Annotated in this window: 45 protein-coding genes, 1 pseudogene and 1 riboswitch (1 of these 47 cut by a window edge); of the genes and pseudogenes, 34 read left to right on the forward strand and 12 right to left on the reverse strand. The window is 41.5% G+C overall.

Annotated elements, in window-relative coordinates:
• From QPK24_RS10055 to QPK24_RS10130, 16 genes are all read left to right on the forward strand, one after another.
• On the forward strand, positions 1-1,662 hold the 3' portion of the coding sequence (locus QPK24_RS10055; RefSeq protein WP_285748325.1) for a bifunctional aldolase/short-chain dehydrogenase. It extends 408 nt beyond the left edge of the window; only the last 1,662 of its 2,070 coding nucleotides appear in the window; the start codon falls outside the window, past its left edge; its stop codon occupies positions 1,660-1,662.
• 53 nt (positions 1,663-1,715) lie between these two features.
• On the forward strand, positions 1,716-2,936 hold the full coding sequence (rhaI, locus tag QPK24_RS10060) for an L-rhamnose isomerase (protein ID WP_285748327.1): 1,221 nt from the start codon (positions 1,716-1,718) through the stop codon (positions 2,934-2,936).
• Positions 2,933-4,411, forward strand: coding sequence for a rhamnulokinase (locus QPK24_RS10065; protein ID WP_285748328.1), 1,479 nt, complete (start codon positions 2,933-2,935; stop codon positions 4,409-4,411). Before rhaI ends, QPK24_RS10065 begins: the two co-directional genes overlap by 4 nt.
• A 44-nt stretch (positions 4,412-4,455) precedes the next feature.
• Positions 4,456-5,184: a (Fe-S)-binding protein gene (locus QPK24_RS10070; protein ID WP_285748331.1), complete on the forward strand. Its 729-nt coding sequence runs from the start codon at positions 4,456-4,458 to the stop codon at positions 5,182-5,184.
• Positions 5,181-6,692: a LutB/LldF family L-lactate oxidation iron-sulfur protein gene (locus QPK24_RS10075; protein WP_285748333.1), complete on the forward strand. Its 1,512-nt coding sequence runs from the start codon at positions 5,181-5,183 to the stop codon at positions 6,690-6,692. The genes QPK24_RS10070 and QPK24_RS10075 overlap by 4 nt, the downstream gene beginning before the upstream one ends.
• Positions 6,685-7,410 carry a LutC/YkgG family protein gene (locus QPK24_RS10080; protein ID WP_285748335.1) on the forward strand — a complete coding sequence of 242 codons (726 nt, stop codon included), beginning with the start codon at positions 6,685-6,687 and terminating at the stop codon, positions 7,408-7,410. The genes QPK24_RS10075 and QPK24_RS10080 overlap by 8 nt, the downstream gene beginning before the upstream one ends.
• A gap of 407 nt (positions 7,411-7,817) precedes the next feature.
• Positions 7,818-11,009 (forward strand): bifunctional cytochrome P450/NADPH--P450 reductase, encoded by a 3,192-nt coding sequence (locus QPK24_RS10085; protein ID WP_285748337.1) that lies wholly within the window; start codon positions 7,818-7,820, stop codon positions 11,007-11,009.
• 161 nt (positions 11,010-11,170) lie between these two features.
• Positions 11,171-11,659 carry a hypothetical protein gene (locus QPK24_RS10090; protein ID WP_285748339.1) on the forward strand — a complete coding sequence of 163 codons (489 nt, stop codon included), beginning with the start codon at positions 11,171-11,173 and terminating at the stop codon, positions 11,657-11,659.
• A gap of 324 nt (positions 11,660-11,983) precedes the next feature.
• Positions 11,984-14,680: a pyruvate, phosphate dikinase gene (gene ppdK, locus QPK24_RS10095; RefSeq protein WP_285748340.1), complete on the forward strand. Its 2,697-nt coding sequence runs from the start codon at positions 11,984-11,986 to the stop codon at positions 14,678-14,680.
• A gap of 27 nt (positions 14,681-14,707) precedes the next feature.
• A complete protein-coding gene (locus QPK24_RS10100) occupies positions 14,708-15,346 on the forward strand; it encodes a CBS domain-containing protein (protein ID WP_249717763.1) in 639 nt (212 codons plus the stop codon).
• Between the two features lie 18 nt (positions 15,347-15,364).
• Complete coding sequence (locus QPK24_RS10105) at positions 15,365-16,153, forward strand: pyruvate, water dikinase regulatory protein (RefSeq protein ID WP_285748344.1); 789 nt, start codon at positions 15,365-15,367, stop codon at positions 16,151-16,153.
• 74 nt (positions 16,154-16,227) lie between these two features.
• Positions 16,228-17,148, forward strand: coding sequence for a GNAT family protein (locus QPK24_RS10110; protein ID WP_285748345.1), 921 nt, complete (start codon positions 16,228-16,230; stop codon positions 17,146-17,148).
• A gap of 20 nt (positions 17,149-17,168) precedes the next feature.
• Positions 17,169-17,939, forward strand: a complete 771-nt coding sequence (locus QPK24_RS10115; protein ID WP_285748347.1) for a DUF3891 family protein — start codon at positions 17,169-17,171, stop codon at positions 17,937-17,939.
• Between the two features lie 175 nt (positions 17,940-18,114).
• The gene (locus tag QPK24_RS10120) at positions 18,115-19,986 is read left to right on the forward strand and encodes an LTA synthase family protein (protein WP_285749250.1); all 1,872 of its coding nucleotides are present in this window, start codon (positions 18,115-18,117) and stop codon (positions 19,984-19,986) included.
• Positions 19,987-20,064: 78 nt separating this feature from the next.
• Positions 20,065-20,535: a translation initiation factor IF-3 gene (gene infC, locus QPK24_RS10125; protein ID WP_285748349.1), complete on the forward strand. Its 471-nt coding sequence runs from the start codon at positions 20,065-20,067 to the stop codon at positions 20,533-20,535.
• A gap of 136 nt (positions 20,536-20,671) precedes the next feature.
• Entirely contained in the window at positions 20,672-21,598 is a 927-nt protein-coding gene (locus tag QPK24_RS10130; protein ID WP_285748351.1) for a manganese-dependent inorganic pyrophosphatase, read from the forward strand.
• Between the two features lie 62 nt (positions 21,599-21,660).
• Here QPK24_RS10130 and QPK24_RS10135 read toward each other — a convergent pair whose 3' ends face one another.
• Complete coding sequence (locus QPK24_RS10135; protein WP_213535488.1) at positions 21,661-22,998, reverse strand: hemolysin family protein; 1,338 nt, start codon at positions 22,996-22,998, stop codon at positions 21,661-21,663.
• Positions 22,999-23,245: 247 nt separating this feature from the next.
• Between QPK24_RS10135 and QPK24_RS10140 the strand changes: the two genes are divergently transcribed.
• Positions 23,246-23,980 (forward strand): DUF1836 domain-containing protein, encoded by a 735-nt coding sequence (locus tag QPK24_RS10140; protein ID WP_285748354.1) that lies wholly within the window; start codon positions 23,246-23,248, stop codon positions 23,978-23,980.
• 220 nt (positions 23,981-24,200) lie between these two features.
• Positions 24,201-26,075, forward strand: a complete 1,875-nt coding sequence (locus QPK24_RS10145; RefSeq protein ID WP_285748356.1) for a PAS domain-containing protein — start codon at positions 24,201-24,203, stop codon at positions 26,073-26,075.
• Between the two features lie 72 nt (positions 26,076-26,147).
• On the opposite strand, the gene QPK24_RS10150 is transcribed toward QPK24_RS10145, so the two are convergent.
• Complete coding sequence (locus tag QPK24_RS10150; RefSeq protein ID WP_213535484.1) at positions 26,148-26,363, reverse strand: cation:proton antiporter regulatory subunit; 216 nt, start codon at positions 26,361-26,363, stop codon at positions 26,148-26,150.
• Positions 26,364-26,804: 441 nt separating this feature from the next.
• Between QPK24_RS10150 and QPK24_RS10155 the strand changes: the two genes are divergently transcribed.
• Complete coding sequence (locus tag QPK24_RS10155; protein ID WP_285748359.1) at positions 26,805-27,959, forward strand: glucose-1-phosphate adenylyltransferase; 1,155 nt, start codon at positions 26,805-26,807, stop codon at positions 27,957-27,959.
• Positions 27,960-27,984: 25 nt separating this feature from the next.
• Positions 27,985-29,085 (forward strand): glucose-1-phosphate adenylyltransferase subunit GlgD, encoded by a 1,101-nt coding sequence (glgD, locus tag QPK24_RS10160; protein WP_285748361.1) that lies wholly within the window; start codon positions 27,985-27,987, stop codon positions 29,083-29,085.
• A gap of 94 nt (positions 29,086-29,179) precedes the next feature.
• On the opposite strand, the gene QPK24_RS10165 is transcribed toward glgD, so the two are convergent.
• The 3 genes from QPK24_RS10165 to QPK24_RS10175 all read right to left on the reverse strand — a co-directional run bounded on the left by QPK24_RS10165 (position 29,180) and on the right by QPK24_RS10175 (position 38,496).
• A complete protein-coding gene (locus tag QPK24_RS10165) occupies positions 29,180-29,641 on the reverse strand; it encodes a C40 family peptidase (protein ID WP_285748362.1) in 462 nt (153 codons plus the stop codon).
• Between the two features lie 4 nt (positions 29,642-29,645).
• Positions 29,646-29,786, reverse strand: a riboswitch (cyclic di-AMP (ydaO/yuaA leader).
• A gap of 287 nt (positions 29,787-30,073) precedes the next feature.
• Positions 30,074-31,789 carry a DUF11 domain-containing protein gene (locus QPK24_RS10170; protein ID WP_285748364.1) on the reverse strand — a complete coding sequence of 572 codons (1,716 nt, stop codon included), beginning with the start codon at positions 31,787-31,789 and terminating at the stop codon, positions 30,074-30,076.
• Complete coding sequence (locus QPK24_RS10175; protein ID WP_285748366.1) at positions 31,786-38,496, reverse strand: DUF7507 domain-containing protein; 6,711 nt, start codon at positions 38,494-38,496, stop codon at positions 31,786-31,788. Before QPK24_RS10175 ends, QPK24_RS10170 begins: the two co-directional genes overlap by 4 nt.
• A gap of 247 nt (positions 38,497-38,743) precedes the next feature.
• On the opposite strand from QPK24_RS10175, the gene QPK24_RS10180 reads away from it, so the two are divergent.
• Positions 38,744-39,523 (forward strand): GTP pyrophosphokinase, encoded by a 780-nt coding sequence (locus QPK24_RS10180; RefSeq protein WP_285748368.1) that lies wholly within the window; start codon positions 38,744-38,746, stop codon positions 39,521-39,523.
• A 97-nt stretch (positions 39,524-39,620) separates the two neighbouring features.
• On the opposite strand, the gene QPK24_RS10185 is transcribed toward QPK24_RS10180, so the two are convergent.
• On the reverse strand, positions 39,621-40,343 hold the full coding sequence (locus tag QPK24_RS10185; RefSeq protein ID WP_285748371.1) for a DUF3153 domain-containing protein: 723 nt from the start codon (positions 40,341-40,343) through the stop codon (positions 39,621-39,623).
• Between the two features lie 155 nt (positions 40,344-40,498).
• Between QPK24_RS10185 and QPK24_RS10190 the strand changes: the two genes are divergently transcribed.
• A complete protein-coding gene (locus QPK24_RS10190; protein WP_283771318.1) occupies positions 40,499-40,627 on the forward strand; it encodes a hypothetical protein in 129 nt (42 codons plus the stop codon).
• 99 nt (positions 40,628-40,726) lie between these two features.
• Here QPK24_RS10190 and QPK24_RS10195 read toward each other — a convergent pair whose 3' ends face one another.
• The 6 genes from QPK24_RS10195 to QPK24_RS10220 form a co-directional block, all read right to left on the reverse strand.
• Positions 40,727-41,578 (reverse strand): undecaprenyl-diphosphate phosphatase, encoded by an 852-nt coding sequence (locus QPK24_RS10195; protein ID WP_285748375.1) that lies wholly within the window; start codon positions 41,576-41,578, stop codon positions 40,727-40,729.
• A 36-nt stretch (positions 41,579-41,614) separates the two neighbouring features.
• Positions 41,615-42,226 (reverse strand): DedA family protein, encoded by a 612-nt coding sequence (locus tag QPK24_RS10200; protein ID WP_285748377.1) that lies wholly within the window; start codon positions 42,224-42,226, stop codon positions 41,615-41,617.
• Between the two features lie 21 nt (positions 42,227-42,247).
• Positions 42,248-44,185: an ABC transporter permease gene (locus tag QPK24_RS10205; protein ID WP_285748379.1), complete on the reverse strand. Its 1,938-nt coding sequence runs from the start codon at positions 44,183-44,185 to the stop codon at positions 42,248-42,250.
• Positions 44,160-44,930 (reverse strand): ABC transporter ATP-binding protein, encoded by a 771-nt coding sequence (locus QPK24_RS10210; RefSeq protein ID WP_285748381.1) that lies wholly within the window; start codon positions 44,928-44,930, stop codon positions 44,160-44,162. The genes QPK24_RS10205 and QPK24_RS10210 overlap by 26 nt, the downstream gene beginning before the upstream one ends.
• A 100-nt stretch (positions 44,931-45,030) precedes the next feature.
• Positions 45,031-46,014, reverse strand: coding sequence for a sensor histidine kinase (locus tag QPK24_RS10215; RefSeq protein WP_285748383.1), 984 nt, complete (start codon positions 46,012-46,014; stop codon positions 45,031-45,033).
• Complete coding sequence (locus tag QPK24_RS10220; protein ID WP_160036979.1) at positions 46,011-46,712, reverse strand: response regulator transcription factor; 702 nt, start codon at positions 46,710-46,712, stop codon at positions 46,011-46,013. The genes QPK24_RS10215 and QPK24_RS10220 overlap by 4 nt, the downstream gene beginning before the upstream one ends.
• Positions 46,713-47,029: 317 nt before the next feature.
• Between QPK24_RS10220 and QPK24_RS10225 the strand changes: the two genes are divergently transcribed.
• From QPK24_RS10225 to QPK24_RS10280, 12 genes and pseudogenes are all read left to right on the forward strand, one after another.
• Complete coding sequence (locus QPK24_RS10225) at positions 47,030-48,538, forward strand: GGDEF domain-containing protein (RefSeq protein WP_285748386.1); 1,509 nt, start codon at positions 47,030-47,032, stop codon at positions 48,536-48,538.
• A gap of 633 nt (positions 48,539-49,171) precedes the next feature.
• On the forward strand, positions 49,172-49,633 hold the full coding sequence (locus QPK24_RS10230) for a hypothetical protein (protein WP_285748388.1): 462 nt from the start codon (positions 49,172-49,174) through the stop codon (positions 49,631-49,633).
• A 120-nt stretch (positions 49,634-49,753) separates the two neighbouring features.
• Positions 49,754-50,389: a hypothetical protein gene (locus QPK24_RS10235; protein ID WP_285748390.1), complete on the forward strand. Its 636-nt coding sequence runs from the start codon at positions 49,754-49,756 to the stop codon at positions 50,387-50,389.
• 54 nt (positions 50,390-50,443) lie between these two features.
• Positions 50,444-51,142, forward strand: a complete 699-nt coding sequence (locus QPK24_RS10240) for an SAM-dependent methyltransferase (protein WP_285748392.1) — start codon at positions 50,444-50,446, stop codon at positions 51,140-51,142.
• A gap of 93 nt (positions 51,143-51,235) precedes the next feature.
• Positions 51,236-52,210 carry a phosphotransferase enzyme family protein gene (locus tag QPK24_RS10245; protein ID WP_285748394.1) on the forward strand — a complete coding sequence of 325 codons (975 nt, stop codon included), beginning with the start codon at positions 51,236-51,238 and terminating at the stop codon, positions 52,208-52,210.
• A gap of 301 nt (positions 52,211-52,511) precedes the next feature.
• On the forward strand, positions 52,512-52,982 hold the full coding sequence (locus QPK24_RS10250) for a GNAT family N-acetyltransferase (protein WP_285748396.1): 471 nt from the start codon (positions 52,512-52,514) through the stop codon (positions 52,980-52,982).
• 93 nt (positions 52,983-53,075) lie between these two features.
• Positions 53,076-53,303 (forward strand): annotated as a pseudogene (locus QPK24_RS10255) (aminoglycoside phosphotransferase); the annotation flags it as partial.
• A gap of 595 nt (positions 53,304-53,898) precedes the next feature.
• Complete coding sequence (pyrH, locus tag QPK24_RS10260; protein ID WP_285748398.1) at positions 53,899-54,636, forward strand: UMP kinase; 738 nt, start codon at positions 53,899-53,901, stop codon at positions 54,634-54,636.
• Positions 54,637-55,091: 455 nt separating this feature from the next.
• Positions 55,092-55,649, forward strand: a complete 558-nt coding sequence (locus QPK24_RS10265) for a hypothetical protein (protein ID WP_285748400.1) — start codon at positions 55,092-55,094, stop codon at positions 55,647-55,649.
• A 6-nt stretch (positions 55,650-55,655) separates the two neighbouring features.
• Positions 55,656-55,889 carry a hypothetical protein gene (locus QPK24_RS10270; protein ID WP_285748403.1) on the forward strand — a complete coding sequence of 78 codons (234 nt, stop codon included), beginning with the start codon at positions 55,656-55,658 and terminating at the stop codon, positions 55,887-55,889.
• Between the two features lie 21 nt (positions 55,890-55,910).
• Complete coding sequence (locus QPK24_RS10275) at positions 55,911-56,042, forward strand: hypothetical protein (protein ID WP_285748405.1); 132 nt, start codon at positions 55,911-55,913, stop codon at positions 56,040-56,042.
• 994 nt (positions 56,043-57,036) lie between these two features.
• Positions 57,037-57,531, forward strand: a complete 495-nt coding sequence (locus QPK24_RS10280) for a DUF4825 domain-containing protein (protein ID WP_285749252.1) — start codon at positions 57,037-57,039, stop codon at positions 57,529-57,531.
• Positions 57,532-57,671: the final 140 nt, after the last annotated feature.

Below are 57,671 nucleotides of genomic sequence, written 5' to 3' on the forward strand. Positions count from 1 at the left end.
ATTATAAGTATCTGCTGTGCAGATAACGGACGCGAAATCGCCCGTGAAATATATGGAGATCGATTCGTGTGGGTTCCTTATATTCGGCCAGGTTTTACGTTGTCAAAAATGATTGCAGAAGGTGTCAGAAATCACCCGAATGCGGAACTTGTGCTTATGGAGAAACATGGACTGGTTACATGGGGAAACACTTCTGAAGAGACGTATGCGAAGACAATTAGCGTGATTCAAGAGGCGGAAGACTACATTGAACGACTGGCACAGGAGAAAGAGACTTTTGGAGGAGCACGCTACTCATCGCTTAGTGAGGAAGAACGCCGCGCATCAGCAGCAGCGATTATGCCTTTGATTCGCGGAGCTGTCAGTGATGAGAAGAAAATGATTTTGACGTATGACGATGGAGAAGATGTATTAACCTTCGTTAACGGAACCAACTCGAAAGCTTTGTCACAGGTCGGTGCAGCTTGCCCTGATCACCTGGTACATACCAAAGTGGTTCCTTTATTCGTGGAATGGGAACCAAAGTTAGAAAATATAGACCAATTGAAACTAATTTTATCTGAAGAAATCCAGCAGTATAAACAGAATTACAAAGCTTATTTTGAACGTAATAAACAGGAAGGAGATCAGATGTTTGAAAGCGCACCGCGTGTCATTTTGATTCCGGGTATCGGGATGATTAATACGGGAAAAAGCCATGCTCATTCACGAATTAGCGGTGCACTTTACCATAGGGCAATTGCCGTAATGAGAGGCGCTACTGCTGTAGGAGATTTTGTTTCTCTCAGTGAAAATGAATCATATAATGTGGAGTACTGGCCGCTTGAACTGTATAAATTGTCACTCGCACCAAAAGAAACCGAATTCTCGCGTCAAATTGCGCTCATTACAGGCGGTGCGGGCGGAATTGGAAGTGAGACGGCTAGGGTGCTGGTATCCGAAGGAGCCCATGTGGCTATTGCTGACCTGAACTTTGAAGGGGCTCAGCGTGTGGCTGCAGAGATTAATGCGGAGTACGGAGACGGCAGGGCTCTTGCTATACAAATGGATGTGACAAATGAAGAGCAAATTAAAGAAGCCTATGCTCAGTGTGCACTGACTTATGGCGGTGCCGACATTATTGTCAATAATGCAGGGCTTGCAACCTCGAGTCCGTTCGATGAAACCTCCTTACAAGAATGGAATTTAAATATAAATGTGTTAGGAACAGGATATTTTCTTGTTGCCCGCGAAGCTTTTAAGGTAATGAAAGAGCAGGCGCTTGGAGGCAGCATGGTCTTCATTGGTTCTAAGAATTCAATCTACGCCGGTAAAAATGTGACCGCTTACAGTTCTGCAAAAGCACTTGAAGCTCACTTAGCTCGCTGTATTGCGGCAGAAGGCGGAGAATATGGAATTCGCGTAAATACGATTTTACCGGATGCCATCTTACAAGGTTCTGCGATATGGAATTCGAACTGGCGTAACGAGCGAGCTGAAGCTTACGGAATCGAACCGGACCAGCTCGAAGAACATTACCGCAAGCGGACAACACTGCTCGTTAATATTTATCCAAGAGATATTGCGGAAGGCGTCGCTTTCTTTGCCTCATCCAAAGCAGAGAAAACAACAGGGTGTATGTTGACGATTGATGGCGGAGTACCGGCAGCTTTTACACGCTAAATCGGTAAGATTCATTTGTTTTTTGTGCTTCACATTCGAAGGAGGGAACAGATTTGAAGGATAAAGCCTATGCACTATTCGAAGAGCAGCAGTTAGCTAGAGGAATCGATGTGAGTCATGTAAAACAAAAGCTAGCCGAGCTAAAAATTGAAACTCCTTCTTGGGGTTATGGAGATTCCGGTACACGTTTCAAAGTATTCCAGAAAGAAGGCGTTCCGCGCAATCCTTTTGAGAAAATGGAAGATGCTGCTGTGGTCCATAGGCTGACAGGGCTTGCTCCGACTGTGGCCATTCACATCCCTTGGGATCAAGTGGATGACTATAGTAAACTGCGCTCCCATGCGGAAAATCTCGGACTGCGCATTGGAGCTGTAAATCCGAATTTGTTCCAGGCAGATGAGTACATGCTGGGAAGTGTAACGAACAGCGACAGCAGAATTCGGCGCATGGCAACCGACCATCTGCTTGCCTGTGTAGATATCGCGAAAGAGACGGGTTCGAAAGATGTATCTTTGTGGTTTGCTGATGGAACCAATTACCCGGGACAAGGCGACATCCGTAAGCGCAAAGGCTGGATGCAGGAAGCTTTGCAGGAGATGTACCAAGCACTAGCTCCAGATATGCGGATGCTTATTGAGTATAAATGTTTTGAACCTGCTTTTTACCATACTGATCTGGCAGATTGGGGCATGGCTTACAATATGGCGCTGAAGCTTGGGGATCAGGCCCAAGTGCTGGTGGATACGGGACATCATCTCCCTGGAGCGAATATCGAACATATTGTAGCTTACCTGTTGGATGAGAAAAGATTAGGCGGTTTTCATTTTAACAGCCGTAAATATGCCGATGATGATCTTATCGTTGGTACCGTCAACCCATATGAATTATTCCTTATTTTCTATCAGATCCTGCAAGGAAGCATGGATGATGATGAAGGGATACGAAGCGGTGTAGATAAAATCGCTTATATGCTGGATCAATCTCATAACATTGAACAGAAGATTCCTGCCATGATTCGTTCCGTACTCAATGTTCAGACACAATACGCTAAAGCCCTGCTTGTAGACCATGAGGAAGTAGCAGCTGCTCAAAAAAATAATGATGTACTTGCAGCTGAACACGCGGTAAGAAGAGCATTTGAGTTCGATGTTACTCCATTACTTCATGCTGTGCGTGAAGAACAAGGACTTCCAGTGGATCCGATGGAAGCCTATCTAAACAGCCGTTATACTGCCGAAATTGCAGGGCGCGGCAAAGGAGGGGCCAGCTGGTGAGTGTCCTAGCCTTTGATTTGGGAGCCAGCAGCGGGAGAGCAGTCCTTGGACTGCTCCGTGACTCCCGTATAGAGATAAGAGAAGTACATCGATTTAGTAATAACCCGGTTTTTGCTGGGGAACACATGCACTGGGATATTTTGCGGATTTTGCATGAAATGAAACAAGGGCTGCTTAGAACAAAACAGGCAGGAGATAAGGTAAGCAGTGTCGGTATTGACTCGTGGGCTGTTGATTTTGGGATTCTTGGCAGGGACGGCGAGCTGCTCGGAAATCCATACCATTACCGGGATACGCAGACAAACGGTGTAATGGAAGAAGTGCTGAATACAATAACAGCAGAACATATTTTTCAAAAAACAGGCATACAATTTCTTCCGTTCAATACCATTTATCAGCTTGCTGCCTTGAAAAAACGGGACTCTTATCTGCTGAGAGAAGGGGCGCATCTGCTGATGATTCCAGATTTACTCCGTTATTTTCTGACAGGTGAAAAACAGCATGAATTCACAAACGCGACGACAACCCAGCTGTTTAATCCCGTCATGAAGGACTGGGATAGAGAACTAATCAAGCAGATCGGCATACCGGAAGAATGGTTTGGATCTATTGCTCAGCCAGGCACGGAAGCAGGAATGCTTCGTTCCGAAGTGACCAAAGAACTCGGCATACTTCCCCTTCCCTTCATTGCGGTGGCTGAACATGATACGGGCTCAGCCATTGCTGCGGTCCCGGCGACGGATGGTCCTTTTGCTTACTTAAGCTGCGGTACATGGTCTCTCATGGGCACGGAGGTAAAAGCACCGATTATTAATGAACAGACGCTTTCGAGTAATTTTACGAATGAAGGCGGTGTAGGTCATACTTATCGTCTCTTGAAAAATATTATGGGATTGTGGATTTTTCAAGAAACGATAAGAGAGTGGGAACGAGAAGGGCATGATGTGAATTATGATAGACTTCTTCATTTAGCTGAGCAGGCTGTTCCTTTTCAGCATTTTATAGACCCAGATCATTCCACGTTTCTTCCAGCAGGGAACATGACTTCGAGAATACAAGAATATTGTATAAAGACCAATCAGCGTCCGCCGCAAACGCAAGGAGAGATCATTCGGTGTATACTGGAAAGTCTCGTAATGAAGTATCGGTATGTATATGAGCTGACAGAGCAGGTGTCTGAACAATCGTTCGGCGGGCTTCATATGGTCGGCGGAGGCATTCATAATCAGCTTTTATGTAAGTGGACTGCGAGTGCCCTTGGCAAACCTGTATATGCTGGGCCTGTAGAAGCAAGCGCGATTGGAAATATTATTGTACAATGGATAAATGAAGGCGTTTTCAAATCTCTGAAAGAAGCGAGAAAGGCTGTAAAAGAATCCTTCCCGGTACTTACGTATGAACCGGAGAATGCAGAGGCTTGGAAAGAAGCTTATCAGGGATATGTAAAGTATACAAACTTAGCTGCCTATGTATAGACCTAACAATAAGATGAGTTTCTCTAGATAAGAGGTGTACGCTGATGAAAGTCTCCCTATTTATTACTTGTTTGAGTGATGCCATCTATCCAGCGGTGGGAGAAGCCATGGTACGTATATTGGCTAAATACGGCGTCACTCTTCAATTTCCAAACGTGCAGACTTGCTGCGGTCAACCGGCTTATAACAGCGGATATTTTGACGAAGCGAGAACAGCGGCTAGAACGATTCTGGAAGCATTTGAAGACAGTGATTTTGTAGTCTCACCTTCGGGTTCTTGCACTTATATGATTCATCACTATAAAGACTTATTTAAGGATGATCCTGTTCTCGCAGATCAAGCAAGACGTCTTGAAGCGAAAACCTATGAGTTTACACAATTTTTAGTTCAGGTGATTGGGATTACCGATATAGGTGCTAGATTCCCTCATAAAGTTACGTATCATCCCTCATGTCATGGCAGTCGTTTATTAGGAGTGAAAGAAGAACCGATGGCGCTGCTGGCAGGTGTCAAGGATATCGAGTTTGTTCCTCTTCCTTTTGCGGAGGATTGCTGCGGGTTTGGCGGGACCTTTGCTGTGAAGATGGCAGATATTTCAGGTGCGATGGTAACGGAAAAGGCAGAACATGTCGTCGAGACAGAGGCTGAAGTTCTCGTGGGTCTAGATATGGCATGTCTGATGAATATTGCCGGTCAGCTGCGCTTTCAAAATCAGCCGGTTCGGGTTATGCATCTTGCTGAGCTGCTATACGAAGGGGTGAAGTCTTCATGAGCATGGGAGCAGGAAAACATGCCGTTAGAGAACGCGCAGAAATTGCACTGCATGACGAATTTTTACGCAGGGCGGTACGATTTACGACAGAAAGGCTTCGTGGTGGCAAAAAGCTGGCATCCGAAGAGCATGGCAGATGGGAAGAATGGAGAGAGCGCGGAAGACAGATCAGGCTTCATACCATTGCTCATTTGGATTATTATCTGAATCTTTTTACAGAGAATGCGAGAGCAAACGGAGTTCATGTCCATTTTGCCGAGACCGGTGAGGAAGCCGTCAAGATTGCCTTACAGATCGCGAAACACCGGGAAGCTCATTCTGTCGTAAAGTCTAAATCCATGGTCACAGAAGAACTGCATCTGAATCATGCACTAGAAGAAGCGGGAATCGAAGCGATTGAAACGGATCTTGGTGAATATATTATCCAGCTTGCCGGTGAGATGCCTTCTCATATTGTTATCCCGGCTATTCATAAGAATAGATATCAGATTGCCGAGCTGTTATCCGAGGTTGCAGGTGAAACGCTGGCTCCTGATACAACGATTCTCGCAGGATTTGTGCGAAAAAAATTACGAGAACGGTTCCTCGATGCCGATATCGGCATGACGGGATGTAATTTTGCAATTGCGGAGACAGGTTCCATGGTTCTCTTCGAAAATGAAGGGAATGCACGGATGGTGAGCACACTGCCGCGAACGCAGATTACTCTGATGGGCATGGAGCGAATCATCCCGTCATGGGCTGATCTAGAGGTTATGGCAACCCTGCTGCCAAGATCAGCTACAGGTCAGCGTATGACGATGTATATGTCAGGTATAACGGGTCCTAAAAGGACCGAAGATGCCGATGGGCCTGAACAAATGCATATCATTATCGTGGATAACGGACGTTCTTTGCAGCTCGGTGACCCAGAGTTTCAGGAACTGCTGAACTGTATCCGCTGCGGTGCATGTCTAAACGCTTGCCCCGTTTATCGCCACATTGGAGGTCATGCTTACGGAAGCACGTATAGCGGACCGATTGGGGCTGTCCTAACTCCAGCACTAAATAAGAATGTCGCTGAGTGGGATGATATTGCGAGTGCCTCAAGTCTCTGCGGAGCGTGTTATGAAGCTTGTCCTGTGAAAATCCCTTTACATGACATGCTTGTTTCTCTTCGCAGACGTAAAGTCGAGCAAGGGTATGGAAATAAAGCAGAAACCGCAGGGATGAAGGCTTTTGGAACGGTCGTGAAGAAGGCCAGCCGCTTTAGTACAGCGATAAAAATGGGACAAATCGGTCAAAAACTAGTTGTAAAAAATGGTGAAATCACCTTAAAGGCAGGACCGCTTAAGGGTTGGAACAGTTACAGAGTAGCTCCATCGCTTGCAAAACAGTCTTTCAGACAGTCATGGAAGACGCTGGAATCTGAGATCCGGGCAGAGCATGTGGAGATGAACAACGATGTTCGCATACGAATGCAAGATATACTTAACCGTAGACAACAGGGGGACTCGCGAGATGAGTAAATATGGCGAATCTTGGCTTGCGGAACTTGAACAAGAATCCCGGCGCAAACAGGATACATTTATGCAGCATATCGCTTCTAAACTGCAACGACCACGGATAAAGGAACGACCCGCGAGACCCTTTCGAGGTTCACCTGAATTTTGGAATGATACGAATTGGGATGACGAAAAGCGGGTTGAACAATTTTCTCTTCACTTTGAGAGTGTAGGGGGACATGTCGCCCTCGTCTCTAACGAGCAGGAACTTCGTGCATGGATTGAGGAAAAAGCAGAAGAGCTGGAACCTAAGCGGATTGTTTGTCAGGCTCAAGAAGAGCTAAGGGCGCTCCACTTAGAAGATTCCATCCCCTACGCCAAGATTACTTTCTGGAATACGGAGGAAGGAAGGGATGAGAAAGTTCTGGCTGCAGAAGCGGATATTGGGATCGTGGTTGCAGATGGAGCAGCCGCTTATACCGGTTCAGTGATGGTGAAGTCTTCCAAGGAAAAGGGAAGATCGGTAAGTTTACTGCCCACGGTACTTTTTCTTATTATTCCTAGAGAACGAATTCGAACGAGAATGGGCGAACTGCTTGTAGAACTGGGCGAGCAAGGGCGAGAGAAATTACCGGCAGGGGTGCATTTTATATCCGGACCCAGCAGGTCTTCTGATATAGAAAATGATCTGACCATTGGAGTTCATGGTCCTGGAATCGTATATGCGATTATAGTAGGCTAAATCAAAAACAAGTGAAGACCTCCGAAGCTCTAAAAGATTGGAGGTTTCTTCGCTTTTTATGTTCAGGAACTAATCATTTGGGTAAGGAATAAAGTAGGAGATTCAACTTTTATGTAATAAATGAGGTAGGTATGTAACACTGCAATAAGAATTGCTGTGATAAAAGTACCAAAATACGACAAAATATTTGGTTATTTTTTGAAATAAATATGGAACTTTTGACGTAATTAATTATGACCTTATACCTGTTGTGCCCCATTTTTCATCGTGATAGTGTAGATATATAGGAGAGATTAAATAATCAAATCCACTTTTTTTTACATCAAAATGACCGGTTTACTATTATGGTCAGTTGGTTCTAGGGAGCGAGAATGCATTATTAATGAAGGATAACGGAGGGAAATGTAATGACAGAATCTGTTCAAATACCACAACCTAAAACCTATGGTCCGCTTGGAAATTTACCCATGATTGAAGGAACGGCTCCGATACAGTCACTATCTAAAATTGCAAAAGAGTATGGTCCGATCTTCCAAATGCAGTATCCTGCTGGACGTAAGGAAGTATATATATCAGGTCATGAATTTGTGAAAGATGCGACAGATGAGAAGCGCTTTGATAAGAGAATATGGGCTCCACTTCAAAATGTTCGGCCGTTTGCGGGCGATGGACTTTTTACGAGTGCAACGAACGAGCCTAACTGGAAAAAAGCACATAACATTTTGTTATCTAGTTTTAGTCAGCGTGCCATGCAAGGGTATCACACCAAAATGCTTGATATTGCTTTTCAGCTCGTTCAGAAATGGGCAAGATTAAACCCTGATGAAACGGTGGATGTTCCGGCTGATATGACCAGACTTACGCTAGATACGATTGGGCTGTGTGGATTTGATTACCGTTTCAACAGTTTTTACAGAGAAGATAATCATCCATTTATCGATGCCATGGTTCGTTCATTGGACGAAGGGATGAGTCAGCTTCATCGATTAGGTATTCAAGAGATGTTTATGGTGAAAAGAAAGAAACAGTTTCAAGATGATAAGCAGTTTATGTTCAATCTTGTGGATGATCTGATCAAGGAACGTAAAGAGCGTGGCGGCGGAAACAGCGGAGATTTACTTTCCCACATGCTCGAAGGTGTGGATCCGGCAACAGGCGAAAAATTGGACTCTGAAAATATACGTTTTCAGATCATTACTTTCCTGATCGCAGGACATGAGACAACAAGCGGTCTTCTGTCATTTGCCATCTACTACTTAATGAAGAATCCAGACAAAATGAAAAAGATTGTAGAGGAAGTTGATCGTGTCTTCAAAGATCCGGTCCCTACGTACAACCAGGTTAGAGAGCTCAAGTATACTCGTATGGTGTTAAATGAAGCACTACGTCTATGGCCAACTGCACCAGCATTTTCTCTTTATGCGAAAGAGGATACACAAATTGCAGGTAAATATCCGATCAAGAAAAACGACAGCGTAACCGTTCTTATTCCGGCGCTGCATAGAGATACTCGGGTATGGGGAGATGATGTGGAAGAGTTCAAACCGGAACGCTTCGCAGATCCAAGCGCAGTACCGCATGACGCTTATAAACCATTTGGTAATGGACAAAGAGCATGTATTGGACAGCAATTTGCCCTTCAAGAAGCTACTCTTGTTCTTGGTCTTGTTGTAAAACATTTTGAATTTATCGATGTTAATAACTATGAGCTGAAAGTAAAAGAGACGCTGACTTTGAAGCCGGATGAATTCCATGTAAAAGTACGCAGCAGAGGAAACTTATCTGCAGCACTTATGATTCCAGGTGCTTCAGCAGTTACCGCACAAGAACAAACGTCAGAAGCGGACACAGCTGAATCATTGCCAGAGAATGCGCATCATACTCCAATGCTTGTACTTTACGGCTCGAACCTCGGTACTGCAGAAGGGATTGCTCGTGAGGTAGCAGACCGGGCTAAATATCAGGGGTTTGATAGTAATGTAGCCCCAATGGATGATTATGCGGGCGATCTGCCAAAAGAAGGCGTCGTGCTTATTGTCACAGCTTCTTATAATGGTCAGCCGCCATCCAATGCAAAATCATTTACGCAGTGGATTGAATCAGCAGAACCAGGTGAGTTCGAAGGTGTTCGTTATGTGGTATTTGGCTGTGGTGACCATAACTGGGCCAGCACTTATCAGCGGATTCCAAGATTGATTGATGAAACCTTGGAAGCAAAAGGAGCGACTCGCCTTCTTGGAAGAGGAGAAAGTGATGCAAGCGGGGATTTCGAAACCGATGTGGATGATTGGTCGGAAGGACTATGGCCTGATCTGATGCAAGCACTGGATCTGAAGCTTGTAGAGAATGGCAAGAAGAAGGGTGCTGGACTGAAAGTGAAATATGTCAGCGGAGTAGCTGCTGTACCCCTCGTAGAGACGTACCATGCTGAACTTGGCCATATCGTTAAAAGTGAGAATTTACAACATGCAGAAAGCGGCAGAATTACTCAGCATATTGAGATTGCTCTTCCAGAAGGAGCATCATATCAAGAAGGAGACCACTTGGGCATCTTGCCTGTTAATCCTGAGTCGCTCGTACAGCGCGTGCTAAAACGGTTTGCTCTTCAAGGAAGCAGTCACCTGGTTCTATCCGCGAGCGGAAGAAGCAGTGCGCATTTACCAGTAGGAACTCCCGTACGTCTTGATGACCTGCTTGCACGCAGTGTAGAACTGCAGGAACCGGCAACTCGTGCACAGCTGCGTGAGCTTGCAGCTTATACCGTATGTCCTCCTCATGCAAAAGAGCTGACAGCTATGCTGGATGATGAGGTATACCAAACCGAAATTAGAGCTAAGAGAATTACCATGCTCGATTTGATTGAAAGATATGAAGCTTGCGAAATTCCATTTGAACGGTTCATGGAATTACTGCCTGCACTGAAACCAAGATACTATTCGATTTCAAGTTCTCCTAAAGTGAGTGAAAATATCGTAAGTATTACAGTAAGCGTAGTAAGAGACGCAGCATGGAGCGGCCAAGGGCAGTATAAAGGAATTGCCTCCAACTACTTGGAAGGTCTCGAATTAGGCGCCGAGGTATTCCTGTTTGTACGTACGCCAGAATCTGGATTCCATCTTCCTGAAGAGGCGGAAACCCCAATTATTATGATTGGCCCAGGTACTGGAGTAGCTCCATTCCGCGGTTTCATTCAAGCGAGAAAAGTGATGAAGGAGCAAAATATGAAACTGGGCGAAGCCCATCTATACTTTGGATGCCGGAATCCGGAACATGACTATCTCTATAAAGAAGAGTTAGTCGCTGCTCAAGAGGAAGGGCTGGTTACGCTTCATACGGCTTTCTCGAGAGTGAATGGACAAGAAAAATGTTATGTACAGCATCTAATGAAACAAGATGCCGAACATCTGCTTAACCTGCTGGAACAAGGAGCCAAAATGTACATTTGCGGTGATGGTACAAAAATGGCACCGGATGTAGAACAAACCTTGATTGCAGCTTATCAGTCGAAACATGGGGTTAGTGAAGAAGAGGCATTAGCTTGGCTGACCGGTCTTGAATCAGCTGGTAAATATGCGAAGGATGTATGGGCAGGAGCTTGATCTAACTTTGAGTAGGGGAGCTAATCTCAGTGGTGTATCACTGGGGTTAGCTCTTTTTTTATAAATTAATCAATTGGAAAAACCTGTACATCCCTTGCTATAGGCAAGTACAATGTGGGTAGAGAATTCAAAGACTATTAGCAGCCGCAGGGAGTGAGTATATGTTATCGTTTCAGATCATCAGTTTGATCGTATATTTAGGTTTGTCTGCTGTCATACTTTGTCATAGTATGTGGCTTCGCGGGCGGGTGGGACAAATTAGGTTTGATGGCCAGGGAAAACAGCAATCCTTTCTTACCCTTGTCGTGTTTATTTTAGGCGGAATTTATCTCATTTCAAGTACAGGTATGTTGAGATACGGACTCTTTATTATCGCTTTTATCGTGCATTACTTTGTAACCCGGTTCTATGTAGGAACGAAGGGAATTAAGTACGGTACACGTTTTTACTCTTTCGACCAGATCCGTTCTTATCGTGGGTATGATGATACAAATGAGATATCCCTCTACTTATATGGAAAGACGAATGATATTTATTTACGCCCGCGTATGTCTTATCATAGCAGTACCATCCGTCCAATTTTGGACCAAGCAGGAATAGAGAGTACTAACGATCCAGAAGATATTACCGAACATGGAGCCGTGAATTAAGACGTATCATTGCGTGTGCTGTTTTGGATGTAAGATGTAATCATGCGCGACAATTGGACCTGAGCCCCCATACTACATAAATCATACACACTCTAGCCGTCCTTTAGCGGCTTCAGACTGTAAGGAAACTAGCTTAAACTAGTTTGCCTTACAGTCTTTTTTTATTTCATATGCCAGAATTTTTATGATTCATGATGAGGAAAAAGGGAGCTGCGCTCCTTATTATCGTGACGTATTATATATTGACCAATTGTCCTTCATGACGTATTATATTGGCTGAGTGTAACTTGAAAATATTGGTAATTATGACAAGGAGAGATAAAAATGAAGAACAAGCGGGTGTTTTTGTTTCATGAAGGAAACGCGTCTATGCGCGAGCTGCTCGGCGGTAAAGGTGCAGACCTGGCCGAAATGACAAAAGCTGGTTTACCAGTTCCCTATGGGTTCACGATCACGACAGCTTCCTGCAGAGATTATTATACTCACCTTGGTCATATCCCGCTTACACTTATTGAAGAGATTCGAACAGCACTTCGGTCTCTTGAGCAAACGTCAAACAAGCGCTTCGGTGATCCGCTGAACCCTCTTTTACTTGCGGTACGCTCAGGAGCGGTCACCTCTATGCCCGGCATGATGGATACCATTCTTAATTTAGGCCTCACGGATGAAACCGTAGAGGGCTTTGCTTTAGCCACAGGCGACCGAAGATTTGCACTGGAATGTTATGCAAGATTTATACAGATGTATGGTCATGTCGCTATGGACATCGAAAATAATGCGTTTTCTAAAATTCTTCAGCAGGTAAACCTTGAATCGGAAGCAGAACATATCGGACAGTTACCTATAGAAAAACTGGAGGAGCTAATTAGCAAATATAAACAAATGATTCTTCATCGTGCCAAAAAGTCGATCCCGCAAAACGTAGAAGACCAGTTAATTGATGCGGTACGGGCTATTTTCCGTTCCTGGTCAAATCCAAGGGCAAAGGTCTATCGCAAAGTTCATAAAATACCAGAAGATCAAGGCACGGCTGTAAGTGTACAGGAAATGATTTTTGGGAATCGGGATGAAACGAGCGGTACAGGGGTTCTATTTACGAGAGATCCTTCCACCGGCGGGAATGAGATGCTGGGTGAATACTTGCCTGCTGCTCAAGGAGAAGAAGTGGTATCGGGTACAAGAACTCCTTTTGGTATAACTTATCTCAAACAAACGATGCCGTCCGTATATGAACAGCTTCATGAAGCCGCTTCTTTATTAGAAGAGCTATATGGCGATATTCAAGATATTGAATTTACGATTGAGAAAGGTCAGCTCTACATATTACAGACGAGAAATGCAAGACGAACAGCACAAGCGGCTATGAAAGCAGCTGTTGATTATGCGGAAGAAGGGATTATTACTAAGGAAGAGGCACTGATTCGTATAGAGCCTGAACACTTGAATCAACTCCTTCATCAATCGATCAAGGTTAGAGAAGAAGATGAGATTATAGCCAGCGGACTACCTGCTTCTCCTGGCGCAGTAAGCGGTCAGCTCGTATTTGACGCAGAAACAGCTGAATCCTGGGCATCTCTTGGAAAAAGAGTAATTCTCGTGCGCAGAGAAACGACTCCGCAGGACATTCACGGTGTTATCGCAGCAGAAGGGCTTCTAACGCTCCGCGGCGGAATGACAAGTCATGCTGCGGTCGTGGCGAGAGGGATGGGAACCCCATGCGTATGTGGTTGTGAAGAGCTAGAACTTCGAGAGGATACCAAAGAGCTGATCTGCAGTAACCAAATCTTCCGGGAAGGAGATGTCATATCGATTGATGGCGGAACAGGAAAAGTATATGCCGGAGAAATCGAACTGAGAGAGCCTGAAATCTCTGAAGAATTAACACGGATGCTGGATTGGGCAGATGAAGTGAAGCGAATGAAAGTCTTTGCTAACAGTGATCACCCTCATGAAGTGAGACTCGCTCGTAAATGGGGAGCGGAAGGAATTGGATTATGCCGTACAGAGCATATGTTTTTATCTCCATCAAGACTTCCGCTGGTACAGAGAGTCATTGTTGCAGGGAGTAATCAAGAGCGTCAGGAAGCGCTCCAAAGACTACTACCTGTACAGCAATCGGATTTTGCGGAAATTTTCATGGAGATGGATGGACTGCCCGTAACAATCAGGTTGCTTGATCCGCCGCTCCACGAATTTTTGCCTAAGCTTGAAGTGCTTGAAGGAAGAAGAGAGCATCTGAAGATGATTACTCTCGATGGGGATACTGATGAACTCGAGAAGGTAGATCGTGTAATACAGAAGGTGAAAGAATTGAAAGAGTCGAACCCCATGTTAGGTCAAAGAGGAGCGAGACTTGGCATCGTTTTTCCGGAAATCTACGATATGCAGATCGAAGCGATATTTAGAGCCGCGCTGCAATGTATCCATCAAGGGATCAAAGTAATGCCCGAGATCATGATTCCACTGATTGGTCACGCAAATGAGTTATCTGTCCTGCGTAAATTAGTTGATGAAGTAGCAGAGCAGGTACTTAGGGAAGAACGAATTCATTGCCCTTACCGTGTAGGTACGATGATTGAAGTTCCTCGTGCTGCGCTTACGGCGTCACAAATAGCAGAGCATGCCGACTTTTTCTCGTTTGGTACGAATGACCTGACTCAAATGACACTGGGATACAGCCGAGATGATGCAGAGCGGAAGTTTTTAAACCATTATGTAGAACAAAAGATTCTTCCTGCGAATCCATTTGAAGTGTTAGATCAAGAGGGAGTGGGTGAGCTGATCCGCATTGCGCTTGAACAAGGAAGATCCCTTAAACCTGAACTTGCAGCAGGAATCTGCGGAGAACATGCAGGGGAGCGAGATTCTATTTTCTTTTTCCATAACGCGGGACTCGATTATATTAGCTGTTCTCCTTACCGAGTGCCGTTTGCACGGATCGCTGCTGCCCAAGCACAAATTCAAGCTTCAAATATAACGAAGACATCACAAGGTGAGAATAAGGTATCTACTACAGCATAAGAGATAGTTAACAAACCACGCTGGAGGGTGAATAAAATAGAACTTACCGCGCGCCAGCAGCAAATTATTGACATTGTGCAGAAGAAGACACCGATTATTGGAGATCAGATCGCTGAACAGCTGGGCTTGCCTAAACCGACGATACGCAGCGATCTTTCTCTTCTTGTCATGACACAGTACTTGTCTGCAAAGCCCAAGGTTGGATATTTTCCAGGTGAGCGTCTGACGGCGAAGGAACCGCTTCGAACGGCGCTAGTGAATATGAAAGTTAAAGATATTCAAAGTGTACCGGTCGTTATTAATGAAAATGCGACGCTTCACGAAGCTGTCGTTGCTCTCTTTTTAGAGGACGTGGGGACTCTGTTTGTTATTAATAAAGAAGGTAGACTTTCTGGCATTTTATCTCGAAAAGACCTCCTGAAGATGACGCTTGGGAACCAAGATCTATCCGAAGTGCCAGTATGTATGCTGATGACGAGAGCCGTACAGATCATTGCCGTTACCCCAGAAGATCATGTCGTAGAGGCTGCACAGAAAATGATTAATTATGAAGTGGACAGTCTTCCTGTCATTCGAACGTGGAATCAAGAGGATGGGTATGAAGTCGTTGGCAGAATAACGAAGACTACCATAACCAAGCTTGTCGTTCAGATCGCAGTAGAATAGGCCGCTGGAGGAGAAAATATGCAATTTGTTGCTATATGCTCGGATTCACTCGGGGAGACTGCTGATCTTGTTGTGAGAGCTGCACTACACCAATTTGAATCTTTGCAAATTCAGATTAAACGTTACCCTCAGATTCGCAGTGAGGAAGAGATCCGCGATGTAATGGAAGAAGTTCACCGAATGTCAGGATTTGTTGCTTATACTCTTGTGCAGCCTGAACTTCGTGAACTGATCAAAGAAGAGTCCATTCGGCTGAGTATCCGGACAGTGGATATTATGGGGCCCATGATGCAGGCCTTTATTGATACATTTCATGATTCTCCTACGCAAAGGCCAGGGGTGCTCCATCGCCTGGATGAAGACTATTTTCGCCGGGTAGAAGCCGTTGAGTTTGCAGTGAAATGTGATGACGGAAAAGATACCAGCGCAATTCGAAAAGCGGACATTGTCCTTCTTGGTGTGTCCCGAACTTCGAAAACGCCGCTCAGTATTTTTCTCGCGCATAAAGGATATAAGGTCGTAAATTATCCTGTCGTGCCTGAGATCAAACCCCCTGATCCGCTTAATGAAGCGATCAAGGGTCAAGTCATCGGCCTTACGATGGACGCAGAACATCTGCTCAAAATTCGCACAGAACGTCTAAAAGTCATGGGTTTGCCGCATGGTTCTAATTATGCTTCGCTTGCTAGAATTGTGGAGGAACTCGAATATGCATACAACCTATTTGATCGGTTAGGCTGCCCGGTTATTAATGTTACAGACAAAGCGATTGAAGAAACAGCGGGAATGATACTTGGTTATATATGAAACCGCCTTCTGGCGGTTTTCTGCTTCTTTTGATACGATGATAGATAAGACAAATGCGTATAGGGGGGAGCCGCTTGTTCACAACAACGGAGTACCAGAATATTACGATCGAACCCTTTGGGGTAGAGCATGAACCTTTTTATATGAAGTTAAGAGAGTTCGTAAAAGCAGATGATCAGGAACATGTACACCCGGCGAATTCAGAAATTGCTTTTGTTGCGCTCGCTGATCGAGTTCCAGCAGGCATGATTTTTACCTATCATCGTCCGTTTCATCCCTATTGTACCTATATCTCACTTCTCGTCTTACCTTCAAGTGACCGAATGCAGATTGCATCAAGACTGTTAATGTCTTTATCAGCGCACCGCATGGTATACCCGCTCCAAATCTCGGTTTGGGATACTGACTTTGCAATGAAGCAGGCACTAATTAAGCAAGGTTTCTATGAAATTAGAAATACATATCACGTACATATTGCGACGTCTCAGTGTGGATTTATTAGAGATGAGGAATACGTTATGAACCGCCGCTCAGATTATGAGCTGCTCTCACTGTCAGAGTTCCTTGAGAGAGGACAGGGAGAAGAAGAACTCGTACATCTTGTGAAAAAAACCTATGAACATACGCACCGGGCGAATCCACCGGGTGTGTTTGATTTATCTCGCTGGAAAGCATTCCTGCATGGACAAGATTTGGATTCACAAGGTTCTTATGTTGCTCTCAATGCTGCGAACGGTCATTGTGCCGGATTTGCCTTGCTTCATTTGGTTTCAGAGGATGGTGTGGCGGAACTGGGATGGAGAGGTGCGGCGTCTTCTGAGCCCTTAGATCTAATTCTGCTGCTTACAAAAGAACAAATGACATACGCCGCTGATAACAGGATCAAGCAGCTTACTTGCGAAGTAGACAGTACAGATCCTTACCAAATGGAGCTGCTGCATGTGTATCCGTTTGAACCTGCTCCCGCATGGGTTACTTATCATAAACAAAGATAATGACAGGAGATGAATTTCTCATGGTGATAAGAGAACAAGCAGAACATTTTATTATGATTGAGCAGCATGAACATGCTAGATTAAGCGGAGAGATCGCCAAACATTTGAAATCGGAATATTTCATACATGAGAAAGATAGACAAGATGTCATTTATGCAATCACACAGCACGATCGTGGGTGGATACGGCTTGATGCCGACCCCATCTGGAATGAAGTCACTAACGCTCCTTATTATTTCGTTGACTACCCTTATGCGGTTAAGCTTAAAATGTACCAAGTCGGAATTCAGGAAGTAGAATCCGTGAATCCGTATGCTGGTTACTTAGTAAGTCACCATTTTTCCGCCTTTCCTGATATTAAGAATGGTACTGATCCATTCAGTATTTCATTTAATCAGGAGGAGAAGCAGAGACAAGACCAACTGAAGCAACAACTGGGCTTGATGCAAGAGTCCGAAATGAAACAACATTATCACTTACTTCAATTATGTGATGATCTCTCTCTTTACGTATGTATGAATGAACCGGGGGTAAGCAAAGACAAGGAACATCCTTGGTTCCAAAAGGGGCTTGGATCCGCTGCGGTTCTTTTTCAAGAAAGATCAGAATCCGTCCAAGCATGTTGGAAAAATGAAGATACGGTGGTGGTGCAGCCTGCCCCGTTTAGTGAGTCTTTTGAGGCAGAGTTATCGTACCGAAAAGTAGCAAAAAAAGAGATTCAAGATAAAGGACTAAGTAAAGCTTATCATGAGACAGAGCCGGTAGTTCAGAAGATTACGTACACATCGTAAAAATATAAGGCATATAGAAAAGAAATGGCCCATTAACGGTCGTTTCTTTTTTGTTTGTTTATTTTTTTTCTTGCTCTGAAATGGAAGGCAGATCAAAACAGTGTTATAATGAATCAAGATTTTTGTAAAATAGAAATCAATTTTGATAAATGGGGTTATAATTTTGAAAAAAACGATGAAGGGGCTTCAGGGGTCCTTATTTGTTGTTGTATTTGTCTTACTTTTGGCAAAGTTTGCCTTATTCCGTTTCTTCGTTTTTAGAGACTTATCACTGGACCGTTTAGGTGCAGATGCCCTAGCGATTCTTGTTATTCTAAGCCTATGGGAACTGATTAGTCCGCGCAAATGGAAAGGCAGTGCTTATTTTGTACTAAATACCCTCTTTTCTCTCATTTTGTTCGCAGCAACGCTGTATAACGTGCAGTTTGGCTCTATACCTACTTACACAACACTGCTCAGCTTGAATCAGATTCCACAAGTCGCAGGAAGTATTGGTATGCTCATTAAACCGATGCATTTCTTGTTTTTCGCTGATGTCATTTTAATGACGATTTGGTGGTTCTACCAGCGAATGCAAGGCAAACGCCGCATGTATACAAAACAGCTTTCCCGGATTTCTATCGTTGCGGTCGGAGCCATCTGTGTGATTCTCTCGGGGCTGACGATTGCGAAAGATGGTACGATCGAGAATGAAACCGTTCGTGCTGATGAGCTGGGATTTCTGAATTATCAGATTGCTGCCGCTATTCATGCGAAAGCAGAGAATAAGGCAATCGCCGCTGGGAATCTAGAAGAGACCATTAAGAAAGTTAATGATCTGAAGTCATCTTATCCTTATCAATCCGCGGAGAAAGATTCTGATGCAAAACCAGAAGGATATGGAGCGATGAAAGGTAAAAATGTCATTGTCGTTCAGCTTGAATCTTTCCAGCGTTTCCCGATTGGGCAATCGGTAGAAGGTCAAGAAGTTACACCGGTTCTGAATGAACTTGTAAAAGATAGTCTTTATTTCACAAATGTATTCCAGCAAATTGGTCAGGGAAATACTTCGGATGCTGAATTTATCTCTAATACTTCTATTTATCCGCTTGGTACGATTGCGATGTCTACCGGATATAGCGACCGGGTTCTTCCGAGTCTGCCGAGACTTTTGCAAAATGAAGGATACACAGCAGAGACGTTTCATGTGAACACGGTTAGCTTCTGGGATCGAATCAAGATGTATCCTGCACTCCATTTTGATCAATATTTTGATAAGCCTTATTACAATAATGATAATTTTAATGAGATGGGTGCTTCCGATGAAGAACTATTTAGCGTTGGAGTTGAAAAGCTGGCAGAGTTAAAAGCGCAGAACAAACCTTTTTATGCTCAGTTTGTAACGGCATCGAGCCATTCTCCATTCAAAGTGAAACCGGAATTTGTGAAGTGGGATACTCCTGCTTCTATTGAAGGAACGGCGCTTGGGGAATATTTAACTTCACTGAATTATACGGATTATGCGCTTGGAACGTTGATCGATGGTCTAAAAGAACAAGGATTATGGGATGAAACAGTCCTTGTTGTATATGGTGACCATTTTGGATTACAGAATCAAAGTACTTCCCCAGAAGAGGTCGAAGCAGCGCTCGGTATTCCGTACCATGAACAGGTCAGCCGTTTTAACATTCCTCTAATCATTCATGTGCCAGGGATCGAAGGGCAAGAAATTGAGACGGTCGGCGGTCAGATGGATATTCTGCCTACGGTCAGCAATCTGCTCGGTATTTCACTTGAGGACACGAAATTTACTGCATTCGGTCAGGATCTGCTGAATGTGGATCAAAATGTGATTGGAATGCGATATTACTTGCCAACGGGTTCTTTCTTCAATAATGATATTATGTTTATTCCAGGTACTGGGTTTGAGGACGGAACTGCCATTTCGCTTGAAACCCTGACTCCTGTGGAAGACTTTGAAAAATATAAGTCAGACTATGATTACATTATGCAGCTCATGAAGTTGTCTGATGAATATGTGAAGCTGCTTCCAAAACGCGGGTTATAAAGTTAGAATCGTAAAGGCACCGTATGATGATACGGTGCCTTTTGGCAGGGAAAATGAAAGACAAGAGGAGAAAAACTGATGATTAAAAATGAAAAAATAAAAGCATCGGAAGTGCAAGTAACGGGTCTTCATGGAGAAGATCTCGGTCTAATGTCTACAAAAGAAGCGCTAAAACTAGCAAAGGAGTTGAAAGTGGACTTAGTATGCACCTCACTCATGACAAGTCCGCCGCCTTGCAAACTGATTGGGGCTGGAGCAGCGAAACAGGAAGCACTGGCTGAGAAACGTAAAGACAGAGCACCGAAGACGAAAGAGATCAGGCTGACACCTCAGATTGAGGAGCATGATTATGATACCAAAAGAACACAAATGGAGCGGATTCTAAAGACCGGTGATATTGTAAAGCTGGTTGTGAAGATTCAAGGAAAGCAAGGAGAGGCAGCTAAGAAATTACTTGAAGACTTCATTCGGGATTTAAAACCACTCGGGAAACCAAGTACAGGAATCCAGCTTAGCGGTAAACAGGCGGTTGTGGAATTACATCCTTAAAAAAATGTTGTTAAATACAAGGTAGAGTTATTGGAATACAGATGATTTAACGCTATAATCTTAAAAGGACTTACATCCTTAACGGATGATCTAAAATTTTGAACTTACTCTAACAATTATCGGAGGTTACTTTTCAATGGAGAAAACTTTAATCTTTGGCCACAAAAATCCCGACACGGATACGATCTGCTCTGCACTCGCATATGCTGATCTGAAAAACAAACTGGGCTTAGAAGCAGAGGCGGTACGTCTTGGCGAAGTGAACGGTGAAACTCAGTATGCTCTTGATTACTTTGGCGTTGCTGCACCGCGTCTAGTTGAGACGGTTGCGAATGAAGTAAACAAAGTCATTTTGGTAGACCATAATGAACGTCAGCAAAGTGTAAGTGATATTGATCAAGTACAAGTTACTGAAGTAATTGATCATCATCGTATTGCAAATTTTGAGACAAGCCAGCCGTTATATTATCGTGCGGAACCTGTTGGCTGTACTGCGACTATTCTGAATAAGCTGTATAAAGAAAACAATGTAGAAATCACGAAGCCAGTCGCTGGTTTGATGTTGTCTGCTATTATCTCTGATTCTCTTTTGTTTAAATCCCCTACGTGCACAGGGCAGGATATAGCTGCTGCAGAGGAACTTGCTGCCATTGCCGGCGTAGATGCTAAAGTATATGGTCTTGATATGTTAAAAGCAGGTGCGGATCTGAGCAAAAAATCAATTGCACAGCTTCTGACACTGGATGCAAAAGAGTTCCAAATGGGTAACTCCAAAGTGGAAATTGCACAAGTAAACACAGTAGATGTTAATGATGTGCTTGCAAAACAAGAGGAACTTGAAGCGGCCATTTCTGCAAATGTTCAGGTGAAAAACTTGGATCTATTCCTTTTCGTAATTACAGATATTCTAAATAATGATTCTGTTGCTCTTGCCATCGGTGATAAAGCAGAAGCGGTAGAACGTGCTTACGGTGTACAACTTATTGAGAATAAGGCACTGCTCAAAGGTGTTGTATCTCGTAAATCTCAGATTGTTCCTGTCCTTACAGAAGCATTAGCATAACACTTAAAAACACACAAAAACCCTCTGACTGTTGTCAGAGGGTTTTGTTATATCTTTTCTATTTAGAACGAAACCGTAGGTTCAGGTTCCATACTATTCTCCATAACTTCTGGTGCTTTCTTAAATTCGACTTTCTTCACTCGGTTGCGTCCTACTTCTTTGACTGTAAAGAGGAGACCTTGATGAAGATGTGTTTGACCAGGTTTCGGGTTAAGCAAGATGGTATACAACCATCCACCAATCGTATCCGCTGTTTCCAGATCAAAATGTATTCCCGTCATATCTGCGATTTGATCAAGCTGAATTTTTCCATCTACGATGTAGTGAAGTTCCCCAAGTTGTTCAATTTCTTTGCGTTCTTCCGTGTCAAATTCATCTCGAATTTCGCCAACGATTTCTTCCAAAATATCTTCAATAGTGACAAGCCCGGCTGTGCCACCGAATTCGTCTACTAATACGGCGAGATGAACTTGTTCTTTCTGCATGCGTTTTAACAAATCATTAACCGCTGTTGCTTCAGATACGGTAAGAACGGGGTGCATGAATTGTTTGAGATCAACACTTTTACCTTCCTCATAATTAAGGAACATTTGTTTTGTATTAATCATTCCTATAATCTGATCTTTCCCTTGATGGGCAACAGGAAAGCGTGTGTACTGTTCACGGCGGATAATTTCCATGTTCTGATCAAACGTATTATTTGTATAAAGACAAACCATATCCGTACGAGGGATCATAATTTCTTTCGCTAATAAGTCGTCAAAAGCAAAAATACGATTTACATATCCGTATTCTGTATTATTTATTTTTCCGCTCTGATAGCTTTCAGATAAAATAATCTGTATCTCTTCTTCAGAGTGAGCATCTTCATGTTCACTTGCTGGTTTCAATCCGAAAATTCGAACCAAGCCATTGGCAGATCCGTTTAAAAGCCATATAAAAGGATACATGATTTTATAGAACAACATAATGGGTCTTGCAACCAGGAAGGTCACAGTTTCTGCTTTCTGAATAGCCATTGTTTTCGGAGCGAGTTCACCCACAACGACGTGCAAGAAGGTAACGATAGCAAAGGCAGTAATGAAAGAAACGATATGGCCAATTTCTGCAGCAATGCCGAATCGTTCAAGCAACGGTTCAATCAATATTGCTACAGTAGGCTCACCGAGCCATCCAAGTCCTAGAGCTGTTATCGTAATACCAAGCTGACACGCAGACAAGTAACCATCCAGATTGGATGTCACTTTCTGTACGGCAAGTGCACCTCTGCGTCCTTCCAGTACTAATTGATCAATGCGGCTTGGTCGTAACTTAATAATGGCAAATTCAGTAGCTACGAAGAAAGCCGTAAGCCCAATTAATACAACAAACAAAAACAATTTCAGTCCTATGTCATCCATTAGACATCTTCACAATCCTTTATAATAAATTTTAGGTTCATATGAACTAGTATACAGAACTTGTGATAGGGTGAGCAATGGTCAATATCGTCTTGTTTAGCTGATTTATAGCGTTTTAGGTCAAAATTGTTTAACAATATACACTTTTGCGCTCCCTAGCACACCTTTACAAGGGATAGCGGGTCACGTAATATTAGTCCATATGATTTAATAGGATGAGTTTACAAAAATATAGGAGGTCCATGAGATGACAGAGTTATTCACCCTTACTCGTAGCGAAATGGCACAACTGCTGCTGTCCATCGAAGGACATCATAAGATAACACCGCTCGAACTGCTGCAGAAAGCGTGGACTAAGCACCATAAAACTGACGTAGATCAGGGAACCACATATGCAGCCTTCTTATCCACTTCGCTTCCTCCCATCTTAGAGAAATTAATTAAAGGCAATCGAACGGCTGGTTTCTCTCTTCAAGAGATTGCGTCACTCGCACAAATGATTGAATACTCAAATACATCCCTGACTTCGATGCAAAATTGGGTGAAGCGGGATTTCAAAGAATATTTTTCTTCACCGAAGATCGGGAAGAAATATTCCATTCATCAAGCTGCACTTCTATTTATTATAGATGATTTAAAAGCACTCCTAGACTTCGATTCCATTCGTAATCTGTTCAAAGGGATTTTTATGGATCCGGTGCGTGATGACGATGATTTATTAAATCCGCTGATATTATACAATACGTATGCAGACCTGTTTGAACAGTTAGACTGTGAGAAGGAGCCTCTTATTCATACGGATAGGGGGGCAGAGTCGCAGGTGCTGTCAGCGGTGGACAATGTGGTACAATCTTTCTCCTATTTAACGGAAAGACAACACCTTATTGTGAGAAATATTATTTTTATTGCTACCTTATCGGTACAAACGACGTATCTGCATTCCCTTTCAAAACGATATTTAAACGCAACATTATTTCTATAATGATATGAATGATGAACAATAAAAAGCCAGGTGTTTTTAAAACCTGAACTGCACCCCAGTTGTTAGGCACAATCTTACAACTGGAGGTGCAGTTTTATTTATGCAATGAGTGGAAAAGGATAAATAAAAAAGATGAATCTTTTGTAACCTTAGTTTGGAGTAAGGTAAAAAGAGGTAACTATTAAAGTAGATACAATTGGTAGGTGAAGGAGGCGGCCACATGTCAGGGCCTGTAACAGACAGTAAAGTCTGGAAGAGCATCTTTCAGAACGCACCCATTCCGATGGCCATGGTTGTTGGTGATAAGGGAATCATATGTAAAGTGAATAAAGCGTTTGAGAAATGGACTGAACGGTGTTCAGATGAACTGCTCTCTAAATCTTTTATACATATATTAGGTTTACAAGACGTGGGATATATTAATTTTAATCAGATCGCTTATGAACTGGAGACAGGCAGCGAAGATGCAGTTCATTACAAAGTTCTACTAAACAAGGAGCGTATGAAGTCACAAGAAGTACAGCTTCACTTCTCGCTATTGGAGGATTCAGAACAGGAAGACCATTGTTTTATTGTTCAGGCAGTTACTCCAATTAAAGACTTAGCAGCGGAAAGAGAATGGGAAGAATCAAAATCCTTGTTTAAATATAATCCATTAGGAGTAGCTTCTATGGATCTGAGCGGCCATTTACTACGGGTGAATGAAGGGCAATGTAAGATAACAGGTCATACGGAAGAAGAGCTTCTTACAGGCAGGTACACTCCTCTGATTCATCCGGATTCTATAGAGAAGACCAATTATCACTTTTCTATGGCTTCCAAAGGGATCCCGCAATCGTACCATATACGTATGCTTCATAAAGAAGGTCATTCCATTGAGGCAAATGTAATCAATGTTCCTACGATTTTAAACGGTAAGGTGGTAGGTGTTTACGGGATTACTAGCGACATAACAGAAAGCAGACGGCATCTTCAGGAAATCGAGAATCTCAGCAACCAACTTGAACTTATTTTTAATGCAGTAGATGAATGTATATTTGGCGTAGATCATGAGGGGCATCTGACTTATTTGAATAAAAAAGGAGCCGAACTGCTCGGCATATATCAAGAGGAAGCGATCGGTCTTAAACTGACGAATCAATTTTTGCAATTCAATGAAAACCATTATCCATACGCACCAGAAAAGATGCCAATATATCAAAGCATTCTGTCCGGGGAGAGTCACTGCGTGAAAGAAGAGGTCTTTGGACGCAAAGACGGAAGTACGTTTATTGCCGAGTATCAAGTTACTCCTTTAATCGATCGGGGTGAACGTAAAGGTGCAGTCGTTGTGATTAGAGATATTACCTCAATTAAAGAGATTATGAAGGCAAAAGAAGAAGCGATTCATGCAGACCGGGCCAAATCAGAATTTCTTGCGATGATGAGTCACGAACTGCGGACGCCGATGAACGGGATCGTGGGGATGACTTCATTATTAATGGATACAGATCTCGATGAGGAGCAAAAGTCATATACAGAGATTATTGCGAACAGCAGCAACACACTCATGCAAATGTTTGGAGAACTGCTTGATTTTAGTAAGATCGAAGCCGGAAAAATAGAAGTGGTTCACGAGCCATTCTCCTTAATTGAAGCACTTCATGAGGTGCATGATTTATTTATCGCTTCAGCAGAAGAAAAAGGGATTCGACTTATACAAAATTATGACGAGAATATCCCAGAAACCTTTTTAGGTGATGAAACGAAGATCAAGCAAATCTTAATTAACTTAATTAGTAATGGGATTAAATTTACGAATGATGGAGAAGTGGTTATACAAATTGAACAGATGAACACGCATCTGGCGAATCGAAAACTCCTCGTATTTCAAATTCAAGATACCGGTATTGGAATTCCACTTCATAAACAGAATGAATTGTTTCAATCATTCTCGCAGTTAGATACTTCCATTAATCGAAAATACGGTGGAACCGGTCTTGGACTAGCCATTTCAAAACGGTTGGTTGAAGTTATGGGAGGCACAATCAGCGTCAGTAGTGATGAAGGGAAGGGAGCTACCTTTCAATTTTTACTGGAGCTGGATGCTTTATGAACAAATTAAAAAGGACAGTCTTGATCTTGTTCTCGGGTAGAGAAAAGATGGGACTGTCCATTTCTTTTTTTATTATTCGTTCCAACCGCCTATAATACTAGAGAGCAACATACACTCCTCATCCTCTAACTCAGCGATGCATCGGATGTTCTCCTGATCTTCTGGATCAGTACAGTAAATTTCACGACGTCCATCTTCATGGTGAACGATAATGAAATTAGAACCTGATTTGGTTTCCAGTTGATACTTCATACCTACACCGGGCAAAGTGGATTTGAGAAGTTCCATGGGAATAATCCCCTTTCTAAGCTATAATTCAATTTTCTGTGATTCACACTCAAAGCCGTATTGTACTATCAGGTGCCTTCGAATGCAAGACGAAAAGAAGGAATAGGTACATAATTGTAGACTTTCCTAGACCGTGTTTCAGGTTTTTAATGAAAATTATGTTAACACTGCTTTTTAGGAAGGAATTTTGATGATTATAATGAAATAGAACTGTGTATACATAAATTAACAACATAGAGATTTTTTTCTTCCGAAACACCCTTTATAAGTTTTCACCTCCCTAATAACCATCTTCTAAGACCAACCTCCATGGTGTTACCTCTACTCTACAGGCGTTTAACCTTCTAATGTCCAGTCACAGGCATCTTCAATTTGTTATTTGCTTATTTCTACTCACTTAAGCAGCTGTTATACAATTCTACATCTTGAGGAGGCTTTTTTATGAACAAAAAAGAAGTGGTAGCTATGTTACTGGCCGGAGGTCAGGGTAAACGATTGAAAGGGCTGACGAAGACTTTAGCTAAGCCTGCTGTTTATTTTGGGGGTACTTACCGCATTATTGATTTTCCGCTGAGTAATTGTGCGAATTCGGGAATTGATACGGTAGGCGTATTAACACAGTTTGAGCCTTTGGTGCTCCATTCGTATGTGGGGATCGGCAGTGATTGGGATTTAAATCGCCGAAATGGAGGCGTGTTTGTTCTTCCACCTCATGAGAGAGAGGGGAGTAATAACTGGTACAGAGGTACGGCAGATGCAATTTATCGGAATTTAAATTTTGTTGATCAATTTGAACCAGAGCATGTACTGATCTTATCAGGTGACCATATCTATAAGATGAATTATGATGCCATGCTTCAATATCACAAAAACCAAAATTCGGATTGCACGATTTCGGTCATTGATGTTCCTTTACATGAAGCAAGCCGGTTTGGCATTTTGAATACAAAAAACAATTATGAGATTTATGAGTTTGAAGAGAAGCCTGTACATCCGAAAAGTACGCTGGCATCCATGGGAGTATACATGTTCAGATGGTCTGTCCTGAGACAACATCTTCTTGAGAGTGAACAAGATCCGGATTCTACCTATGACTTCGGTCATGATATTATTCCACTTCTTCTCAAGAATGAGAAGAAGCTGTATGCTTATCCATTCAGCGGTTACTGGAAAGATGTAGGGACGGTTAAGAGCTTATGGGAAGCGAATATGGATCTGTTAAGCGACGATCCTCCCTTGAATTTAAATGATCCGCAGTGGCGTATCTATTCACGTAATCCGAATGAACCGGCGGGCTATATTGGTACAAAAGGAAAGGTTTGTAACAGTATCGTGAATGAAGGCTGCATTGTTGAAGGGGAAGTCAGCAAATCGGTATTATTTTATGGGGTCGAGATCGGGGAAGGAAGTGTAGTTACGGATTCAGTGATTATGCCTAAAGTGAAAATAGGAAAGAATGTTAGACTTCACCGGGCGATTGTAAGCGAAGGAACGATGATTGAAGATTACTCTGTTGTTGGGGGTAATGGAGACCAGGAAGATGAAATTTTACTAATTGATCAGACATATCGACAACATACGTATGGACTTAGCTAAATATGAGTGAGGACGGTGACCTAGTATGCAACATCTCATGGGTGTAGTGAACCTGGATCAAGAGCTCGAGTTAATGAATGAATTAACATATTTTCGTTGTGGTGCTGCCGTTCCTTTTGCGGGTAGGTATCGTTTGATCGATTTTGTTTTGTCCAATTTAATGCATTCTAACATTCATCATACCGCGCTGTTTGTACGTAGGAAGTATCGGTCGCTGCTGGATCATTTGGGGCAGGGGGCTCCATGGGACCTAGATCGCAAACACGGGGGTCTTTTTATACTTCCGCCAGACTGGAATGATCCTACGGACCGTTCCAAAGGCGATCTGCAGCATTTTCATAATAATCGTGATTATTTTCTTCGAGCCAAAGGTACCCATATTATTCATACCGGCAGTCAGCATATTTACTCCATGGACTACCGGGAAATGTATCAGTTTCATATCTCTCAGAAAGCCGATGTCACTCTTCTTTATAAAAAAGTAGATGAGATCCTTCCTGAACATGAGTCCTGTGTACGGGTCGATGTGGACGGTGTAAAAGTTACGGGAATTCATCAAGAAGGTGATCATCCTAATATATATCTCGGTGCTTTTATTATGGAAAAACAATTGTTTCTGAAATTAGTAGATCATTGTATTGCGCATGGTCAAGATTACTTCTTCCGTGATGGAATCCAAGATAATTTGCATAACTTAAACATTGCTGGTTTTGCTTTTGATGGATACCATACCGTTATTAACTCGGTAGAAAGTTATTATCGCAATAGTATGGATCTACTTAATCAAGAACAATATCAACGTTTGTTCAAACAATATGAAATTCATACCAAAATCAAATATGAACCACCGACTAGGTTTCTCGAGAATGCGGAAGTAAGCAACTCTTTGATTGCAAATGGTTGTATCATTGGAGGGCAGGTCGAGAACAGTATTATTTTTAGAGGAGTCAAAGTTCACAAAGGGGCTCAAATTCGTAATTCGATCATCATGCAGAAATGTGTAATTGAGGAGAATACAGTGCTGGAGAATGTAATCCTTGATAAAGATGTACATTTAACGGCAGATTGCACACTGATCGGTGATGCCAAGCAGCCTTATGTCATTGCCAAAAGCAGCCAAATTTAAATCAGGAAAAAAGGTCAGAGACTTACTTCTCTGACCTTTTTTCCTATGTTGAAATTCTGAAGTTTCATAATCGTGGTGGCAGTTTATATGTATACTATAAGTCGGCCTTTTTCGCTGCTGATGAACTAAGTACACGCTTAGCACCATAATATTTTGAACTCCAATAACCCTTGTTAATGGGTGTAATGGCGATACCTTTAGATGAGGTAGCGGAGACAAAATTGTTATCGCTTAGGTATATTCCAACATGCGAAATGCCTTTACCGCTTGTATTAAAGAATACAAGATCGCCTTTGGTTAGAGCGGATTTCTTCACTGAAGTGCCTTTTTTGTATTGTTGTTTCGAACTATGAGGTAAAGTTACACCTAATTTTTTGTATACATAACGAGTAAACCCAGAGCAATCAAACCCTGTGAGTGTAGTACCGCCGTATTTATAAGGAACACCAACTGTGTTATTTACTGTGGTAGAAAGTACAGAAGCGGAAGCGTGCCCGAGTCCTGCGGTGAATAGTAATGATAGTCCTAATGCTGCTGATGCGAGTTTCTTTTTCAAAATGTAATACTCCTTCCAATGCCTGCGAGGTTAGCTAAGGATTCGGTTGAAGGTACCCTATGATCACTCTGTTTCGAGATCAATTCACCCATGGTAGGCGGGTCCCCCGCTTCTTAGGTGCGTAAGAATTCGGCGGTTATCGTGATTGCACCTTGTATATTCATGTTAATGATAACAATTAGTTACAACAATGATTACGAAAATGTTACTTTCTCTACAACGAATTTTAACATTGGGCGAATGAATTATCAACCTGATTTTACTAATTTCGTTATCTTTTTCTCGAATTTATTTCACCTTTGTGAACATGAGTGTTGTTTATCCCTTATTAACAGAAATATTATAGATATATGAATACCGACTAATTTACGAAACAAGACGAGAAAAGAGGCCCAGCTGCTTAAAATAATGCAGCTGGGCCTTTCGATTTTTTTATTCATCGTGCTCAGTAAAGACAATTTCATAGACATTAGATACCACTTCAAAGGAGTGTATACGGTCATTAAAGTTATAAGTGCAAAGGGCCTGGATCGTGTCGGAAAACACATATTCGTCCCGTTCCCGCGCAGGTCTAAAGAGTGGAAACACTTGCATATGAAGTGTGTAGATCAATTTGATTAATTCCCCAGGCTGAATATCTGTAATTTGCACGGTCTGCTGCTCCATCTCAAGCACGGTTAACTCGCGTTTATGATCAGACCACTGAATAGAGCCATTTAGAATCGTAGACACACCCGGAGCAGGTAAGGGCAGAAACAAATCTGCTTTTGTATTTCCTGAATTCCGAATAGTTATCTCAAATAGAATATCGTCACCTGGCTCCACATATTTCGGTGATGTGAGAACATGAAGCAGTATGCGCGGGGCATAGAAAAAAACAGGTGTAAGAGCTAGCGTTGTCAGTCGAACCGACCTTCCATCATTGATTCGAAATGTGTAAGTCAGCCGTGAACGGTTAACCCATTCTTCAGCAGGAACAATGGAGTTAGGGATCACAGAAACTTTCGATTCAAAAGTGATATATATGCTGGAGTGTGGAATTAAAGTGCCTAAAGGAAGTCCCGTCGCTAAAGAAACCTTCGGTCGTAGAATACCGTTTACTTTTACTGTATCCGGAACCAGGTTGAGCTCTGGGGCTTGAAGTAAGTCATAGACTGCGTCTACGGGAATCTCTCCTTCATTTTGGATAAGTACTTCATATGTGACTGTATCCTCATAGGTTACTTGAACAGGCGTTATCTTTACGGAAATTGTTAATACCGGTAACAAATACGTGATAGACACCGGGTTTGAACGAATTGTAATTTCTTCTCCCTGATTGATATAAAGTAACGTTGCAACACTCGTAAGAGGAGTCGAAGTTGTCCTTTTCCCTATTCTCACCTGATACGATATTTGGGTCGTTGAGTTTGCAACAACAATAGGGATTGTAATACCTGCGAATGGATCAAGATCAGGGGCGAGGAGACCATCAATCACCACACTGCCGGGAAGAAAAGTCATCTCACCCGACAATAATGTGCTAGCTACGGCATTTCTGATATCTTCTCTTCCTGTATTCGTGATTTGTATAAAAAAAGTAATGATATCTCCCTCAAAAGTCTGATTCGTATTCGCATAATAGTAAATGGATAATTGAGAGGGAGATACGAATAAGGTGACAGGATTAGAGATGAGCTCTTTTGTAATGAGACGACCATCCATCGCTTGGAACGTATAGTTTGCTGTGGCCACGTTGGTAAGAGTTAAAGAATCAGGAATGCTGCTTATAATGATCTGGAACTGAATCGTAACTTTCTCGTTGATCGGCAAGATCCCAATTTGCAGACCCTCTTGCGGATTGGCGCCTGGCACAGGAAGACCATCTTTCAAGAGGCTGTTGGGAATAAAGGAGGTGCCCTCCGGAAGTGTATCGATTAGCGTAACTTCTGCAGGGGCATTCCCAGTATTCTCTATTTCAAGCTGATACATAACGATGCTGTCGAGTGTCACTTGTTCCATAGAGGCACTTTTATTGAGTGTCAGAATAGCACCTGTTAGCGGGATAGATAGCATATTGGAATAAGACACACCTTCAAAACGGCCTGATGCAAAACGGACAGAAGATTGATTGTTTACTACATAATTCCTTCTATCCTGCGAATTCATATCGTAACGACCTGTACTTGGAATGTAATGGTTGAGAAAGCTCCCTCCTGAATGGTCCCAACCGTAACCCCAGTATTCGGATTGGCGTTAGGTCTAGCGTTTCCATCCACAATTACACTTCCAGATACAAATTCAGTACCGGCAGGTACGGGGTCTACCATAACGACATTCTCAACTTCTACGATTCCGTTATTGGTAATAACTACGGTATAAGTGATGGTATCGCCAACAACGGCATCTCCTGTGGAGGTCGTCTTTACAACCGTTACATTCGGTGATGAGACAGGAATCACGAGCGGGTTAGAACTGAAATTGCCGCCGAGGAATCGACCATCTGGGGGTGCGTAAGTAAATGTTCCAAATGCTTGATTGATCAGTTGTTGTAATTCTGGAAGCGTGTCAACGATGATCTGTAAAGTTACGGTGATATTGATATTCGATCCGGGAGCTACATTACCAACAGGAATCCCTGTTTCCGGATTCACCCCGGGCTGAGGAACTCCATTGATGAGTACACTATTTGGAACCAAAACGGCTCCATCAGGTAAGTCATCCGTTAAAGTTACAATTCCCGGTAAATTGCCTGTGTTCGTCAAATTTAAGAAATAGGTTACGGTATCGCCTACGGTCACGTTTGAGGAGTTGGCTGTTTTGAGTAATTGAAAAATAGGCTGGTAGATCGGAATGCTCACTGTGTTGGAATAGGAAGCACCTGTAAAAGCACCTGAGGTAAAACTGACGGATGAACGGTTTTGAATGGTGTAAGGAGCACTTGGCAGCGTATTCACTCTCACGTCAAAAGTTACGGTCACTGCATTCCCTGGTGCAATCGTGCCTAGATTAATCCCGCCCGCTGGGTTTGCGTCTATTCGGGAATTTCCATCAACGGTAACACTTCCGGGTACAAAAGTACTTTCAGCTGCTAAAATATCGGACAATACAGCATTATTCACATTCGCAATTCCGTTATTCGTAACAATGACACGATACGTATAGGTGTCACCAACGACTGCGGTTGCTACAGAGGCTGATTTCACGAGTGTAATATTTGGGGAGGAAACAGGTATTTGCAATAAATTACTGGCAAAAGAACCATTCAGTGTTCTACCATCAGGCAACGTATAAGTGAAGGTTGAAGTCGCTTGATTACTTAATTGTTGACTGACCGGTAACGTATTAATGACGACGGAGAACAAAACGGTGGCTGTAGATGATATAACACCGACGGACATACCTGTTGCAGGATTTGCTCCGGGAACTGGAGCGCCATTCACAATGACACTGTTCGGAATAAGTGTTGTACCTTCAGGAATGAGATCGGTTAGAACGACACTGCCGCCATAATTACCTGTATTCGTATACGTAATCGAATAAACTACGGTATCTCCGACCGTTGCATTGATGGTATTTGCTGTTTTAACGGCTGACAAAATAGGGCTGTATACCGGCGTGCTCACGGTATTTGAGAATGTACTGCCTGAAAATGTACCCGAAGTAAAGGTTACGATTGCGCGATTTTCAATTTGCGACAAAGAGGTCGTAGGTATTGAGTTGATACGATATTGAAAAGTAACGTTGACCGTAGACCCTGGAGTTATACTTCCGATCGTCACTCCTGTAGAAGGATTGGCGGTGGGGCGCTGGGTTCCGTCTATATATACACTGCCGCTGACAAAGGAGGTTGCTGCGGGAAGCGCATCGGTAATGATCACATTATTCACGGTCTCGATTCCACTGTTTCCAATGGTTACGGTATACGTATTGACGTCCCCAACAGTAAGTGCCGTTAATGAAGATATTTTAACTGCTGTCACATTAGGAGCAGAAACAGTAACTATAGACACGTTAGAAGACATATTTCCGCCGAGCGTTCTACCTGATGGCAATGTATAAGAGTAACTGACAAAGGATTGATTACTCAAGAACTGCGGACTCGGAAGCGTATCGATTACGACAGAAAAGGTAATTGTACTGGAGGTCCCTGGGGTAATACTACTCGATACAATGCCTAGAGAAGGGTCGGATCCAGGTGATGGAAGTCCGTTGATTAATACACTGTTTGGAACAAAAGAGGTGCCAGCAGGGATCGTATCTGTTAGATTGATGCTTGCACCAAAATTACCTGTGTTACTTACCGTAATACTGTAAGTGAGTGTATCGCCAACGGTAGCATTGATTTTGCTTGCAGATTTGACAGCTGCAATAACGGGGTTATATACGGGAATGATCGGTGCATTAGAGAAGGTTGTACCTGCAAACACCCCAGATGTAAAACTTACGGATGCGGAACTACTGATTTCAGGTGGAGTTGGTACGGAATCAACCCTTACATTATATGTGACTGAAGCAGAAGCTGAGGCTGCAATTCCGCCTAAACTAATCCCACCCGTTGGATTAGCAGTTGGATTCGGACCGCCATTAATTGTGACGCTACCAGGAATGAATGACGTCCCTGTTATTGGATCTGATAAAAGCACATTTTGCACATCTTCAATACCAAGATTAGTAACCGTTACGGTAAACGTGATAATATCACCTACGGAAACATCAGCAAGTGAGCTTGTTTTGGTAACAAGTACATTTGGTGAGGATACAGGGAAACTAACTGTGTTAGATAAAGCGGTTCCTGTTAATGTCCGATTATCAGGAGTGGTAAACGTAAAAGTAGAAGAAGCTTGATTCGTAATGAACTGTGGTGATGGAAGCGATGTAATCGTAACGGAAAAAGAGAGGACTGAAGTTGCACCGGCTGAAATTATTTCTGTACTGACTCCATCAATGATGGAAACGCCAGGTATGGAAATTCCATTAACAAGAACACTGTTTGGAGTAAAGGTAGTTCCTGCAGGGATGGTATCTGAAACGATAAGTGCAGCGGGTAGATTTCCAGAGTTTGCAGCCGTTATTGTATATACCACAGTATCGCCTACGGTTGCATTGTTTGTATCCGCTGTTTTGGTGAGTGAAATTTGCGGTTGAGTGATTGGAATCTGTGTTTGATTTGATGTTGATGTGCCTGAAAAAACACCTGATGTAAAACTAACCGTTGATTGGTTATTAATCTGTGAAGGTACAGCCATGGTTACATTCACCTCAAATGTAACGACAGCACTTGCCCCGGGGGCTAGACTGCCGATTGGAATGCCGGTTAGAGGCGATCGATTTGGAGCAAGGACTCCACCGATCACCACACTCCCGGGTACAAAAGAAACGTTCTCCGGTAATCCATCGCTGACAATGACATTGGTGATCGAAGAGGGACCACGATTAGTAATCGTGGTGGTGTAGGTAACTCTATCACCTACTACAGCCAAAGCGGTAGAAGTGGTTGTGACCACAGATACATTTGGAGCAGATACCTGAATTACAACACTGTTAGATGTAGTACTTCCAGACAGTACACGGCCAGAAGGAGTTTGATAATAGAACAAAGCAGTTGCCTGATTCAGGATCTTCTGCGAGGCAGGCAGTGAATTTATCGTTACGAGGAAAGTAACAACGGTCATTCCACCTGCAGGTACATCCGAAATCAAAAAACCACTCACTGGGTTGGCGCCTGGAGCAGGCACACCTCCAATTACCACACTATTGGTCACAAAGCTGACTTCAGGAGGTAATACATCACTCAATGTTAGAGAGCTAACTGTATTACCCGAATTGCTGATTTGAATCGTATAAGTCAGTGTGTCTCCAGCTGTAGCCAGTGTTGTATTCGTACTTTTCACAAGGGAAATCACAGCGTTATAGACAGGAATCGTCACTGTATTTGATGTGGAGGAACCCGTGAATGATCCGCTTGTAAATGCAGCAGTAGCTTGATTTGCAATCGCTCCAGAAGCAGGTAAAGAAATGACTTTTAGCTGATAAGTTACCAAGGCAGAGGATTGAGCACCAAGTGGACCAACCGCAATCCCGCTAGAGGGTACCGCGGTACTTGCAGCAACTCCATTAATACGAACTGAACCGTTTACAAAGGAGGTGCCTTCGGGCGTGAGATCAGCTAAAATAATGGAGCTGACGGTTCCAGTTCCAGTGTTACTTACTGTAATACTGTAAGTGATGATATCATCTATCGCTGCTTCAGTCGTATTTGCTATTTTAACCAAGCTAATATTGGGGGCTGACACAGGAATGGATACGGTATTAGAAGTAAGAGCACCACTTTGTGTGCGGCCGCTAGGTAATGTATATGTGTAATTGATCGCTGCTGTATTCGTGATGGTTTGCGGCGTTGGCAGAGAAATGACCTCAAGCTGGAAAGTGACCGTGCTTGTGACATTCACACCAAGCGTGCCAACGGAGAATCCAAGTGCAGGATTTGCTGTAGGAATTGGCACCCCATTTAGCGCCACACTTCCTATAACAAAGTTTGTTCCAGGCGGTATGTTGTCTGTAATTTGAACTTGGGCTCCTATGTTTCCTGTATTCGTAAGCTGTAGTGTAACTTCAAGTAGATTACCAATGGCAGTACTTGTAGCGTTAAAGCTTTTTAAGGCGGAAATATTAGGCGCGTATATAGGCGTAGAAACAATATTAGATACAACGTTTCCTGTAAAACTGCCTGAACCATATGAGATACTCGATTGATTCGAAATCTGACTAGTCAAAGGGACTGAAGTTACAAGCGCTTGAAAAGATACAGAAGTTGTTCTCCCGCTCTGCAAGCTTCCTATGGAAATACTATTGGCGGGATTTGCATTAGGTCGAATAACACCATCCACAGTAAAACTTCCCGCAATAAAGTTTGTGCCTGCGGGGCTGGCATCTGTGAAAACGATATTTTGTAGAGTGGTCAGACCATTGTTTGTAATAACGGAAGTATATGTGATCGTTTCTCCTACGGATGTATCTGTTACATTTGCTGTTTTTATAACGCTCACATTCGGCGTGGTTACTGGGATCGATAAGGTGTTTGATACGGCAGACCCACTGATTGTTCTTCCATCAGGTGGCTGAAACGTATAAGAAATACTTCCTTGATTAACTAGAGTGGGCGGTGCAGGGAGTGAGTTAACAAGAACTTGAAAAGTAACGTTTGTTGTACTGCCGAGAGCTAGAGTACCTATATTCACACCAGTAGCAGGATTTGTTCCGGAAATCACTGTTCCATTCACTCGAAAGCTGCCAGGGACAAATGTTGTACCCGCAGGAATGACATCGCGATAATTTACAGCGGCTCCTATATTTCCCGTATTAGCTATGGTTGCCGTATAAGTCACCGTATCTCCTACCGTGGCATTTGTTGTGTCTGCTGACTTAACTATAGTGAATAGTGGATCATAAACAGGTATCGATAGGTTATTGGAGGGGATGACACCTGATATTGTCGCGCCTCCGGCAACACTCTGGAAAGTAAATGCAGTATTAGCGGAACTAGAGATGGTCTGGTTGGTTGGAATAGAGCTGACTGTGGCTCTGTATGTAATGGTTACTGAACTGCCTAAGTTCAACGTTCCGATGGGTACACCGCTAAGTATATCGTAGGTTGGTCTTGATGTTCCTCCAACAACCACACTTCCAGGTACGAAGGTAACGCCAGAAGGTAGGACATCCGTTAATACGACACTCGCAGCATTAGCCGTTCCGGTATTGGATACAACAACGGTGTAGGTATAGGTGTCTCCTAAGATTAACCCTGTTGCAGAAGCACTTTTGACGACATTAATAGAAGGGGAATTGATATTGATCTGAATGGCATTCGCGTTAATAATGTACACATCACCGGAAGTGGTGAGGTTCAGTACTGCAGAAGACTGATTATTGATTAGTCTTGCCGAAATATCAACATTTGTAATATCCCAGCCCTGTCTGCCGCCTATGATATTCGTTCCAGGTGCACCATTTGTTTGATTTAATGTTCCGAATGTCCCTGTTGTATTAATAAGTCCAGCATCATTATTAATTTGGGATGCGAAGAAATTATTAGCAAAGTTATTTGGACCTGATAGAGAAACAAGTGTAGCAGAAGTCGGACCAAACTGGGCAGAGTCTCCCGTTCGGTTGGCATCTCCTTCCTGTGCACTGAATAAAGCGCGACCGCCAAGTGGTCCTGAAGTTGGAGTTGCAAATCCAGTTATCGTTGTAGCATTGGATGCACTTACTAGAATGCCGCCTGCTCTTAGCGACATGTTCCGGAATGGGAGTGAGGAGTTGTTATATATGACGGCTAGGGTCCAGCCTGCATGGTTAGCTGTACTGTCTCCGGTGATAATGATCGTTCCTACCACACTTCCCGTAGTATATGTCCCGGCACCCGCTTGCTGTACAAGCGGCGTTACATTGGCAGATCTAACATAGGCCTGCGCACCATTTCCGAGATCAAATGCATTGTATGTGGTGGGATCCGGAATAACGCTGTTTGTTCCCGCTGGTGTAATAAAAGTCACCGGGTTATTAATTGCGCTGGACAAATTAACCGAACCATTAATATAAGAACCGCCCCAGATGAGTTCCGCATAGAGAACCGTACTTCCCGTTGGCATCACTAGATTGGCAGAAGAGCTATTGTTTACATAATTATTCGTGGTTCCCAGGGGGAAAGTCCCAAATCTTGAAGTTGTGTTTGTCGTTATAAAAGCACCGATGCTGTCTAAATCTCCTGGAACACCTTGGACAGCAGATCGGCTTAAGCCTAGTGTATTCCCTGTAAATGTGATCCCGCCGGTAGCGTTAAAGGTTGCCCTTAGAACCAGAGGAATGAGAGACACCCCCTTAGAGTAGAAATATAAGGTTATGATATGAAATAGAATCCATTTCATAATACCTTTCAATAACGAAAAAAATGCTGTTAAACCTAAGGTATGTTAGGTATACAAAAATATTGTCAGTTTTATACCAGTGTTATCCAGTTTTGAATTTTAACCTTTACTTCATGTACAATGGATAGAGTTCGAAGATTTAGGAGCCATATGATTAGGTATAATCGCTTAAGAGTAAGGAAGGATGAGTTAGCTTATGAACGAGTTAGTCAATCATCAGAATCAAATGGAACAAGTGAAGAGAATTAAAAATGAAATCACCCGATTTATTATGGTTTATAAATTTGCACTTGATGAGATCGAGACCAAAATTGATATTCTGAAAGAGGAATTTGAATCTTTTCATGATTACAGTCCGATTGAGCATACGAAGTCCAGATTGAAATCTCCGGAAAGTATATTGAAAAAATTACACCGTAAGGGACTTCCCATTTCAGTGAAGAATGTGAAAGAACATATTAAAGACATTGCGGGTCTCCGAATTACATGCTCTTTTATTTCAGATATATACAAAGTTAGTGAGATGCTGCAAAAACAAAGCGATCTTAAAGTGCTTGGCGTGAAAGACTACATTGAACATCCAAAACCAAATGGATATAAAAGTTTGCATTTGATCGTGGAAGTACCTGTGTTTCTATCGGATGGGGTAGAGCAAGTATGTGTGGAGATTCAGATTCGAACCATTGCGATGGACTTCTGGGCCAGTCTGGAGCATAAGATTTTTTACAAGTACAATAAAGATGTACCAGAGACTCTGCTTAAAGAACTCAAAAGCGCTGCTGATACGGCGAACAGCCTGGATCTGAAAATGGAGCGACTACACCACGATATTAAAGAAATTAAAGATGCAGAAGAACAAAGCAGCCAGGAAGATCTTCGTAAAATCGTTATTCGTGATCAACAGTTTATGCTTCCTTCCGCTTTTCTTGAAATTATTGATCAGGCAACAGATTCTTTCCGTAAAGATCAAAAGTAATATAGAAAATTAGTAATTAACTGTACTATTTAATTTATACTTATACTAAAAAGGCTGTCCCTGTAGTGTTTACCTACACTAGGACAGCCTTCTTTATTTATTTCTTATTTCTTTTATTTTTCTGGACTTTTCTAATAATAACAAAGAGCATAACACCAATAAGCAGAAGACTAGCGACGGCAGTGATGATGATATTCTGAATATGAGGTGTGTTTACTGAGAGTTCTAGATGGTTAGCGGATAAAGGTTCTATATGCCAGGTCATTGTTTTACCGTCCGCAGTCACAATATCCGCATTACTTGATTCTGGTTTGATCGGCAAAGTTAACTTGAAATCAAGTTCCACATCTTTTAATAATAAATTACGCACGAAGTTAGGAATCGCTGTTAACTGTTCCGTCCATGTATGGTCAGGAATCGCAGACATCAGATCCGCATCGACGGTAATCTTGTGTTTTGAGAAGAAGAAACCTTCCTCTGTCACGGTAGAGTAAGAGATACTTTCAGGAAGTTCCTGCTTGTTGTCCGCTTGACTGATCTTCACTTCCTTAGAAGCAGAAATCTCACTCCCATCTTTGGACTCCACGTTCTCCGTCACAAAACCTTTGTCTTCAAAAGCTTTCTCAATAGACTTTACAAGCTCTTCATGTCCTATAAATTTGATATTGCGATTCTGAACCTGCAGGTTAAAATTAACGTCTGCTGTGCCATCTGTATGGACAGTTACATGTGCTTCACCTTTGGCACAGGCGGAGAGAAGGAGCAGGAGCAGCAGGGACAAGATAAGGGTAGGTACACACTTGTTTTTTCGGTTCTTCATGGTTATCTAATCAAGCCTTTCTACTATGTAATAAGAGTCGAATAGGGACAGCTAATAAAAGTAAATCATAAAATATAAATCATATGATGCAAGTCAAAGCCATATACATATAACGGGAAACGTAAAATGCAAGCCAGCAGCAAAAGGCCAAGCGAATGGGAGAGGATCTGGTACTGAAGGAGCATCCTTATGTGCAGGAGGCGAACCGCATGAGTGCAGAATTGCTCATCCAACTGCTAGTGCTCATCTTGATGATTATTCAGCTCAGTTCCCGTAAGTCGTAAGGCATACGCAATAAGCAAAGAAGAGAGGAGGACCGGTATCCGGTCGCTCCTCTCTTCTTTGTACCCTCTATGCAGAGGGTGCAAACCATAATTGATTGACTACATAATAAATAAGAGATAGATAACGGCTGCAAGGATAATGCGATAAATCGCAAATGGAACGAGTTTCACTCGGTTAATCAGTTTCAGGAAGAAACGGATCGAGATGAGGGCAAAGATAAATGCAGATATGAACCCTGCAATAAAATAAGGAAGTGCATCCATTGTGAAATACTCCCAGTTTTTAAGGAGAGACAAGAAACTTGCACCACACATAACGGGAACAGCCATAATGAAAGTAAAATCAGCTGCTGCCCGGTGACTCATGCCAAGAAGGACACCGCCGGAAATCGTAGAGCCGGAACGTGAGAATCCAGGCCATAAAGATAGACACTGCATAAGTCCAATTGAGAATGCTTGGCGATAGGTCATTTGATCCACGGTTTCTACTTTTGGCTGTTTGGGAGCAAAGTAGTCAGCGGCAATCATAAAGAAAGCACCGATGACAAGTCCGATGAGTACCGTGTTAATGGAGAATAGATGCTCATCAATATAATCTTCAAAAAGGACGCCGAGGACAGCGGCAGGAATGAGCCCTACAATAACTTGGGACAATTTTAGCCGATTATGACCTGGTCCTTCTGGAATCGCAGGTTTTTTCTTACCGAACAGTCGGTCGAGTCCGAGCAAGTTAATAAAGCGATCTTTAAACACCACAACCACAGCAAGTATAGAACCTAACTGAATGACTACTTTAAAAGTGTTTGCCACATATTGAGTTAAAAATTCTTTTGAATTCAGCCACATGTCATCAACAATGATCATATGTCCCGTAGATGAAACCGGGGCAAACTCGGTTAATCCTTCCACCATTCCAAGAATAATGGTTTTTAGTAAATCTATAAAATTCATGTTGATGTCACTTCTCCTTTATAAAGGGTGCTTCTATTATTTAGCTTTTTTGTTGCGTCTGAAAAACCAGATCAGGAAAGCGATACCTGCTATTGCAATAATCGCATACGCAAAATTAGAGTATACACCGATGAAATCAGTGATTTCATGCCAGTTGCTGCCAAGGGTCGCCCCGACGAGAACCAGAATCGTATTCCAAATTAGTGTACCGATCGTGGTATACACCAGGAATAATCCAAATTTCATATTGGACATACCCGCTGGAATAGAGATTAGACTTCGTACCAGCGGGATCATACGGCAAAAGAGCACAGTCCAGTATCCGTATTTATCAAACCAGGCATCTGCTTTATGGATATCTTCTTTCTTGACACGCAGGATATGTCCCCAGCGATCTACGATCTTCTCCAAACGCTCTACATCAAGTAAGAGACCAACACCGTAAAGAATCACTGCGCCAACGACAGAACCAACTGTAGCAGCGACGATTACCCAGAATACGGTAAGGGACGTATAGGTGGTCATAAATCCGCCGAAGGGGAGTACGATCTCCGATGGAATCGGCGGAAAGACATTCTCAAGTGCAATAATGAGAGCAATACCAATGTAACCAAACTGCTCCATAAAACTTGTAATCCAGTTCTCCAAGGTTTACCTCCTACAATCTTGTTAAAGTGATTTTTTTAAATTTCGTAAGTAATGAAAACGAATAAAAAAGAAATACAGTACTTGGGCAAGTACAAAACACAAAAGCACAACTCCCATTTTAGATGCTATAGATAAGTAGAACAAGCTTTGCAGTGCAATAAATGCAAAAATGCTGTGAATGACGGCCACTACGGTAGGCACAAAGAACAAAAATGCAAGCTGCCCGGTTACAGAGCTTCGAAATTCTCTCGGAGTCAGGCCCATTTTCATCAGTGTTAAATACTGTCTTCGATCGTAATCGAGATCAGCATAGAGCCGGAAGTATAAGAAACTTCCTGCAGCAATGAAGAAAATAGCGGCAAGCAGCATCGCGATAAATAGAAGAATACGGTACATACTTTCTCTGAGAATAAACAGCGTACCGCTGACCGACATTGCATAGGTTTTTCCTGCGTCATAACGTGTTCGTCCATGATCAACAAGTGCATCTGCTAAAAAAGCAGTCTGCTCAAAGTGCTCTACATAAAAACCGGTATATTCATCGACTCGAACAGGACTGTCAATCCGTGCAAATAACTCATCGTGAATAACGAGCGCTTCAAAGCTGTCATCAAAGTCTGCGAGCAGATTATCTGGGATAATCACGTGTTTGGTATAACCTGTTTCTCTAATCGTGACTTCAGGCTCAAGCAGAGTATACTCTTTACGTTCTTTCAGTCTGATTTTGCTCTTGTCATTCTGTGAACTGATGAGAACGTAAGCTTCATTATAATCCGGGGACTCCTCTGACCATTCATACCCGGCGAGCTGAACTACCTGTTTATAATCTGAAAAAGAGATGAGGGGCAGTTCAAAAGAGAATACCTTGCTGTCCTCATCTGGATGAATCGCTGCGTATTTTATCTGAATTTGATCCTCTTTATAGGGGATATTTCGGGCTTTGAGCTCTGATGTAATACGCGTTAAATGGGCATCTTCTGATGAATTACCTTCTTTGGATACATAGCCGACAGCAGCGGGATAATCCTCCAGAAAAAGCTCAGTTACCACATTAATCGAAGCGAATACTCCCAGCGAACAGAAAGAGACCGTTGAAACCATCGTCACCATAAAGAACAGTTTGGCGTGCTCTTTCATTCGGGAAGAAAGCCCTGAGAACATAATTAGATGAGTTCGTCTAAGCGATAGTTTCCGGTTTCTTTTTATCCATTGAAGCAGAATCACACTAAAATGAGAGTAGAACAGATACGTTCCAACCATGGTAATGATAACTACCGGAATCACCCGGATATAGATGCTCTTCGTATCCGACCCGGCTGCTAGTGTATAACCTGTACCCAGTAAAATCAAGCTTAGTAAAGCAAGCGCCTTTGAACCTTCCGGTTTTGTTTTGTTCTTAGCTGCTGCTTGAAAAAGATCAATGAGTTTCTCTATCCGCACGATTCTCGAAGTATAAGCAGAAATCAGCAGGAATAAGAACACAAAAGCAAAAAGGGTCAGCATGAGAGGCTGCCATGATAAATAAAACGGCAGAGAGCTAATCTCAAGTGCCCTGGCACTGGCGAGAAAAAATAATTTGGCAAACAGCGCCCCAGCTGCAGTCCCTGTCAGGGTTGCAGACAACCCGATGATCATATTTTCTAGGAAGATAACTTTGCCGAGCTGAGCAAGGGTCATCCCATGCATTAACAGGATTCCAAATTCTTTTTTGCGAGAAGTTAAAAAAGAGCGCACAGAGTACAGTACAAACAAGAAAGAAAACAAAAACACCATACATTCTGCCAGAACAAAAGCTTGTACGGCAAGTTCAGAACTTAATCCGCGCCTGATATCAGGATGATAAATCAGCAGTGCATTAATAAAAAATACCATTACTGAGAATGCACTGCTTAAAAAGTAGGCAGCGTAGGTTCGTTTATTCCGAACCACATTCTTAAAGGCGAGCTGTCGTAAGGTCATATCGATCTCCACCCAGCAAAGCTAACATATCTACAATTTTTTGAAAGAAAGCTTGTCTGTTTTCGCCGCGGTATATTTCATTGTATAGCTTCCCGTCTTTAATGAAAATCACCCGCTGACAATAGCTGGCTGCCATGACATCATGGGTAACCATCAGAATAGTGGCATGCTCTTGTTCATTCATTTGCTGCAGCATCATCATGACATCTTTAGATGACTTGGAATCGAGGTTTCCGGTCGGTTCGTCGGCTAGGACAATGGACGGATGATGGATCATCGCTCTCGCAATCGCGGTACGTTGTCTTTGCCCGCCGGAAATTTCATGAATCATGCGGTGACGGATGGGCTCGATTCCGAGGGTCTGAATCACTTCCTCTAGACGAGAATTCATCGCAGAGAGCGGAATGTTATCAAGGGTTAATGGTAAGACAACATTCTCTTCCACGGTAAGGGAGTCCAGCAGATTGAAATCTTGAAAAACAAAGCCGAGTTCACGCCTGCGGAAGAGTGCCATTTCTTTTGCATCCATCAGATACGGATTGTTCCCCCTAATCCTAATATCCCCGGAAGAAGGAGGATCGATCGTAGCAATGGCATTCAGCAAGGTTGTTTTTCCGCTCCCCGATGGACCCATAATGCCTACGAAATCACCGTCTTTTACTTGGAAGCGAATGTTGTCGAGCACTTTATTCTCGATGGAACCTTCATATATTTTGGATACATTTCTTACTTCAAGAAGCGACACTTCACTTTTGCCACCCTTCTCCTGACCGTATTTATTATAATAAGTTCTGCTATGAACTTACCAGCCTGCATTCTTACAGTTAACTTACAGATTTGTAAGACTAGAAAATGAGCCTTATACAAGTGCCTTCGCCTTGTACGGATTCAATCTCAATAGTGTGACCCAGTTTCTCACAGACTTCTCTTACAAGATAGAGACCCATGCCTGTCGATTCAGGTACGGTGCGTCCGTTCTCCCCCGTGAAAAAAGGATCGAAAACCCGCTCTATATCGTGTTTTGGAATGCCAATCCCTTCGTCTCTCACTTCAAGAATGGTGCGCTGTTCCCGCTCATAACTGTCAAAGTATACTTTTCCATTCGCTTGGCGGCTGTATTTCACACTATTCGTAAGCAGCTGAGTGATAATAAATGTCAGCCATTTCTCATCAGATACAATCTTGAGGTCACTCGGTATCTGAATAACAGGAAATACATGATTTCGTATGAACAGTCTCTTCTGATCGGAGGTAATGGTTCTTACGAGGGACCGCAGTGTTATCGTTTCAATATGCAGATCATGTTCAAAAGAATCCAGCCTTGCGGCATACAGCACCATATCAAGACCTTTTCGCATCCGATCAAGTTCATCCTCCATGCCATGGGACAACTCATCATCTCGTTCTTGATTTAATAGATGCATCACTGATAGAGGGGTCTTCATCTGGTGAACCCATTGATTAATAAAATAGATATGCTGTTCCAGCTGTTCCTTCACGCTGAGTAGCTCTGTTTTTTGTTTTCGCTCTTGGTGGAGTAGCAGCTTATGAAGGCTTTCGGCCAGCGGCGCATGTTCAGACCGATAGGTTAGTTCATCAGGGACCGCCTTAGGTCTGGCAAGTCGTTCGTAGAAATGCCGGTGCGTATAGTAGCGATAGATCAAGTAAGAGATCAGTAGACTTGTACTTAGCAGGATCGCATACAGGGAAAGGGAAGAATCACGCATCCCCCCAAGCCAGTAGACGAATGAAATGAGCGCGAGCTGAAGCATATAAATAAATAGTAATGGCACTTGTTCTCTTAAAAACAGCAAGATCCCTTTTTTCATATCTTCTCTTCCAGTTCTGAACGCAGTCTATAGCCTAAGCCTCGAATCGTTTCTACGGCATCCGTCAGTCCTAAAGAACTCAGCTTCTTTCGAACGCGGGTAATGTAGACATTGAGCGTATTATCATCAACAAAAGTATGCTCATCCCAAATCTTTTCAAGCAATCGGTCCCTGGATACCACTTGGCCCGGTTTTTTCATGAATTCGTCCATAATTTTTGCCTCCGTATGACTAAGGTCGAGCCGCTCCTCTTGATAAAATAAAGCGAGTCGTTCCATATTCAGCGTAAGACCAGCCACGGTTATTGAACGATCTTGTTCACGGGATGAATACGAGCCAAATGCTCGGCGAAGATGGCTGTTTACCTTAGCAATGACAATATCATAGTCAAAGGGTTTGGTGAGATAGTCATCCGCTCCGTTTTCAAGAGCCATTACTTGATCCATTTTGCTTTCTCTCGCGGATATAAACACAATGGGACAAGTAGAGCGATTTCGAATTTGTCTGCACCAGTAGTATCCATCATAACGAGGGAGATTCACATCCAGCAGGACAAGATGGGGCTGAAAAGCTTCAAAATCTTCCATAACGGTATCAAAGCGGGAGACGGCAAAAGTATCAAAACCAAATTTATGTAATCGTTTCTCAAGCAAGGTGACTAACGTTCTGTCATCCTCCACGATGAATATTTTAAACATGCTTATTCTCCTTCAGAGCAATATAATCTACTTGATTGTATCAAATTTTGTGGAATGAAGAAAAAATATAGGTGAATCTTGAATATACTCGCTGTGACCGCGGACAACATGATTGCTAATATGTGGCAGTGTTATCGTTGTTATTTATACACTATTATTAATATTGATATATTACATTATCGTTACTGGCCTATGCTGAATCAACTAAGGGTTACTGGTAATCGGCAGATGTCCTGAGCGGCATAATATCATTTAGCATTGGCAATCTTAGGGAGAACAACGATTCATGATGTATTTCTGGTATATGCGAGGTATATATGGAGAAAATCATACTCAAAAAATTAGGATTCACTTTTGTGGTTTTATCTATGTTCATATTCATATCGTTTGCGGGAATTATATTTTTCGCAAAAAGTAAGACCATATTTCAGAAACTGGAAGAGACGATTCAACAAATCGAAGTGTTATATCAGAAAAGCGAGATAAAGAATATACCGACTTTAGTTGAACAAACCGTATTTGTTGTCGATGGGAATACAGGCAAGATCGTGGATATAAGTCAAAATAATGAGCAAGAAATAAATATAGATGATGCGGAATCTACAGAAGAATATGTATCGATCCTGAGTAACAGTTACAACGGAAAACTTATTAATATCAATGGAACGAAAAAGTTTCTTAAAACGAAAAATACAGATGATTTGATCCTTGGCACTTATGTGGAGGCAGCCCCGGTATTCAGGACGATGCGAATACAAATCACTTACTTTTTGGCAGGTATGTTGGCTGTCCTGATCAGTGTCATTATGATAGTCAGGTATCATCTTAGACGATATGTCTTACAAGATATTTTATCCATTGAATCGAATATTAAAGAGTTAATGGCTGGAAATATGGATATTACATTTAAAACAAAATACAATACAGAGTTTCGGCAGATCACAGCGGTACTAAATGACTTGAAAGATAGTTATAAAACAAAAAGAGAAAGAATGTCGAGGATGATTTCTGCCATCGGCAGTCATGCGGCCGTGTTTGAGTGTCTATATTCCATTAACCAGAATTTCTTCTCTGATAATACACCGTGTATCTTAGGGGTGAATGATAAGGAATGGAATGAGATGACGAAGACACCGAAAGGTTTTGAAAACTATCTTACTTCATTGATATGTGACGCTAAAGAAGACATTATTGCGCTAGAAAACGATCGATATATCAGCATTGTGTCCTTTCATAAGGAAAACGAGTTTTACGGGATGATTATGGATAAAACCGATGATATGAAAATGAAAATGAAAATAGAGCAAGAACTTCATGCAGCACAAGAAGGTGCTGAAATGGATCCTTTAACTCTGCTTAGCAACAGAGCAGGACTAGAAAAGAAAGTAAAAACTTCATTAAAAAATGAACCGGGACAAGGAACGATGCTTATTTTTGATCTAGATCATTTTAAATTGGTGAATGATGAGTTAGGACATCCGGTAGGAGATAAAGTACTAGAGAAATTTGCAGGTTGTTTAAAATCGTATTTTAGAAAAAATGACATTGTCGCGAGAATGGGCGGAGATGAATTTGTTGTTTTTATCCATTCACATATTGATGCAGATATTTTATCAGATAAACTTGAGGCTTTATTAGGTACGGTTAGACAGGAATTAAGCAGCTATTATGATCGTTACGGACTTTCAACGAGTATCGGAGCTGCCTATGTAGATCAAAGGATCAATAGTTATGATGATCTTTATAAATGTGCAGATGATGGACTATATATCGCAAAAAGGCTGGGTAAAGACAGATTTTATATTAACAAAGATCATCGTCAGTAGAACAAATTCAAACAAATCATAAGGACTTCACGACTTCTAAATGTGAAAAACATCACAGTAAGGAATTGCCACCTAATTTATAATAATTTACAAATGGTTAAATCAAGCTAGAGGTACGATGTAATTGATTTAGCTAAGTAGAAAGTACAAGAAACATTTAAGAATGACATAAGCACTACGAATAATAGTTTACTGAAAAAGCAATTAGATGTTATAGAGGGAACAAATCTCTCAGGGTTTAAAAAAGGTTTAACTAGCAGGATGATATCATACACCTAGAGTGCTGACCTCTTAACGGAAGAGCTCAGCACAGATTTAATAATTAATTTACCTGAATCAATTTCATAATACCTTTAGTTGCTTCAATCAGGATGATATATAGATCAAAAAGGTTCTATTTGCCTATATATCGTTACAAATTTATCGTTTTAATGAGTTATGAAAATGATTCACTTTATTTTAGAAATTTATAATAAGTGAAATGTAAAGAATGCGGGAGGCTGAAGAGCCTCCTTTTTGTTTGCTCTAATGCTCTAATTTTTACCATGGATCCTATATGTGTGGTATTCACTTCCTCATCGCTGTAGTAGAATGAGATGAGAATATATTGAACAAAAGGGAGAGAAAAGCAGTTTGGAGCAGGATATAGAACAATTATGGAGTAATCAATCTGCAGAGCGGTGGAAGAGACGCAAGAGGGAACTTGCCGCTTGGATTGAACGTCCGAAACCAGAAAATTGGCAAAAAAAACTACTGCTTTTTGATGATATAGAAGTCGATGCTTCCATCTATCCCGCTCTCATGGCTCTAAAAGAGCTTGATTTCAAAACAGAGTATTCCTGTGCAGGCGTGAGTATACTTGATGAACCGGAGGACCATTCTTTATATGCGTATGTTACTTTAATGGAAGGTCCAAATACGGATCAATTTGTGGAGTATGCAATGCAGCGGATGGGATATCGCCTATTAGTTACTTATGAAAATCTCAAACATCGTTATGACCTTTCCTCATTTTATATCTCACAAAATCGTTCTTTTTGTTATGGGCTTGAACTTTGTGCAAAAGAATTCCTGGCTGTGAAGTCAGCACAATAGACAGTGGGAAAAATGGTTTGAGTAAGTGAGCAGTACATCAGGCTTTTTGTATTACAAAGACGTTAGCCATATAACCTTTTGTGTGCAACTGCGTTCCTACTATAGAGAGGGAGTGATGGAATGCGTAAACGTTCTGCTTGGATCGCTATCGTAACGGTTGCAGTTTCTATGGTTTTTACAGGATGTACGAGGGAAGAACAGTCAGCGCAGGCTACGATCGTTAATAAAGTCCAGCCTGCATATGAAAAAACGTTTAAGGATCTGCATCTTGGAGAGGCGCATTTTTATAGCGCATTTATTCCGAATGGAGCAGAGAAATGGGTTCATTTTGGAATTGATACCTATATTGGCGGGCAGCTCCAGGAAGAGACTCAAGAATTATCTACAGGTAATTTTATAGAAAGAGAAGATGACAAGTATGATCTTGGGCTGGTATTAATGAATCATGGAGATAAGATACTTGCTCAGTTCAATGTTGATGGAACAAGTACTAGCTTATATGAACTACCTAAAGCAAAATTGGAGGAAGGACAGGGAATCTCCACTTCGTGGGCGGAGGCCTTGCCAGAAGATGAAGATGTTCTGCTGATGGAAGGGGAAAAACGAATCTTAGGTGCTTATATAATGAATACAAATGGGCGGATCATTTACCATGATCTATCTGATGCTGGGCAGCTTAAGCAGGCGATTCGGGAGAATCATATCATGCACATTTTGTATATGACATTAGAGACGGTGGATAAAATACCGCAATAGCAATGGAAAAAGCGGAAAGACAATAAGCAGTTGAGAAAGGTGAGATGAGTTGAGATGAGTAGAGCAGAGGGGAAGTTAGATTTAAATCGTGTTGTATTTATTGGAAGAACATTTGACGAGTACCTGTTAATGTTCAACCTTACTCAAGAGGAATTACGTGGACGAAAGATTCTTGACTGTCCTGCAGGTGCTTGTTCTTTTACCGCAATGGCAAATACACAGGGTGCAGATGCTACGGCATCAGACATTGCTTATTATTACCCTTTTGAACAACTTGCTCAAAAAGGATTCGATGATATCGAGCATGCGATGTTAAACATGGAAAAGGCACAAAGTAATTATGCCTGGGATTATTTTAAGTCAGTAGAAGGATTGAAAAAACATAGAATACAAGCATTATTTGATTGTTCGAGTGATATGAAAGAGTACCCTAATCGTTATATTCCTGCTATTTTACCTGTATTGCCATTCAAAGATTGTGAATTTGAATTAACTCTCTCCGCACATTTCCTGTTCATGTACGCCGATCGGTTTGATTATGAATTCCATTTACAATCCATACAGGAGTTACTGCGTGTTACAAGTGATGAAGTACGTATATTTCCTTTAATTGACCTATCTAGTAATAGATATGGACATTTAGATAAGCTCGTCGGTGTGATACAAAGCCAAGGCTGCGTTACAAAAGAAATCAAGGTGCCATATGAATTTCAGAAGGGCGCAAATAGTATGTTAGTCATCAAGAAGGTTTAATATGGAATAATCTCATTTCAAAGAAATGAATAAGCAAACATCGAATGTTTATCATTGTCCATTTTTTTGAATAGTGGTGGAAGAAGGAATGATATGTACAAACCGGCCGTTAATTATTCAGTCATTTCATCGCATGACTTACGTTCGATGATCTATGAACTTTATAACCTTGGAGATGTATTGGAGTGTAGATTTCTATGTAATGGATTGAATGATACGTATTTAATAACCACCAATGAAAGCAAATATATATTACGTATTTACAAGACGAATTGGCGAAATAAGAGCGATATTGATTTTGAAATTGAACTATTAGGATACTTGATATCAAAAGGAATTCCCGTATCTTATTCGTTACCAAAGAAGGACGGTAATTATATTACTGAGATTCAGGCGCCTGAGGGACTACGTTTCGCTGTTCTCTTTACCTATGCGGAAGGTAATTTCTTGGATAATAAGGAAAGCGCGTTGTTATATGGAGAACAAGTAGCTAAGATGCATTTGGTCATGGATCCTTTCAAGTGTAGTCATAATCGATTTTCTATTGATTTAGATCATTTGCTGACGAAGCCTATCCATTCAATTAAGTCCGTTTTTTCAGACAGACCCGAAGATATAGCGTATCTGGAATCCTTGGCATTGCTTTTACAAAAACGGGTAGAAAATATTTCAGATGGTTTAGAGTGGGGAGTATGTCACGGGGATCTTCATGGGTGGAATGTACACTTTCATAATGATACTTTAACTCATTTTGATTTTGACTGCGGGGGTTATGGATGGAGGGCATATGATCTCTCTGTTTTCCTCTGGTCAAGAGTACGAGGGCGTACGAAAGAACACTTCAAGAACGAATCTTGGAACATTTTTTTAGAATCGTATCTTAAAATCAAACCGTTATCGGATATCGACCTAGCATCGATTTCGACCTTCGTAGCAATTAGAGAAATATGGTTAATGGGACTTCATACAGGGAATTCAGAAGTTTGGGGAGCTAACAATTACGGTGACCACTTTAGCGGTAATGTAAAATTTTTAAAAGAATGGTGTGAAGAGAACGATATAAGCTAAGAAATACTTCTTCTATGGCTTTGGTTATAAAGTCTGATAAGAGAATGATAGATTGCTGGTTATCAAAATGAACACGATAGAACGATAGCTTAATTAAAAGGCAGCTGATCCTCATGATCTGCTGCCTTTGTTAGACTATACAAGCTAATCACTTGTCAAAATTACAAGGGAAAATGATAAAAACGTCAACCAGGAAGAACGGTATGGCCTCATAACACGAACAAGAAAATTAGTTCTATTATGGTATTATCTAAGATTCATAGTATCGGTGAGAGATTGAAGTACTGGGAGGTAGGTGGGTATGGAATACAGCATACGCTTGGCGGAGAAAGAAGATATTAAAGATTTACTTGATGTGAGAAATAACGAGGATTTATTAATAACGTATTTGAACCAACAAGAAAATAAGGAAGTATATCTCCTTGTTGCTGAGATGGATAGATCCATCATTTTGGGGTTCGGTCTTTTAAAACTGAAGGGTAACTTATATCCTAAATTGAGTGACTTATATGTAAATGAGAAATATCGTGGCCATGGTATTGGTTCGAATTTAATTAGACAACGCGAAAAAATGGCAAGCAAACTTGGCTATTCTGAAATATTCGTTAGTGTTGATCCAATTGAAAATCCGAAAATGATAAAGCTTATAACCAAGCTTGGATACAAACAAATTACTGAACCATACTCCAAAACAGCACGATTCCATAATGAAGACGGGATAGCATATGAGAAAACTTATACAAGGATTGATTTAAAGAAGTCATTGAATTAAGGGAGTTGAGAAAGTGGGATGGGAAGTTCGAATCAATGGGATGCAGAATGGGAAGTTTCTGAAAAATTGGCTTCAAGATTAATACACAGTCAATTAGGACATCCTGCTTGTGATTTGAATGTTGTGTATAGCTTTTTACCCCCGGAAGCGCGTGCTGACTTTTTTAATGTATATGGGGAGGTAGATGAAGAAACTAAGATGTTAGCTCGTTTGATTGCCGTATATATTCCAACTGGAATCATGATGCAGGCAATTGATGACAATGACGAGAGGTTAGTTGATGAAGCAAGAGCGAACATAAAACGTGCTCTCACTGATTAAGCAATGCCATTGCGATAAAGGGAAGAATTCTGGTTTCACCTAGCGATAAAGAAATGGGAGTTCGACCGCCGAACGGAGGACTCACAGGAGAACAACCACCAATGCTGGAATCAAATTGACGAAGAAGTGTACAACCTAGAGCTGAAATTGAGTTCTTGATAGATTATGGGCCTCTACCGAACAAGTTTCATGTTGAACAAATTACTGAAGGTAATAGACGGAGGTAATGGATAAAGAAAATATTTTTTAAGCACCTGCCTAAATAGGAGTCTACTACTATTCATATGGGGTTTGGTGGATGGATGAGAAAAAATCCAATGAGCTTACGGTGACGCTTTTTACTATTTTGTTTTAGAATTCGTATAAATAGCTTGATGCATAGGCATTACGTTAAAGAAAAATGGCAGGATAGTCATTGCAATTTAACTTCTCGTAATGTAAAATACATAAAGGAAAAATATGGGAGGTGTGGGAGTATGAGGTGGAAACAGAAGACTTACATTCAGTCGACATGCGTAATTTCATATTTCCATTCCATTAAGACGCTAAAGCATTTATTGCTTTAGTGTTTTTTATTTTATGGGGGGTGTAGTCATTGTCAAGGTACAAAAGGGTTCTCGTTAAGCTAAGTGGTGGAGCAGTTGCAGGAAACTCTGAATTTGGTTTTGAGCCAGAAAGGCTAGATTATATTGCAGATGAAATTATGTCTGTAGTAAATTTAGGCGTTGAAGTATCGTTAGTTATAGGTGGGGGTAACATTTTCAGAGGTAATATGGCCGAAAGCTGGGGGATCGAAAGGGCAGAAGCTGATAACATTGGGACGCTTGCAACTGTAGTAAATAGTTTAATGCTCCGCGGAGTTCTTAAAGCCAAGACGAAAAAGGAAGTGCGAGTAATGACAGCAATACCTATTACTTCAGTTGCTGAACCATACATCCGTCTAAGAGCAACCCACCATCTAGAAAAAGGCTACATTGTAATTTTCGCAGGAGGGAACGGTCAACCGTATGTTACAACAGACTATCCTTCAGTACAAAGAGCCATTGAGGTCAATTCTGACGCTTTATTAGTTGCAAAGCAAGGTGTTGATGGTGTTCTTAATGCAGACCCTAAATTTGATAGAAATGCAAAGAAATTTCGTTCGCTTCATTACAACGACATTTTAGAACATAACTTAAAAGTAATGGACCAATCAGCTTTCATTTTGGCAAGAGACTACAATTTACCAATGCATGTGTTTAACTTCGATAAACCAGGTTCAATGAAAGAAATTTGTGAAGGTAAGAATAATGGTACGATAATTAGTGGTGAATCAATTTTAGAGTTGGAATGAAGATGCTAGAGGACTAGTCTCCCTTAATTTCGCGAAAAGATCATTTCACGAAAGAGAAGTTCAAGGAGTTTTCTGACAGGGAGACATATTCTTTTTCACAGCATAATCATAGTAAAAAACTGATAAAAGATATAAGAGAAAACGAATGTCAAAACAAACGATACAAGAGATAATTTTCGATTACTATTCCATGTTCGAAATCCGTTAGCCAGATATAAAATAATGAGAGAAAAGAGAATTAGTAAGATATTTTTCCAAAACAGCAAATTTAAAAGTACAGTTAAAGCAGCCAAACACCATATAACTGTAAACCATAGTGGATACTTCAATAAATATTTTCTAAACATGTGATCCTCCTAAAAAGTCCTTAATGTAATTATTGACCAATTATTATTCGTCACTTCTTGATTCATACCTTTATCATAAATAGACTCTGATAGGAGATGAGATTGACGGTGACATTATTTTACTATATTGCTGCAAGCCATGAGCTGCCGACAGGCTCATTCGGCCAGAAAAAAACAGTTATGACTATTCATGATTATATTAAAAATGTGAACCCGGCTGCTAAGGATCAACGCTTTATGCAAACACTGCTAGAGAAATACCCGAAAGGGGATAAACTTATGGATGTCTATGATACGGAAGAAGATGCAGCGGGATTATATATAACCGGTCCCTTAAACGGACAATTCTCGCCTTTTCTCCGCTATCCATTCGTTTACCAGGTGAACGCCGAAGGGGGTTCCTTCAAAATTAATGATGAGATTAAATATTCTCACCCTATTTTATACCAAACAAGCAAAAAATGCTTAGTAGAGCTATTCAATTATTTACACAGCAATATGGAAATAGGTGAGGATTTAGAGCTGTATTGCTGTTGGGCGCATGGACAGAGAAGATTTTCGGATGCTCCTAACAAAGAACTCGATCTTTTGATTGACCTAGCCACATTTCAATTGGGGAATGAATTCGAGTGGAAAGAACGTCAGTATATATGCGTTAAGAAGTGAATCAAGGTGCAGTTAACTATTAAGCGAACGGAAAAAAGACAGCTGAACACAGCAGGGAGCAGCTTGCCAGTTGGCAGCTGTTCTTTTAACTATGCAAACCGGCAGGATGAAGCAGTGAACCAGTTGAATTCACTATATACTTATAAAATGATGGATTTAAATACAGAAAAATACAACCGATATAATCTTTTTGTTCTAGGCTCTGTTTTAAAGAATAATAGCGAACGATATTACGCCTAGTTAAAGGGGATGACTAGTATAATGAGATATATTACGATTGTGTTGTTTAGTTTTATTCTAATATTATCGGCTTGTACTCAACTTGAAAAAGAACAAGGGTATTCAGGAATCATTGTAGATGATAAAGTCATGGGCTATGGGAGTACACCGTAAGCCAATATGATAATTCACTCTCATGGAAGGTAAGTTACAAAGGAAGTGTAACCACGAGCGAAGAAAGTATCGACAATAAGGATGAATTAGAAGATTACATGTTGGCTGTTAGCGAAAGTAAAATAATACATTCGAAGCTTATTATATCGTTATTATACTTTTTAATTGTTGTAGTAATTGCGTTTTTACTGTTTAAAAAGAACAGAAAAACACTTAAAGATAGTACAATTGTAGTTGTATTAGCGAGTATGATTGCATTATTTATTGCTGTTGATGCAGCTTATGATTTAAGTGTTGCGTTACAAGATATTAAACTTCACTATCTAAGGCTAACTAATTGAGATCATGAGGAACCCAAACCAGTTACTACAATACCTTAAAAATGTACAAACCTTATGGTCTGTATCCGTATGAAAAGACGAACATAAAAGCCAAGAAAATAAAAATAACTGCTGATGGGATGAAACTCACAACAATCAATACCTTAGCTTGCTTGCTCTTCACTCCAGTAAACCATTTGTAATAGATAAAAAGGAGAATTACTATCATAGGCAGGAAGAAATAGCCGGCGATAGTATCAACCCAGCCCGAATTTTCATCCCAATATGCCTTTGGTACAGGGAGGATATTTTCATATTGCCTATCAATTTTGTTTTTAGTTACGATAAAGATATAAGAAATTAAAGAATAATAAGCTACTATGGCAGCTTTGATCCACCAATAAAAAACTTATTGAAAATTATTACAAGAAGGATGATAGCCAGAATTATAAAGAAACCCATATATGTTTCTAAAATATAAATCACCTCTATTGTATTTTACCTAATAAGTGTAAGTGTTTCCATGTGTTTTGTTTTTTTCTGTTTTCCTGTTCCAAAGATTAAAAATAATGTGATTGTTAACTATTGAAAAAAGGCACCATCCAAAGAATAATTTTATAAAAAGATTTGTTTCAGGGATTTTTTACGTTAGGGGGCTATCATTAGTGAAGCAAATGCTAAAGCTTTCATCTTTTTTGCTATTGGTATTTTTAATCATGAGCGGGTGTAATACAAAAAGTGGGAATGAAGAGTCGCTAGGAATTATAGACGCTTACGCTGGTGATTTATTAGATTTTAAAGATGCATATGTCGGAAATGCCAGTGCAGTAGGGAACATCGTAAGTAGGGTGGAAAGTGCCGAGCAATTCAAAGGGTTTGAACTGAAAACAGACGAGGAACCATATGGCATCATTCTGAACTATGACGGAAATGACGCAGAAAAAAATCATAAGAAAACAGTTGTTTATAACGCTACATTTTTATTTGCATTAATTCAGAATGTAGATTGGGTAACGTTTAATTTTACTAATGAAGAATACACAATCATGAAAGAGAAACTGAAAAGTTGGTATGGAGAAGATTTTACAGAAATACAAAATGAAGATGAGATGAAAATATGTATACAAAAACATTTGGATGATGATAAATTAAACCAGTTATTCAGATAAAGGGGTTAAAACCATTGCTAAAAGGGCAGAGTTGTTTTAATGAAATTTTTGTATCTATTAAATTGGATCGATTATACTGTAGTGTATCTATAGAAGTTAACTAATTGATAATAAGATACTGGTTTAAGAACTTCGGAGGA

Origin of the sequence: Paenibacillus polygoni, from assembly GCF_030263935.1 — a bacterium.
GTDB classification, from domain to species: domain Bacteria; phylum Bacillota; class Bacilli; order Paenibacillales; family Paenibacillaceae; genus Paenibacillus; species Paenibacillus polygoni.

Excerpts from the sequence above, each read along its gene's own strand:
- QPK24_RS10070 (WP_285748331.1), top strand. The coding sequence starts at position 4,456 with ATGAAAGTCTCCCTATTTATTACTTGTTTGAGTGATGCCATCTATCCA.
- QPK24_RS10075 (WP_285748333.1), top strand. The coding sequence starts at position 5,181 with ATGAGCATGGGAGCAGGAAAACATGCCGTTAGAGAACGCGCAGAAATT.
- QPK24_RS10080 (WP_285748335.1), top strand. The coding sequence starts at position 6,685 with ATGAGTAAATATGGCGAATCTTGGCTTGCGGAACTTGAACAAGAATCC.
- QPK24_RS10085 (WP_285748337.1), top strand. The coding sequence starts at position 7,818 with ATGACAGAATCTGTTCAAATACCACAACCTAAAACCTATGGTCCGCTT.
- QPK24_RS10090 (WP_285748339.1), top strand. The coding sequence starts at position 11,171 with ATGTTATCGTTTCAGATCATCAGTTTGATCGTATATTTAGGTTTGTCT.
- ppdK (WP_285748340.1), top strand. The coding sequence starts at position 11,984 with ATGAAGAACAAGCGGGTGTTTTTGTTTCATGAAGGAAACGCGTCTATG.
- QPK24_RS10105 (WP_285748344.1), top strand. The coding sequence starts at position 15,365 with ATGCAATTTGTTGCTATATGCTCGGATTCACTCGGGGAGACTGCTGAT.
- QPK24_RS10115 (WP_285748347.1), top strand. The coding sequence starts at position 17,169 with ATGGTGATAAGAGAACAAGCAGAACATTTTATTATGATTGAGCAGCAT.
- QPK24_RS10120 (WP_285749250.1), top strand. The coding sequence starts at position 18,115 with ATGAAGGGGCTTCAGGGGTCCTTATTTGTTGTTGTATTTGTCTTACTT.
- infC (WP_285748349.1), top strand. The coding sequence starts at position 20,065 with ATGATTAAAAATGAAAAAATAAAAGCATCGGAAGTGCAAGTAACGGGT.
- QPK24_RS10130 (WP_285748351.1), top strand. The coding sequence starts at position 20,672 with ATGGAGAAAACTTTAATCTTTGGCCACAAAAATCCCGACACGGATACG.
- QPK24_RS10135 (WP_213535488.1), bottom strand. The coding sequence starts at position 22,998 with ATGGATGACATAGGACTGAAATTGTTTTTGTTTGTTGTATTAATTGGG.
- QPK24_RS10140 (WP_285748354.1), top strand. The coding sequence starts at position 23,246 with ATGACAGAGTTATTCACCCTTACTCGTAGCGAAATGGCACAACTGCTG.
- QPK24_RS10145 (WP_285748356.1), top strand. The coding sequence starts at position 24,201 with ATGTCAGGGCCTGTAACAGACAGTAAAGTCTGGAAGAGCATCTTTCAG.
- QPK24_RS10150 (WP_213535484.1), bottom strand. The coding sequence starts at position 26,363 with ATGGAACTTCTCAAATCCACTTTGCCCGGTGTAGGTATGAAGTATCAA.
- QPK24_RS10155 (WP_285748359.1), top strand. The coding sequence starts at position 26,805 with ATGAACAAAAAAGAAGTGGTAGCTATGTTACTGGCCGGAGGTCAGGGT.
- glgD (WP_285748361.1), top strand. The coding sequence starts at position 27,985 with ATGCAACATCTCATGGGTGTAGTGAACCTGGATCAAGAGCTCGAGTTA.
- QPK24_RS10170 (WP_285748364.1), bottom strand. The coding sequence starts at position 31,789 with ATGAATTCGCAGGATAGAAGGAATTATGTAGTAAACAATCAATCTTCT.
- QPK24_RS10180 (WP_285748368.1), top strand. The coding sequence starts at position 38,744 with ATGAACGAGTTAGTCAATCATCAGAATCAAATGGAACAAGTGAAGAGA.
- QPK24_RS10185 (WP_285748371.1), bottom strand. The coding sequence starts at position 40,343 with ATGAAGAACCGAAAAAACAAGTGTGTACCTACCCTTATCTTGTCCCTG.
- QPK24_RS10190 (WP_283771318.1), top strand. The coding sequence starts at position 40,499 with ATGGGAGAGGATCTGGTACTGAAGGAGCATCCTTATGTGCAGGAGGCG.
- QPK24_RS10195 (WP_285748375.1), bottom strand. The coding sequence starts at position 41,578 with ATGAATTTTATAGATTTACTAAAAACCATTATTCTTGGAATGGTGGAA.
- QPK24_RS10205 (WP_285748379.1), bottom strand. The coding sequence starts at position 44,185 with ATGACCTTACGACAGCTCGCCTTTAAGAATGTGGTTCGGAATAAACGA.
- QPK24_RS10215 (WP_285748383.1), bottom strand. The coding sequence starts at position 46,014 with ATGAAAAAAGGGATCTTGCTGTTTTTAAGAGAACAAGTGCCATTACTA.
- QPK24_RS10220 (WP_160036979.1), bottom strand. The coding sequence starts at position 46,712 with ATGTTTAAAATATTCATCGTGGAGGATGACAGAACGTTAGTCACCTTG.
- QPK24_RS10225 (WP_285748386.1), top strand. The coding sequence starts at position 47,030 with ATGGAGAAAATCATACTCAAAAAATTAGGATTCACTTTTGTGGTTTTA.
- QPK24_RS10235 (WP_285748390.1), top strand. The coding sequence starts at position 49,754 with ATGCGTAAACGTTCTGCTTGGATCGCTATCGTAACGGTTGCAGTTTCT.
- QPK24_RS10240 (WP_285748392.1), top strand. The coding sequence starts at position 50,444 with ATGAGTAGAGCAGAGGGGAAGTTAGATTTAAATCGTGTTGTATTTATT.
- QPK24_RS10245 (WP_285748394.1), top strand. The coding sequence starts at position 51,236 with ATGTACAAACCGGCCGTTAATTATTCAGTCATTTCATCGCATGACTTA.
- QPK24_RS10250 (WP_285748396.1), top strand. The coding sequence starts at position 52,512 with ATGGAATACAGCATACGCTTGGCGGAGAAAGAAGATATTAAAGATTTA.
- QPK24_RS10275 (WP_285748405.1), top strand. The coding sequence starts at position 55,911 with ATGAGATATATTACGATTGTGTTGTTTAGTTTTATTCTAATATTATCG.
- QPK24_RS10280 (WP_285749252.1), top strand. The coding sequence starts at position 57,037 with ATGCTAAAGCTTTCATCTTTTTTGCTATTGGTATTTTTAATCATGAGC.